The sequence below is a fragment of the Bacillus sp. PS217 genome (assembly GCF_037963535.1).
In the GTDB taxonomy this organism is placed as follows: domain Bacteria; phylum Bacillota; class Bacilli; order Bacillales; family Bacillaceae; genus Bacillus; species Bacillus subtilis.
The window spans coordinates 4,052,001-4,109,288 of the sequence record NZ_CP150157.1 but is presented as its reverse complement, the minus strand read 5'-3'; the positions used below and the strand labels follow the sequence as shown (position 1 = coordinate 4,109,288).

Below are 57,288 nucleotides of genomic sequence, written 5' to 3'. Positions count from 1 at the left end.
ATCATGATCCCTGGCTTTTCAGGGTATTTATGTTTGATTAAGCTTGGCAAAAGTACGTTACCAATCGCAATTCCGACTCCGATAAGTGCCGTTCCGAAAAACAAAGCGGCAGTATAGCCGGTAGAACGAGTCAAAACACCGATAAGCAGTATCACGAGACCTAGCCATAAAGTTCGCTCATTTCCGAGGCGCTGTCCAAGCTTAGGTGCAAGTGGAGAAAGAACTGCAAACGAAAGCAGCGGCAGTGCGGTCAAAAAACCGGCTGCCCCATTGGACATGTGCAGCTCTGCCCGGATAGAGCTGATGACCGGACCGACTGAAGTGATCGCGGGCCGTAAGTTAAAGGCGATAAAGATAATGCCGGTGATCAGCCAAAATGATTGGATTTTTTTATTATGTGGATGTGGCAAAGCAGTTACTCCTCTTTTCTAACATATACATGATATTATCCCGAAACAGGTAAGCAAGTATGTGAATGAACGCTATGATTTGTCCTCTTTTTGCAGTTCAGCCATTTTGGCAAGCAGAATATGCTGAGGCATATGCATGATCTGTTCAAGCGGCAGATTCAAGGACTCTGCAAGCTTTTGTGCAGTTTCAGCAGAAATTTGCAAAGGTCTCACAAAAGATCCCTCCTCTCTTCTGTCCATTGTACAAGAATCAGATGTGAAATGTAAGAAGATGTCACAAAGGAATAGAGCAATCGGAAAATGACCGTTATAAAAGAGGTAAGGAGGGTTCTTATGCACGCACCGTTATCCTTATTAAAACAAATGCTGAAGGAACACCAAATAGACACTGAAAAAGCTGTCACTTTCGAAGAATATATAGCAGTGAGGCTAAAGCTTCAGGAGCTGATGGGGAAATTTGCTTCGATCGGGGAGTGGGATCTGTATCAAAAAGCGGCAGATTTGATGATGCACATAGGCATCCAATGGATGAAATAAACCGATAACCGCTAAAAAACCCTCGCTGCAGCGAAGGCTTTCATTCATTAAAATGAGTGTTCTTCCTCCACATTTTTAAACTGGTCATAAATTACAAGCTTAGACGGACTGTTTTCCTTAGCCACCTGTTTGGCCTTTTCAATAGCGGCGTCTTTAGACGTATACAAAGCTGTCGGCGCTACATTCTCCACCTCAATAAACCAGCCGTCCGCATCAACATTAGGCGTAATCGCATATTTCTTTATCATCTTTCATTCCTCCCTCATGTTTTATTGCATTTTTCCCGCCTTGTTACTGTCCGAAACGATCCAATCTGCTAACTGAAAAAAACAGGAAACAGACAATTTTTCTATTTTTTTTCTGTAGAAATGGTAGAATGGAGGTTGGAGATTTTTTAATGAGAGGACGGTGCTTAGCATGACAGACCTTCTGAATGACCGGCTTCCTCCGCAAAATATAGAAGCCGAACAAGCCGTGTTAGGCGCTATTTTTTTACAGCCGTCTGCTTTAACACTGGCTTCAGAAGTATTGATTCCAGATGATTTCTATAGAATGTCCCACCAAAAAATCTATAATGCGATGCTGGTGCTCGGTGACCGAGGTGAACCGGTTGATCTGGTGACAGTAACATCAGAGCTTGCGAACACAGACCTGCTGGAAGAAGTAGGCGGCATTTCATATTTGACAGATATCGCAAATTCGGTGCCGACAGCGGCTAACATAGAATATTACGCGAAAATCGTTGAGGAAAAATCGATTCTTCGCCGATTAATCAGAACTGCGACAACGATTGCTCAAGACGGGTATACCCGTGAGGATGAGGTCGAGGATTTACTCAGTGAAGCGGAAAAAACGATTATGGAAGTGGCACAGCGCAAAAACACGAGTGCCTTCCAAAATATTAAGGACGTCCTTGTCCAGACCTATGATAATATCGAACAGCTTCACAATCGAAAAGGTGATATCACGGGAATTCCAACAGGGTTTACGGAGCTTGACCGGATGACTGCGGGTTTCCAGCGCAACGACTTGATCATTGTGGCTGCCCGTCCGTCAGTAGGGAAAACAGCCTTTGCCCTGAACATCGCACAAAACGTGGCGACAAAGACCGATGAGAGCGTAGCGATTTTCAGTCTTGAGATGGGTGCCGAGCAGCTCGTTATGCGTATGCTCTGTGCCGAGGGAAATATCAATGCCCAGAATCTCCGTACAGGTAACCTGACCGAAGAGGATTGGGGCAAGCTGACGATGGCAATGGGAAGCCTGTCGAACAGCGGGATTTACATCGATGATACACCGGGTATTCGAGTGAGTGAAATCCGTGCCAAGTGCCGCCGCTTGAAGCAGGAAAGCGGGCTGGGCATGATTTTGATCGATTACCTGCAATTGATTCAGGGAAGCGGTCGTTCAAAGGACAACCGTCAGCAGGAAGTATCTGAAATTTCCCGTGAACTGAAGTCGATTGCCAGGGAGCTGCAAGTCCCTGTTATCGCGCTTTCTCAGCTTTCTCGGGGCGTTGAGCAGCGTCAGGATAAACGTCCGATGATGTCTGATATCCGGGAATCAGGAAGTATCGAGCAGGACGCGGATATTGTCGCGTTCCTTTATCGTGATGACTACTATGACAAAGAAACCGAGAATAAAAATATTATCGAAATTATTATCGCCAAACAGCGTAACGGCCCGGTAGGAACCGTGTCTCTTGCGTTCGTAAAAGAATACAACAAATTCGTCAACCTGGAACGGCGTTTTGATGACGCAGGCGTTCCGCCCGGCGCATAAGCCCCAAGAGCTGCTCTTGGGGTTTTTTCATTCGAAAGATGGAAGAAATACCGTTCGCTCAGCGGATGAAAAATTGAAAGCGTTTTAATAAAATGGTGCAAAAAGGAGATGGTAACAATATGGGAAAACGTTTTTCGTCTTTTCACGCAGCACAAATCCGAATTGCGCGTCCTACGGGCCAGCTTGATGAGATTATTCGTTTTTACGAAGAGGGATTGTGTTTGAAACGAATAGGAGAATTTTCAAAGCATAACGGGTATGACGGTGTCATGTTCGGCCTTCCTCATGCCGATTATCATTTAGAATTCACCCAGTATGAAGGGGGAAGCACTGCCCCCGTTCCCCATCCCGACAGCCTTCTTGTTTTTTATGTGCCGAATGCAGATGAACTGGCAGCGATCACTTCAAAGCTAAAGCACATGGGCTATCAAGAGGTCGAATCAGAGAACCCGTACTGGAGCAATGGGGGCGTAACGATAGAGGACCCGGATGGCTGGCGGGTCGTTTTTATGAATTCAAAAGGGATATCAGGCAAGTGATTCTTTCTTATGCTAAAGGATGAAAGTTTCGCAAGCTTTTTATGACAAAGCAGTGAGAAAACGCTTATAAAACGAATGGAAGCGAACGAATATAGATTTACAATAATTTAATGTTCGGATTTACAATTGACTTTCTGTTTCTTCACTGATAAACTTGATTTGTTTGAATAGAATCGTTTTGAAAGGTTAACGGAGGTGCACGGACATGTCTTCAGTAGTTGTAGTAGGTACGCAATGGGGCGATGAAGGAAAAGGTAAAATTACAGATTTCCTATCAGAAAATGCAGAAGTGATCGCCCGTTATCAAGGCGGAAATAACGCAGGGCATACAATCAAGTTTGACGGAATCACATATAAGCTTCACTTAATCCCGTCTGGAATTTTCTATAAGGATAAAACGTGTGTAATCGGAAACGGAATGGTTGTAGATCCGAAAGCATTAGTCACAGAGCTTGCGTATCTTCATGAGCGCAACGTGAGTACAGATAACCTGAGAATCAGCAACAGAGCTCACGTCATTCTGCCGTATCATTTGAAATTGGATGAAGTGGAAGAAGAGCGTAAAGGGGCTAACAAGATCGGCACAACGAAAAAAGGAATCGGCCCTGCTTACATGGATAAAGCAGCCCGCATCGGAATTCGCATCGCGGATCTGTTAGACCGTGACGCGTTTGCGGAAAAGCTTGAGCGCAATCTTGAAGAAAAAAACCGTCTTCTCGAGAAAATGTACGAGACAGAAGGGTTTAAACTTGAGGATATCTTAGACGAATATTATGAGTACGGACAGCAGATTAAAAAGTATGTTTGCGATACATCTGTTGTCTTAAACGATGCTCTTGATGAAGGGCGCCGTGTATTATTTGAAGGCGCACAAGGGGTTATGCTCGATATCGACCAAGGAACATACCCGTTTGTTACGTCATCTAACCCGGTTGCCGGCGGTGTCACGATCGGTTCTGGTGTCGGCCCGACCAAAATCAAGCACGTTGTCGGTGTATCAAAAGCATATACGACTCGTGTCGGCGACGGTCCTTTCCCGACTGAGCTGAAAGATGAAATCGGCGATCAAATCCGTGAAGTCGGACGCGAATATGGAACAACAACAGGCCGCCCGCGCCGTGTCGGCTGGTTTGACAGCGTTGTTGTCCGCCACGCCCGCCGTGTGAGCGGAATTACAGATCTTTCTCTGAACTCAATTGACGTCCTAACAGGAATTGAAACGTTGAAAATCTGTGTGGCGTACCGCTACAAAGGCGAAATCATTGAAGAATTCCCAGCAAGTCTTAAGGCACTTGCTGAATGTGAGCCGGTATATGAAGAAATGCCGGGCTGGACTGAGGATATTACAGGTGCGAAGAGCTTGAGCGAGCTTCCGGAAAATGCGCGCCATTATCTTGAGCGTGTGTCTCAGCTTACAGGCATTCCGCTTTCTATTTTCTCTGTCGGTCCAGACCGCTCACAAACAAATGTCCTTCGCAGTGTGTACCGTGCGAACTAAATAGAATATGTCTGCAAGCCCCTATTTAAGGGGCTTGTTTTTTGTTTGAAAGCCGCATATAAGTTGGTCTGAGAAAAAAATATGAAAAAAAACCAAAAAAGTTATTGCCACTTCTATTTGTTCGTGATATTATAAATCTCGTTGTTACGGAAACTGCTTCAATAGAGTACAAGATGAGAACTAGATTTAAGTCGTTTGCTCTATAGAAATTCCGACATCTTTAAGAGCCATTAGCTCAGTTGGTAGAGCATCTGACTTTTAATCAGAGGGTCGAAGGTTCGAGTCCTTCATGGCTCACCATTTCGTGAAGGCCCGTTGGTCAAGCGGTTAAGACACCGCCCTTTCACGGCGGTAACACGGGTTCGAATCCCGTACGGGTCATTGATTTACTTTAGCGTTATTGCTAAATTCCTTATTTGTCTGTGAGAGCTGACACGACAGCTCTCCGGGCAATTACTGTAAGGTCCGGTAGTTCAGTTGGTTAGAATGCCTGCCTGTCACGCAGGAGGTCGCGGGTTCGAGTCCCGTCCGGACCGCCATTTTACTTTACTTAGTAGAGAAAAATAAAACATTTGGCTCGGTAGCTCAGTTGGTAGAGCAACGGACTGAAAATCCGTGTGTCGGCGGTTCGATTCCGTCCCGAGCCACTTACCAAACGCATCTGCAATCGTAGGTGCGTTTTTTCTTTTAGGAAAAAGGCAAACATGAGGAGTGTTATAATAGAAGAAAAAGGGAGAACCGGCCCTGCGGCCGGTTCAAAGAAGAAGACGTCATTGATAAAGACGCACTCCGGTGAGGGGAGGTTTCAATAAAGTTATCTTTTTTAAAAAAAGTTGACCAGCATGACAATAGATAAACAACTGGCGATAAAGGTGAAACATGTGTTTTTTTTCTAAACCTTTATTTTTTTTATCTTTTGACCTTAAACCGTTATAATAGACAAGGACCCATTCTTTACATGGGCCATAAGTGATGAAACGAATGTTATATAGATGAAATGAAGTCATTCGGCAGGAGGAAAATCAAAATGATGGATAAAAAGATCCTTGTAGTAGATGATGAAAAACCGATTGCAGATATATTGGAATTTAACTTAAGAAAAGAAGGCTATGAAGTGCACTGTGCCCACGATGGAAACGAAGCCGTTGAAATGGTAGAAGAGCTTCAGCCTGATTTAATTCTTTTAGATATTATGCTCCCGAATAAAGACGGCGTTGAAGTATGCCGCGAAGTCAGAAAGAAATACGATATGCCAATCATTATGCTGACGGCTAAAGATTCAGAAATTGACAAGGTTATCGGGCTTGAAATCGGTGCTGATGACTATGTCACAAAACCATTCAGCACACGCGAGCTCTTGGCACGTGTAAAAGCGAACCTGCGTCGCCAGCTGACAACAGCGCCTGCGGAGGAAGAGCCTTCCTCTAACGAGATTCATATCGGCTCTCTCGTCATCTTCCCTGACGCGTACGTTGTATCAAAACGAGACGAAACAATCGAATTGACTCATCGTGAGTTCGAATTGCTTCATTATTTAGCAAAACATATCGGACAAGTGATGACCCGTGAACATTTGCTTCAAACCGTTTGGGGCTATGATTACTTCGGCGATGTCAGAACGGTTGACGTAACAGTCCGCCGGCTTCGTGAAAAAATCGAGGACAACCCGAGCCATCCAAATTGGATCGTCACACGCCGCGGTGTAGGTTATTACTTGAGAAACCCAGAACAGGACTAATGCCCATATGAATAAGGTTGGTTTTTTTCGGTCGATCCAATTTAAGATTACCTTGATTTATGTGCTTTTGATTATCATTGCCATGCAAATCATTGGTGTGTATTTTGTCAATCAGGTAGAGAAGTCGCTGATCAGCTCTTATGAACAATCGCTGAATCAGCGAATCGACAACCTTTCTTATTATATCGAACAAGAATATAAGAGCGATAACGACAGTACCGTCATAAAGGATGACGTCAGCCGTATTTTGAATGACTTCACGAAAAGTGATGAGGTTCGGGAAATTAGCTTTGTAGATAAAAGCTATGAAGTGGTCGGTTCTTCAAAGCCGTACGGTGAGGAAGTGGCTGGGAAACAAACGACCGATCTGATTTTCAAAAGAATTTTTTCTACCAAACAGTCGTATTTAAGAAAATATTATGACCCGAAAAGCAAAATCAGAGTTCTTATTTCCGCGAAGCCCGTCATGACTGAAAACCAAGAGGTTGTCGGCGCGATCTATGTTGTCGCGAGTATGGAAGATGTCTTTAATCAAATGAAGACGATCAACACGATACTGGCGTCCGGCACAGGTTTGGCACTTGTTTTGACTGCTCTTCTCGGTATTTTTCTGGCAAGAACCATTACCCATCCGCTTTCAGATATGCGAAAGCAGGCGATGGAGCTTGCGAAAGGGAATTTCTCGAGGAAGGTTAAAAAGTACGGGCATGATGAAATTGGGCAGCTGGCCACAACGTTTAACCACTTAACGAGAGAGCTTGAAGATGCCCAGGCGATGACTGAAGGAGAACGCAGAAAGCTAGCCTCTGTCATTGCCTATATGACAGACGGCGTAATCGCTACAAACCGAAATGGAGCGATTATTCTCTTAAACAGCCCGGCGCTGGAGCTGTTGAACGTTTCACGTGAAACAGCCTTAGAAATGCCGATTACGAGTTTGCTGGGGCTTCAAGAGAATTATACTTTTGAAGATTTAGTGGAGCAGCAGGATTCTATGCTGCTTGAAATTGAGCGCGATGATGAATTAACGGTGCTTCGCGTGAATTTCTCTGTGATTCAAAGGGAACACGGCAAAATTGATGGTTTAATCGCTGTCATTTACGATGTAACCGAACAAGAGAAAATGGATCAGGAACGCAGAGAATTCGTTGCGAATGTATCACATGAGCTGCGGACGCCGCTTACGACAATGCGCAGCTATTTAGAAGCGTTAGCTGAAGGCGCGTGGGAAAATAAAGACATTGCTCCGCGCTTCTTAATGGTGACGCAAAATGAAACAGAGCGTATGATCCGACTTGTCAATGATCTGCTTCAGCTGTCGAAATTTGACAGTAAGGATTATCAATTTAACCGGGAATGGATTCAGATTGTCCGGTTTATGTCGCTTATTATTGACCGTTTTGAAATGACAAAAGAGCAGCATGTGGAGTTTATCCGTAATCTGCCGGACAGAGATCTGTACGTCGAGATCGACCAGGATAAAATTACGCAGGTGCTCGATAATATTATTTCTAACGCTTTAAAATATTCACCGGAAGGCGGACATGTCACGTTCTCGATTGATGTCATTGAAGAGGAAGAACTTCTCTATATCAGCGTGAAGGATGAAGGGATCGGCATTCCGAAAAAAGATGTCGAAAAAGTCTTTGACCGCTTCTACAGGGTGGATAAAGCGAGAACGAGAAAACTTGGCGGCACCGGTCTGGGATTGGCGATTGCCAAGGAAATGGTACAGGCGCACGGCGGAGATATTTGGGCGGACAGCATAGAAGGAAAAGGCACGACGATTACATTTACTCTTCCATATAAAGAGGAACAAGAGGATGATTGGGATGAAGCGTGAAAATATAAAAACGATATTACTTACGGTACTCGTCGTCATCAGTCTTGTTTTTACATGGGGGATATGGACGTTCCAGCCAAACTTTTCTGAAGGCTCATCCTCAACAGAGTCTACTGTTCGTGTGAAACATAAAATCGAAAAAACCACTCAAAAGCTGTCTGAAACGGTAAGGCCAAGGGACATGTTTATCCATGATGACGGCGCTCATTACAAAGTGGATGACAATGCCCTCTATGAAGAAATTTGGTCTGACTTGCCACATTGGGATGTGAAAGGAATTAAAGATATTTCGGATCAGTATGACAAGGCTGGATTCAAAAGCTGGTTTTATGGAATAGGCGGTTCTGAAGCCAAGCTTGACTTGCAATTCAGCGATACGATTCCGATTGATATTTTCCAAACGCTATTTAAATGGTCTAATCAGTCGTTTGAATACAGTTCGTTTGACCATATTCTGATCCCGTTCAATGAAACAAAAGCGAACAAGAAAATCTATTTGGTGTCATACAGCAAGCAGCTCATCCTTGAAGTGACGGTTGAATCAGCAAACTACCGGAACATTATGAACGACTTGAAAAACAGGCAATCAAATATGCCGGCGTTCAGTTTGTTCTCCATTGGCTCAAAGAAAGAGTTCTTGCTGCCGAACAAACCGCTTACGATGGACAAAAAAGAATTTGTCACAGAATCGATTAAAACAAATACCTTTAAGCAGGCTTTGTTTAGTGATCCGAGCATTGTAAGAGAAGATTCGAATTACAACAACAGAAATGTGCTGACAGATGGGATCAGCCGTTTAGATGTGAATCTAAGCCAGCGACAGGTGCAATTTCAACAGCGCAATTTGGTGCAGAGCACATCCTATCAAACAGGTGAATTAATCAAAAAGAGCCAAAAATACCTTGAGGATACCGGAAGCTGGACGGATCACTATCAATTTTTCAGTATCAATGACAGCCAGCAGCTGAGTTTCTATATCTTTATGGATCAGATCCCGGTCATTAACAGCACCGCCAAACCTTTCGGGGCGACATCGGCGATTACGGTGCAATGGGCGAATGATGATATTCTCAGCTATAAGCGGCCGAATTACAGTCTCGGAACGAATCCAATTAAAACAAGTGAAACAGAGCTCATGAGCGGCAGCGAAGTGAAGATGCTGCTTTCGAAACAAACCGCTTATGATACGGACAAAATTGATCAGATCTTCCTTGCTTATCAATTGGTATCAACATCAACCAACGATGATCCTCTCGTTGAACTGGAACCGGTTTGGGCGATGAAAGTAAATGGAAAAATTGTGCCGATTACAAAGGACTTATTGAGGAAGGAGGGGGCTAACAGTGGAGTGGAATAAGACAAAATCAATCTTCATCGTTGCCTTCCTCATTTTAGATATTTTCTTAGGCTATCAGTTTTTTCAAAAATGGCAGGCTACCGGCAAAGAATATGAAGTCATTAAAAATGATGTCGAGCATGACATGAAAGCCGATCATATCACGTATGAAGGCTTGAATAAGGAAGCAACAGAAGGCTATCGGATCACAGCAAATCAAAAAGCCTTCACCAAGGAGGAAATTGAGGCGCTGAAGGATCAAAAGCCTTTGATGGACATGCCTAGTGATGATCATAAAGTAACGAGCCTGAAAATGAAGTTTGCAAATCCAATCGCCCTATCAAAGAAGGATATCGAGGACGATGCTCAGGCACTTGTTTCTTCGAAAATTCAAGATGGCGAAAAATATAAGCTTTGGAAGGTTGATAAATCGAAGAAAGAAATTATTTTCTTCCAAACGTACGAAGGTCATTATATTTACCAAAAGACCGACAATCCCGCTAATATGATTGGGCAAGTGGTGCTGCATCTAAACGGTAAAAACGAGGTTGTGTCATACGACCAGACTACGCTTGAGACCTTCAAGCAAATCCAGAAAGAAAGCTTAATTACTGAAATGGATGCGGTTGAGCTATTGTACTATCAAAATCAATTAAAAGAATACAGCACTGTGAAGAGCTGTAAATTCGGCTATGTAGCACAATATCCGCTGACGAGTACGCAGGTGCTGGCGCCGGTATGGAGAATTACGGTCGAGTACGAGAAAAAAGTGAACGGTGAGAAAAAGACAGTACAAGAGTATTTTACTGTGAATGCTTTGGAGAGTACGATTTTAGATACAGATCAATGAAAATAATGGAGTGAGACAAACATGAGCTTGCAATTTAGCGTACTTGCGAGCGGGAGTACGGGAAATGCGTTTTACCTCGAAACAGAGGATCACGCATTTTTAGTGGACGCCGGTTTGAGCGGAAAAGCCATGGATGGGCTGATGGCGCAGATCGGGCGTAAGCTGGATGATGTAGACGGCATTTTTGTGACGCATGAGCATAGTGACCATATTAAGGGCCTTGGTGTCGTCGCCAGAAAGTACAAGCTTCCGATCTATGCGAACGAGAAGACTTGGAAAGCGATGGAGAATCAAATCGGCAAAATTGACACCGATCAAAAGTTTGTATTTCCAATGGAGACGGTAAAGTCGTTCGGCGGACTTGATGTTGAATCGTTTGGCGTCTCCCACGATGCGGCGGAACCGATGTTTTATGTGTTCCATTATAACGGCCGAAAGCTCGCGTTAATGACAGATACGGGATATGTCAGCGACCGAATGAAAGGCATTATCCGTTCAGCGAATGTGTTTGTGTTTGAAAGCAATCACGATGTCGGTATGCTGCAAATGGGAAGATACCCATGGAGCATTAAGCGGCGGATTTTAAGTGACGTCGGGCACGTGTCAAATGAAGATGCTGCCTTGGCGATGACGGATGTCATTGGCGATGAGACGTCTCGTATTTACCTGGCGCATTTGAGCCAGGACAACAACATGAAGGAGCTGGCAAGAATGTCCGTGCAGCAGACATTGGCTTCTAAAGGATTTGTGACGGGTGAGACATTTGACTTATACGACACTGATCCGAAGAAGGCCACGCCGCTTTGCGCTGTATAATTTTTCTATGTAAATCATGACTATTCTAGGAGCTTCTAACCCACAATATAACCATATTAACGTTCTTGGAAAGGATGGAATATGGTGGATTACGAACGTGAGGAAGAACATACTACTCCTGAACAGCCAAAGAGAAGTAAAAAAGGATATTTTCTTTCTAGCCTGATTGGTGTGATTGTCGGTGCCGTATTAATGGCGTTTATCATGCCGTATCTTTCAAATGAAGGGCTAGATACGGGCGCTTTAGATCAGCAGCAGAACAATAACGGCCGGGAATCAATCAGGACGGTGAATGTCAGTGTCAACAATACGGTCACCAAGATTGTCAGCAATGTGTCGCCCGCCGTTGTGGGTGTTGTGAACATCCAAAAATCAGATATACGGGGAGAGAGCGGCGAGGCTGGGAGCGGCTCTGGCGTCATCTATAAGAAAAATGACCATTCCGCTTATGTCGTGACCAACCATCATGTCATCGAAGGCGCTTCCCAAATTGAAATCAGCTTGAAAGACGGCTCACGTGTATCAGCTGATCTTGTCGGCAGCGACCAGCTGATGGACCTTGCCGTTTTACGGGTGAAAAGCGATAAGATTAAAGCAGTCGCCGATTTCGGAAATTCAGATAAAGTGAAGTCTGGGGAGCCGGTTATCGCGATCGGGAACCCGTTAGGCCTTGAGTTTGCTGGCTCTGTCACACAAGGCGTCATCTCGGGTACGGAGAGGGCGATCCCAGTCGATTCAAACGGTGACGGACAGCCTGACTGGAACGCAGAAGTCCTGCAAACAGATGCGGCCATTAACCCTGGGAACAGCGGCGGTGCTTTGTTAAATATGGATGGGAAGGTCATTGGCATCAATTCAATGAAAATTGCCGAGTCGGCGGTTGAAGGGATTGGCCTGTCGATTCCATCTAAGCTCGTGATCCCTGTGATAGAGGATTTAGAGAAATACGGAAAGGTCAAACGCCCGTTCCTTGGCATTGAGATGAAATCCCTAAGCGACATCGCAAGCTATCATTGGGATGAAACATTAAAGCTTCCTAAGAACGTCACCAATGGAGCGGTTGTGATGGGTGTAGACGCCTTTTCACCTGCCGGAAAAGCGGGACTGAAGGAACTCGATGTCATCACGGAATTTGACGGATTCAAAGTAAATGATATTGTTGACCTGCGAAAACGGCTTTATCAGAAAAAAGTCGGTGACCGGGTGAAGGTGAAGTTTTACCGCGGCGGAAAAGAAAAATCTGTTGACATCATGCTGTCGTCCGCAGACCAATTAGGAAGTTAATCAAAACAGTCTGGCATCGTTTGCCAGGCTGTTTTGATATGCAAAAAAACTGAACGGGGGTCACGCCCGTTCAGTTGAAAAGGATATATCGAATATGAAGAAAAATACAAGATGGATGTTACACGTGAAACAGCAGCAAATGGCTGTTAGCTGCAAATACCTTCATTTTCAGCATTCTCCCGAAAATATGGAGGTTCGGGATTAGGCCTTGCCATAACGAAATCGATTATCGACAATCACAATGGGACGATTGAAGTGAAAAGTGAAATCGGCAGAGGCACTGTTTTTCTGATCAGGCTTCCTGCTCCGGATTATTCGTTAGACGAGTGAGAAAATTTCTTCAGCCGATATTGGAGGCTTTGTCTGCTGATGCCAAGCTCCTGAGCAGCTTTCGAGATGTTATGGCCGTGTTTTCTTAACACGTTCTCTATCACATATTTTTCGAAGCTTTCCATTTTTTCTTTTAAGTCCGCGGCCGGCTGGTGTCTTGGTGTTTCAGGCTCTGGGATGTCAGCCGGCTTGATTTTCATTCGGTATTGATAGGGCAGATGGGAAGCCGTAATCGTTTGCTCGTCCGTCATGAAATTCATTGCGCCTTCGATCATATGCTCGAGCTCGCGAATATTTCCCGGCCAGTCATAAGAAAGGAAAAATTGCTTCACGTCATCGCTGATGTGTTCAACATTCATTTGGAACAGATGGTTGTTTTTCTGGATGAACTCCGACGCGAGAAGCAAAATGTCTTCTTTTCGTTCCCGAAGCGGCGGGATGATCAGCGTCACGACACTCAGTCTGTAATACAAGTCCTTCCGCATTCGTTCGCCTGCAATTGCATCAATTGGATCTTCATTCATCGTGGCAATAATACGTACGTCAATCGGTGTATCCTTTGTTGAACCGATGCGCCTGATTTTCCGCTCTTGAAGGGCGCGCAGCAGCTTCGCCTGAAGGCTGAGATTCAGCGAGTTGATTTCATCTAACAGCAGCGTGCCGCCGTGGGCTTGTTCAAACAGGCCGGGCTGGTCGACAGCGCCGGTAAACGCGCCTTTTTTCGTTCCGAACAAGATGCTTTCCACAAGGCTGTTTGGCAGTGCCGCACAGTTTTGCGAAATAAACGGGCCGCCAGAACGATCGCTTCCATTATGGATACTTTGCGCGAACAGTTCTTTTCCCGTGCCGGTTTCGCCTGCGAGAAGGACAGATGATGACGTACGGGTTGCCCGCTTGGCGTTTTCGATGACGTCTCGAATGGCCGGACTGGTGCCGAGAATACTGTCAAACGTATAGGTTGTGCTGCCTTTTTTGTTCATATTCTCCCTGATCAGCCGTTCAAGCTTTGTCACATCCTTGGCAATTTCAACGGCGCCCTTGATTTTGCCGTCTTGGACGATGGGATATGTATGATTGATCGTCGTGATTTCCTGGCCCTTATTATTGAAGTAGCTCTGCTTCACATTTTTAATCGTCTTGCCTTCCTGAAGAGCCTGTACCAGTGTGCTGTCCTGCTGCTTTGAAAACATAAACACATCCATCAGGTTTTTATTCAAGACGTCATGCTTCTCCATATCTTCAATCTGCATCATTTTATTGTTATAAACGATTGTGTTTCCATGCTCGTCTACCACGTGCAGGCCAACATCGATTTCATCTAAAATACTCTGAAAAACCAATGTGAGGAATTCGCTGTCTTTGACCACTGTATGAACCTCCCTCAATTATTTTCTTAATATTGCTTCTATTTTATAAAAAAACGGAGAGGATATGCAAAAGAATTTTGCACTTTCGGGAATTTTTGCTCGAAATATCAGAATGTTTTTGCACCTTGTCCTCGAAAATTGTAGAAAACACACGAATTCTTGATTTGGCACAGAACTTGCATTTATATAAAGGGAAAGCAGGATAACATGTTGAAACAGAAAACAAGGGGGAATTCAAATATGCCAGCTTTATCTAAATCCAAAGAAATTATTGATCAGACGTCTCATTACGGAGCCAACAATTATCATCCGCTCCCGATTGTTATTTCTGAAGCGCTGGGTTCTTGGGTAAAGGACCCGGAAGGCAATGAATATATGGATATGCTGAGTGCTTATTCTGCGGTAAACCAGGGGCACAGACACCCGAAAATCATTCAGGCATTAAAGGATCAGGCTGATAAAATCACCCTCACGTCACGCGCGTTTCATAACGATCAGCTTGGGCCGTTTTACGAAAAAACAGCTAAACTGACAGGCAAAGAGATGATTCTGCCGATGAATACAGGAGCCGAAGCGGTTGAATCCGCGGTGAAAGCGGCGAGACGCTGGGCGTATGAAGTGAAGGGAGTAGCTGACAATCAAGCGGAAATTATCGCATGTGTCGGGAACTTCCACGGCCGCACGATGCTGGCGGTATCTCTTTCTTCTGAAGAGGAATATAAACGAGGATTCGGCCCGATGCTTCCGGGAATCAAACTCATTCCTTACGGCGATGTGGAAGCGCTTCGACAGGCCATTACGCCGAATACAGCGGCATTCTTGTTTGAACCGATTCAAGGCGAAGCGGGCATTGTGATTCCGCCTGAAGGATTTTTACAGGAAGCGGCGGCGATTTGTAAGGAAGAGAATGTCTTGTTTATTGCGGATGAAATTCAAACGGGTCTCGGACGTACAGGCAAGACGTTTGCCTGTGACTGGGACGGCATTGTCCCTGATATGTATATTTTGGGCAAAGCGCTTGGCGGCGGTGTGTTCCCGATCTCATGCATTGCGGCGGACCGCGAGATCCTAGGCGTGTTTAACCCTGGCTCACACGGCTCAACATTTGGCGGAAACCCGCTTGCATGTGCAGTGTCTATCGCTTCATTAGAAGTGCTGGAGGATGAAAAGCTGGCGGATCGTTCTCTTGAGCTTGGAGAATACTTTAAAAGCGAGCTTGAGAGCATTGACAGCCCTGTCATTAAAGAAGTCCGCGGCAGAGGGCTGTTTATCGGTGTGGAATTGACTGAAGCGGCACGTCCGTATTGTGAGCGTTTGAAGGAAGAGGGACTTTTATGCAAGGAAACGCATGATACAGTCATTCGTTTTGCACCGCCATTAATCATTTCCAAAGAGGACTTGGATTGGGCGATAGAGAAAATTAAGCACGTGCTGCGAAACGCATAAATCCGCACCATGGCGGGATATTCACTTCGTTTGTATAAATTTACAACAGAAAAATCAGCACTCCCTATTTGCTCAGCTACAGTATTTTAGTATAATGTATCTTTATGAGAAGAAGTGAATTTTATATTAAATAGATAGAGACTCTTTGGACAGCAAACTGGGATAGCACCATGCAGATGTTCCAGCTTAGATCCAATACAAGTTGCTGAAGGGGTGCAGAAAGTGAATACAAACCAAGATAACGGAAATCAGCTCCAGCGGACAATGAAATCACGCCATTTGTTCATGATTTCATTGGGCGGAGTGATCGGAACCGGTTTCTTCCTTGGAACCGGGTTTACCATTAACCAAGCGGGACCGCTCGGCGCGGTTCTGTCCTATTTAGTGGGCGGCTTTATCATGTTTTTGACCATGCTCTGCTTAGGAGAGCTGGCAGTCGCCTTTCCTGTGTCGGGGTCCTTCCAGACCTATGCGACAAAATTTATCAGCCCGGCTTTCGGGTTTGCGTTCGGCTGGCTGTACTGGCTCGGCTGGGCGGTTACATGCGCCATTGAATTTTTATCAGCGGGGCAGCTGATGCAACGCTGGTTTCCGCATATAGACGTGTGGATCTGGTGTCTGGTCTTTGCGGCACTGATGTTTATTTTAAATGCGATCACCACAAAAGCCTTTGCGGAATCTGAATTCTGGTTCTCAGGCATTAAAATTTTGATTATCCTTTTATTTATTATTCTCGGCGGAGCTGCCATGTTTGGCCTGATTGATCTGAAGGGCGGAGAGCAGGCGCCGTTTTTGACACATTTTTATGAAGACGGGTTATTTCCGAACGGCATAAAGGCAATGCTGATTACGATGATTACCGTGAACTTTGCGTTTCAGGGGACTGAGCTGATCGGGGTTGCAGCCGGAGAAAGTGAAGACCCTGAAAAAACGATTCCGCGGTCCATCAAACAGACAGTATGGAGAACGCTTGTGTTCTTTGTGCTTTCAATCATTGTCATTGCCGGCATGATTCCTTGGAAACAGGCTGGAGTCGTGGAAAGTCCGTTTGTTGCCGTATTTGAGCAAATCGGAATCCCATATGCAGCTGATATCATGAACTTTGTTATTTTAATCGCACTGTTATCTGTTGCGAACTCAGGTTTATACGCATCAACACGTATTCTGTACGCGATGGCGAATGAAGGACAGGCCTTTAAAGCGCTCGGCAAAACAAATCAGCGCGGTGTACCGATGTACTCGTTAATCGTAACGATGGCTGTGGCCTGCCTATCCCTTCTGACAAAGTTTGCGCAGGCTGAAACTGTATATATGGTACTGTTATCTTTGGCGGGCATGAGCGCGCAGGTCGGCTGGATTACAATTTCGCTTTCCCAAATCATGTTCAGACGCAAATATATCCGTGAGGGCGGGAAGATAGAAGATTTGAAATTTAAAACACCGCTGTACCCGGTGCTTCCGCTGATCGGCCTAACGTTAAATACGGTCGTGCTCATCAGTCTTGCATTTGATCCGGAGCAGCGTATCGCGCTGTATTGCGGCGTACCGTTTATGATCATTTGCTACATCATTTATCATGTCGTCATTAAAAAACGCCAGCAGGCGAATCGTCAGCTAGAGCTTTAAAACGTTGTCCGTAAGTCATCTTTGTTAGAACCCGCATAGGACATTATCTTAAATGTTGAGGTGGAATCACAGATGGATAAAACGATTTCGGTTATTGGAATGCCAATGGATTTAGGACAAGCACGACGCGGAGTAGATATGGGCCCGAGTGCCATCCGGTACGCTCATCTGATCGAGCGGCTGTCAGACATGGGGTATACGGTTGAGGATCTTGGTGACATTCCGATCAACCGCGAAAAGATCAAAAATGACGAGGAACTGAAAAACCTGAATTCCGTTTTGGCGGGAAATGAAAAACTCGCGCAAAAGGTCAACAAAGTCATTGAAGAGAAAAAATTCCCGCTTGTCCTGGGCGGTGACCACAGTATTGCGATCGGCACGCTTGCAGGCACAGCGAAGCATTACGATAATCTCGGCGTCATCTGGTATGACGCGCACGGCGATTTGAATACACTTGAAACTTCACCATCGGGCAATATTCACGGCATGCCGCTCGCGGTCAGCCTCGGCATTGGCCACGAGTCACTGGTTAATCTTGAAGGCTACGCGCCTAAAATCAAACCGGAAAACGTCGTCATCATTGGCGCCCGGTCACTTGATGAAGGGGAGCGCAAGTACATTAAGGAAAGCGGCATGAAGGTGTACACAATGCACGAAATCGACCGTCTTGGCATGACAAAGGTCATTGAAGAAACCCTTGATTATTTATCAGCATGTGATGGCGTCCATCTGAGCCTTGATCTGGACGGACTTGATCCGAACGACGCACCGGGTGTCGGAACCCCTGTCGTCGGCGGCATCAGCTACCGGGAGAGCCATTTGGCTATGGAAATGCTGTATGACGCAGGCATCATTACCTCAGCCGAATTCGTTGAGGTTAACCCGATCCTTGATCACAAAAACAAAACAGGTAAAACAGCAGTAGAGCTCGTAGAATCCCTGCTAGGGAAGAAGCTGCTATAATAAGAAAACCCCCGCACCCGCGGGGGTTTCAGCGTGTCGACAAACCCTCGCATTCGTTGTCAGGCCTGCGCTTCGGTGCTCGCGAATTTCAAACATTCGCTGCGCTCCAATGCTCGTTCTTCCTAGACTTCAAGGGTTTTCAATCACGCTGAAAAGATGAAAGAATCCTAAAACTACAAACCGTTTTAGGATTCTTTCGTTAAATTGAACCCCCGCACCCGCGGGGGTTTTTCATTTATCCAATCATTTTCTCAGCGACTTTCATTTCCTGTGAGTGGGTTTGATGGTCCGCAATAAACCAACCTGATAAAATCACCGCTGCGACGCCTGCGCCAATCAGAAATCTTTTCATTTATATAACCTCCGTTCGTTTAATCAGTTCTTCAATTTGTAATGCTTCATAAAAAAAGTGGGCAGCTTCTTTGTAAAGCTCAAGTTCCCTATACCTGTCGCCAGCCAAAATGGAAAGTTCTCTTACACTGTCATACTCTTTCTCGGACAACAAGTCATCCATATATTGTTTGCATAAGTAAAACGTTTCCGCATGACCCCCTTCTGCATAAATGGCATATAAAATGTCTATTTTTGCCTCACATATTCTATTCGGCTCAGCAGCCAATTTTTCCTTCACTTCTTGGTAATAAGATAAGGCCTGTTCTTTCTTTTTGATCTTAAACAGCTCTCGTATCAGCAAGTAGGCAGAATGATAATAATAGGCGGAGCGGGCATACTCTTCGTTCTGTAAGGCTTCCTCTAATTTCGAAACCGCTTCTTCTGATTTGCCGCTTTGCGCATGAAGAAGGCCGAAGTTATGCAAAAGCTGGGCTTCAAAAAAATGATCCTCTAATTCACTCGTGATCCGAATTGCTTCGTCCAAATAAGCCTCAGCTTCTTCAAACTGGCTCATCTCTGTAAAATTGCCTGACATGGTAATCAGGGCTGAAGCCAGCTTCTTTTTATAATCGGTCTCTTCCCTGAACGTTTTGACCGCTTGCCGTGTATGATTGAGGGATACAATATTTTGTCCCAGCTTATAATAGAGCTTTCCGACCTTCAGGTGAAATTCGGCTTTCTCAATCGGATCGGGAATGTTGTCGAGATACTGCTCTGCATCTTTATACAGCCCAATGGCAATATCATAATTATTTTTATAGGCCTCATACATGCCTTCAAACAGAAAAAAGTAATATTTCAGCATGTCAGACGTAGCATTCATATGAGAAGGCTCCTCATGCTGAAAGCCCTGTCCTCTCGCCTCGTGAAGCAAAACCTTGTGGCGCAGTTCCAATAAGGAGAAGTAGGCAAGCACCTCCTGATCCTCTTCCATGTCATCCAATAAAGGCTTCACTTCTTCAAATAAACGGGAGGACTCTTCCACTTCATGTTTCTTGATAGCAAGGTACCAATCGTTGAGCATGCTAGCGATTTCTGCGGGTGCGATCTTATTCATGTGAAACTCCTTTCTCTAGTGACTTATCAATCTCAGTTGCTTATTCTGATAGTAACACCTCTTTCTATTTTATGTAAAATCCTCTAGTCAATATATGAAGGAGAGATGATATGACAATTATGCTGAGCCCTATGCAGACAGAAGAATTTCGGTCTTATCTCACATACACAACAAAGCATTACGCGAAAGAAAAGGTAAAAGCGGGAACATGGCTGCCTGAAGATGCACAGCTTTTGTCTAAGCAGGCGTTTAATGATCTGCTCCCGAAAGGGCTGGAAACACCCCATCACCATTTGTGGAGCCTCAAGCTGAATGAAAAGGATATCGTTGGCTGGCTCTGGATACATGCTGAACCGGAACATCCGCAACAGGAAGCGTTTATTTATGATTTTGGGTTATATGAACCGTATCGGGGAAAGGGCTACGCAAAGCAAGCATTGACGGCATTAGATCAAACGGCACGCAGCATGGGAATCCGCAAGCTGTCCCTTCATGTCTTTGCCCATAATCAGACGGCGCGAAAGCTATATGAGCAAACCGGATTTCAAGAAACAGACGTAGTGATGAGCAAGAAGCTTTAACGAAAAGGGCCTGATAAAGGCCTTTTTCTGTAAACGATTTCTAAAAATTCTGTAAATAACCTAGTTACTTTCCTTATTTCCCTAATATAATGTGGGTGAGGAAATTACCTTTCCTACACTCACAAGAAAAGAGGAGATGTAATGAAGTTGAAGAAACGAGTGTCGATGTTTTTGGTAGCGCTTACAATGTGTGGCGGCCTGTTTGTTTCTCCCGCCAAAGCCGTAAAGACCACAAATTATGCTGAAGAAATCGCCGCACTGCAGCCAGGCACGACACCGGAAGAAATCATGAAATCTGCCAGCCAGATTGCCAAACAGCAGCACGTAAAGCAGGACGTTATCCTAAAACAGTTCTATAAGGAAATCACGGCTGATAAAGCAGAGGGAGACCGGATCGCCAAGGAAAGCGGCATGTCTATCATGGGCGGGTCGTCCGGCACGAAAAAACTCCCGACAAGCGCGAAAGGCAATATCTATTACACGAACTCCTACACAGCCTACTACAATCACGGCCACGTCGGCATGTACTCCGCCGCTGACAAAATTGTTGAATCTGTCCCGAGCGACGGCGTCAGGCAGATCGCGTATAATGCCAGAGACGTGGAAGACAACTCCATTGTGCAAACCGTCAGCGTATCCTCATCTCAAAAAACAGCTGCTGCCGACTGGGCGGTATCAAAAGTCGGCGACCCATACTCATTTAACTTCGTCAATAACAGAAATACCGGCCATGACGGCGCCAAAAACTGTTCAAAGCTCCTATGGTCTGCCTTTTTGCTGAAAGCAGGCATTGATATAGACAGCAACGGAGGCTTAGGCGTGTATCCGCGCGACATCACTAGTTCTTCGTATACGACAACCATCATGACCATTTACTAAGGAGAAGGATATGAAAAAGTGGATGATCACCATCGCTATCCTGATTTTCGCAGGAATTGCACTATTTGTCTTCCTTTCTCCTCTCAAAAACCATAAAACCGTTGGTCAGCAGGATCTCAGAAACCCCGATTTCCTGGATGACAAAGAAGTCCTGCTGTATTTCTCAACCTCTGCAGATCAAGATGCATTTGGCGGCGGGAAAAGCTATGCCCTGTTTATCAGCCAGGATGGGTCGCTGTCTTCATTTCAGATGAAGGGCCTTGAGCTGGGATCAGCCAAGGTTCACGGCGATAGTGTGATGCTGGAGGACAAAAACACGATCTATACGATTAAAGACGGCCTGAGATCTCATAAAAGAGCCTATCAGCACACAGGAGACAGCGCAGGCTTTCTGCAAAACACGGACGGTTTTTACACCCTCTACAACTCTGGTTACGACAAAAAGGGAGACGGGTACCGCTCAGAGCTGTACCGCCAGATGAACGGAGAGTGGAAAAAAGACGTCATCCCCTACTACATCCGGGCCTCCGGTTTTCATGAGGGTGCGATTTTCGCACTTGTCCCGACAGCTGACGAAAAAGGCTATCAGCTCCTTCAGATTCAAGCGGATCAGAAGAAGCTCACCTACCACAACATAACGGAATGGCAGTACAGGGAAGGAGCCTCAGTCGAATCCCAACTTGCCGTGGACGACCAAGCGGTTTATGTTATGGTTCGCGGTCAAAAAGCCCGCAATCTCTATCAAATGGTCAAGATCAACAAAAAAAGCGGCGAAGTCGAGCTGCATGACATCGCCGAATACAAAAACGACGAACAAACGATATACAGCTCCATGCCCTTCAGCTTTAAAAACAGCTTTTTCCCTTATGACGGGAACCTGTACTTCATTGACGGCTTCGGAAAGGTGTACAAAATCGATGCTAAGACAGGAAAAACAAGCATCGCCTTCACCCTTTCCCGAGACAAAATGAAAGCCGACTTCAAAGAAATCACCCAAAAAGGCAGCAGCCTCTATTTCTTCACATACACGTACAACAAGCCTGCATACATTAAACAGTACAGCCTGAAAACCGGAAAGAAAGTGAAAGAAAAAGAGATTGGGAAGGTAAAGGATGTCGTGACGCCGAAGAGTCATTTGAAGCTGTATGATGTTGAGGTGATGAAGAGGTTTTAAGGCAAGGAGGTTAGTATGGGAGCCATTGCCGTTTTATTTATCGTTTTTGGTTTTCCGATCATCGCAGGTGTATTTGGTATAGCGGGTCATTTTTTATTTAAGAGGTTTTGGGTGGCACCGCTCATCGTTCTTATCGCGAGCTTGATATTGTTATTTACGTTAGCTTCGGGCAATAGCTCATTCATGTTTTGGGTTGTTATGTATACGGCGATTGCGTTGGTAACCAGTGTTGTCACATTATTTCTCAGGAAATTTTTTGAGTGATCTCTAATTATGAAGAGACTGGTGTGAAGTCTCTTTTTTTGTTGAACCGAAGTTTGCAGAGATTTTGGGTATGTTTTAGAAACGAATCTAAAGGAGGGATTACATGCGCACCAAACGGGTTATTCTTCTGGCAGTTATGATCAGCCTGGTTTCGGCCATTACTGTGTTCCTGTTAAATGGGTGTAAAGTCGACTTTTTAGACATCGCCGGAACTATTATTGGCTGCTTTCTTGGCATATTTGTTGTTATAAGAATACAGAAAAAACAGTCGTGAGAAAGGGAAAGAGTCATGCCGAACCGAAGTCATGTGCAAGGACGAAGAGTCCAAACACATGAATGGGAGGAATGGCGTTGACAGGAAACAAAGCGGTTGTGTACAAAGGCAAAGGGACTGTAGCGGTAGAGGATATCGGTTATCCGGAGTTAATCTTAAGGGACGGGCCCGGCGTTCCAAAGGCGAATGTGAATCGAAAATGTGAGCATGGGGTTATTCTCAAAGTCATTACAACCAACATTTGCGGAAGCGACCAGCATATGGTCAGAGGCCGCACAACGGCGCCTGAAGGCTTGGTGCTCGGGCATGAAATTACGGGAGAAGTCATTGAAACGGGGCGTGATGTTGAATTTATCAAAAAAGGCGACATCGTATCCGTTCCTTTCAATATTGCCTGCGGACGCTGTGTGATGTGCAAAACGCAGAAAACGCATGTGTGCCTGAATGTCAATCCGGACCGGCCGGGATCGGCTTACGGCTACGTCGATATGGGCGGCTGGGTCGGCGGCCAGTCTGAATACGTCATGGTGCCGTACGCTGACTTTCAGCTTTTGGTGTTCCCTGATAAAGAACAGGCGTTAGAAAAGATTCTCGATTTGACCATGCTGTCCGACATATTCCCGACCGGCTTCCACGGAGCTTACACAGCGGGCGTGCAAACAGGTTCAACCGTTTATATCGCGGGAGCGGGGCCTGTTGGCTTGGCAGCTGCACACTCCGCTCAGCTCCTAGGCGCCTCCACCGTGATTGTCGGCGATCTGAACGAAGACAGACTGGCACAGGCGAGAAGCTTCGGCTGTGAAACGGTCAACGTACAAAAACACGACCGTCTCGGCGAGCAAATTGAACAAATACTAGGTGAACCGACAGTTGATGCCGCAGTGGACTGTGTCGGCTTTGAAGCATCCGGACACGGCAATCAAGGAGAAGCGCCTGCCGCCGTGCTGAACTCAATCATGGACGTCACCCAGGTCGGAGGCAGCCTTGGCATTCCAGGCTTATACGTGACCGAAGATCCCGGCGCAAAGGATGCGGACGCCAAAACAGGCTCATTAAAGATCCGCTTCGGACTCGGCTGGGCCAAAGCCCACACCTTCGTCACCGGACAAACGCCCGCCATGACATACAACCGCAATTTGATGAAAGCGATCCTGAGCGGCAGAGCGCAAATCGCAAAAGCCGTCAATGCCACCGTCATTTCTCTGGACGACGCGCCAAAAGGCTACAGCGACTTCGACAAAGGCGCAGCCAAAAAATTCGTCATCGACCCGCATGGAACACTGAAGTAAAAGAAAAAGCCGGACGTTCTCAGAACGCCGGCTTTATTGCTGGTAATCCGTTTCTTCAAAGCGGTTTCCCGTTTCATCCTGTACGATGAATTCCCCTTCGATTTTGTCCAGTCCAATCAGAATATAAGGGTTTTTCTCATTTGCCGTAGGAGCTGGTTTTCGTTTCACAGTTACAATCGTTTCTTTAGGTGAGAATTTGACGTCTGACACCTCAAGCTGTTTTTCGTTCTCGCTGCTTCCGAGAGACACAATAACCATTTTTCTCCCTTCTAAAATGGTGAAGACTTGATATCCTTTTACATCATCATGTATTTGAAGGTAATTAGCGTATATTTCTAAGTCTGGACTGCCTTCACCGATTCGATCCTTCTCCAACACCCAATAAGACGGCTGACACCCAACAAGCAGCAGCATGATCACAAAAAGCCAAACCCATCTAAAGCGCAAATGCAAACCTCCTCACACCTCGGTTACATCCAAACTAACACACGAGCGAAATAGAGTCATCAACAGCTTGTTTGTCGAATTGTGGATAAAACTCAGCCCGAAGCACTACTAACATGTGAATAAATAGGTTATATTGAGAAGAGAACATTTGTAAAAATGGAAGAAAACATCGGAGGATTTGAACATGAAACAAGCGTATTATTCCTGTGAAGAACACATCGAAACGGTGCTGGATATGTACATAGACGACCACGAGCTGCCGCCCGAAATCAGAAAAATCGAACATACTAACAGTTTATCCACAGCCTGTGAATTATGTGGAGACCCCGCAGTATATATAGTGGGGAACGAATGATCTTACACAAAATACAGAAAAGATATCCACAATTGTGGACAATATATATGAATAACTTGTTTCTAAAGTGGGGATGACCTGTGAATATCAATATTGTGACAATCGGAAAACTAAAAGAAAAATACCTCAAGCAAGGCATTGAAGAATACACCAAACGACTTTCGGCCTACGCAAAAATCGACATCATCGAACTCCCGGACGAAAAAGCACCGGAAAACCTAAGCGACCAGGACATGAAAATCATAAAAGACAAAGAAGGTGACCGCATCCTATCAAAAATCAGTTCCGACGCCCACGTTATCGGCCTCGCCATCGAAGGAAAAATGAAAACATCCGAAGAACTAGCCGATACAATAGATAAGCTGGCTACATATGGAAAAAGCAAAATCACCTTCGTCATCGGTGGATCACTCGGATTGAGTGACGCAGTGATGAAGCGAGCGAACGAGAAGCTATCGTTCTCGAAAATGACGTTCCCTCATCAGTTGATGCGGCTTATTCTGGTGGAGCAGATTTATCGGGCTTTTCGGATTAATCGTGGGGAGCCTTATCATAAGTAACTTTATACTTAATAGGGTTGCAAATAAGTTACAATAAATTATTCTTTACTAAATACATTATTTGTACTAATTTGTTTAAAGTGAAATACTTAAAATGCCTAGCCGTTTAGAAAGTGTGATTAGTATGAATTATATGTATCTGAACAAATTTTTCAGCAAAAAAAACTTAAAAGACTTTATTTTTAACAATAACTTCAATCCTGAGTTATTTAAAAATGAGCTATCAAAAAATTACAACATATTAGAAAAAGAATATAGAAATGAATTTTTTTTTAAAAGCACATTGTTCAATAAGTATGTTTTGGGTAAATACAGTCTGAGTACTACTGCTGCATTAAGTGAAATTGTCATAGAAAGTTCAAAAGCTGATTTAGCAATAATAAATCATCAAAAAGGTACAGTGTATGAGATTAAAACTGATCTTGATAACCTTGATAGGCTTAAATACCAATTAGAAAATTATTACAATGTGTTTAGTGAAGTATATGTAGTTACTTCAGAAAAAAACTACTATCCTGTATATAGATATATAAAGGAATTCAAATCTTCAGTTGGCATTATAGTTCTTACAAAAAAAGTTAATCTTAGTTTAAAAAAACATGCCACCAAAGATTGTAGTAATTTAAACCACGAAAGTTTATTTAAGTTATTGAGGAAAAAAGAATATGAAGAATTATTAATTTCTAAATTTGGACATTTACCCCAAGTAAAGCCTGTACATTACTTCAAAAATTGTTTAGAATTATTTAAAAATATAGATGTTGAAGAAGCGCAAAAATTAGTTTTTATTAAATTGAGGAAAAGGATGGATATAAGTGATAAAGAAAAATTTATGAAATTGCCTATACCTATTAGGTGGATTGTATATAGAAGTAATTTCACGGATAGGGAATTAAATGAAATATATGCAAGATTAAAATAGTTTAGGGGGATAATTTATGTACTTTCCATTTATTAGAGGGAGACAATATGACTTATTAGCTCTTAGGGAATTAAAGGGTGAGGATCGTTTAAGTAAAAAAATAATACCTATAATCGAACCAATCAAATTAAACTCCACTCTTTTATCAACAATAGGTATATTTGAAGAAAATGAAAGTGACTTAATTTTGATTTCTAATCCTAAAGTGGGGTCACTAGATGGAGAATTATCTTTACCTAGTACTTATCAGCAGTATTCTGAAATAATGCAAAAAAAATGTGTAAGGATCGGACATCATTTAAGTAAAAACTCCCCTTCTGAATTAAAGACTCTCATACAAGAATTCAATGTTACTTTAAAAGATTTAACAATAATTCATTCTGAAAAGAAAAATCTGAGATTTTATAAAGAGATTTTTGATGATTCAAAACCTTGGATAAATGTCATTCCTTCAGATACTTCTTTCAGAAGACAACTAAATGGTCAACGTCTAGTAGGTTTAACCGATCCATTTAATAAATTACCGAGAAATTCAGACTATCTAAAACTAGAAGGTGACTATGAAGTTTTTTCGGAAGAACATCTTTATTTTAATGATGAAGGTTATATTGGATTTTCTGATTATTCTATAGTTGGTCAAGAGTACAATGAAAGTGGTTTTGCTCCGTATGCAGTTGCTATTCATGTGGTTTATCCAAATTCTGAGAATCACTTAGAAATAAAACATTTTGTTTCAAATTCTAATAAAGATATTAGTGACCCGGCAGGAAAGTTCTCTGAAGCACTAGAAAAATTAATAAAATGGTACCAATCTTACTCAAGTGATCAGAGAATGAACACTTTAGCTATGAAATGTTTCACAGATCATTATAATAATGGTACATACCCTGGTCTTCCTACTTTAAAAAAGTTATCAATTATGCATCACTTGGAGTTAATAGGAAATTTACTAGACTAGGAGGAAGGGAATGGTGAATTGTTGTGAGAAGTGTTTTATTTCTAAAGAGATCAAAAGTATTGTAATAAGTTATGCTAATATAGGGAACTGTGATTTTTGTAACAGTAATCATGTTCATGTTTATAACTTAAAAAAAGATGACGGATTAGGGGAGCTCTTCAATAATATTCTTAATATTTTCAAGTTAGGTTCTGATTTGATTTCCGATGGGTACCCCCCATATAGGTTAATCAGTATAAAGGATGAATTTGAGAAAAAGTGGAAAATTTTTAATGGGCTTAATGGAAATCAAATATACCTTTTTTTAGAAACGCTTCTTAAAGAAAAATATGTCGATAAAATCCCGTTTATAAATAACCAAGTAGGAATTGTAGAATGGATGAACGAGAATTACCTTAATGAGAACTCTGTGTTGAAAGGATACTCATGGAAGGAATTTGTTAACTATATAAAACATGAAAATAGGTTCCATGCAAACCATATAAATAAAGAAATATTAAAAGATTATTTGAAAAAAATTACATCAACTATAGAGGATGATTTGTTTTTTAGGGCAAGAGTTTCCAATGAGCAAGAGTTAAGGAAAGAAGACATGGGAGCCCCTCCCCCAAAATATGCAACATCAGGACGCGCTAACTCTGAAGGGATAAGTCATTTATATCTTGGGAGTGATACAAATACAGTTGTAAGTGAGATTAGGCCTCGTCTAAGTGACACAATCTATATTGGGAGATTTCCTATTAGAGAAAAACTAAAAGTAATAGATTTTAGACTGCTAAAAGGTTTAGATGTATTTGAATTTAATGACCCCACAAGGTTCGCTATTAATCTGGAAATATTCAATGAAATGAGTAAAGATATATCTAAACCTGTAAGAAGTGGAGATAGTAAGTTAGACTATTTACCGACTCAATATATTGTTGATTATATTAAGAGTTTAAGTGAAACTGAATCAGATGAGTACAATTACGATGGTATTGTTTTTGATAGTACATTAAGTAATACTGGTTATAATTTAATGATATTTGATTCAAATACATTAAATTGCACTAATGTTGAACAACGCACAATACAATCTTTAAATTATAACCATGTACCGTTTACTTAGCCCAAAGGAAATTTTAAGTTTCATTAAAGATCAACTACATTTGGAAAAATCAATATATAAATAAACCCACCTAAAAAGTCGCCAAACGACAATCAGTCAGAGTAACGACTTTTGTCTTATTTTAGTTCAGTTAATAATCTAACCTTGTCTTTTCTTTTGTTTTTTGAAATTATTTCTACAATTACAAATGTGACAAAACATCTGTCCATGTAAAGCTCTTTTTCAGCATATTTTACATTTAATTAAACCGCTACCCATTAGCCATATGAAAGATACTCTCTATATATACAGCATCAGCAGTCTAGCTTTTATACACCGCTTCCTCTTCATTAAAGCTAGATCCACAAGCGGAAACAATCAACAATCCCAACCCTCCCCAGATGTAATGAAGATTGAGTTTTAAATCATCACCTTCTGAAAGGTGTTTAGATTTGCTTCTTTTATATGCCATTTTCCCGCGATAAAAAAATCCCCAAAGGCAACAGTTTTTTCATTTCATCTGTCTACCTTTAGGAGAGCATATTCTAATCTCTGAGTTGCACATCCCTCACTTCATATACCGATACTCCCGCAAACTCTCCAAAATCGCAACTTCCTGCAACAATTCCTCACCCACATTCGTTTCCTTCACTTTCTTCCGCTCAAGCTCTTTGTCCACTAATCGTTTCACCGTCAAGACGTCGGTTCCGGTGCTTAGGACTTCTGCCTTGGAGTTGAAGTGTTTATGGGCGACGAGCTGCATGCCGTAGGAGTTGTATAGCAGCGTGTAGCCGGCGATGCCTGTTGTGGATTGGTAGGCTTTGGAGAAGCCGCCGTCGATGACGATCATTTTTCCGTTTGCTTTGATTGGGTCTTCTCCTTCGATTTCTTTTACGGGTGTATGGCCGTTAATGATATGGCCATGATCTGGATTGAGGCCGAATTCTGCCAGGATGTTTCGGCAGGTTGCCTCGTCTTCGCGTAAATAATAATACGGGTTTTTCTTTTCTTTATGCGTTTCCTTCTCTTTAATGAAATAGCGCTCAAATGTCGTCATGGCGCGTTTTCCGAAGAGAGAGGAATATTCGCCTGTCCATAAATACCAGGCCATATCTGTCGCCAGGTCATCGGTTTCTTCCGGGTGGGCAAAGGCTTCCCGTAAGAATCGTTCAAATACATCGAGCAGCTCACGGCTCGCATACGGTTTATCCTCAATCATCATTGTTTCCATATTGCCGTTTTCATCGACAGGAATACAGCCATGAATTAACAGGTTGCCGTTATATTTTAAATAAAGGCTGCCTTTTTTCATCATAAAATTCATATGGCGGCCCAGCTTTTCGGAATGCTGGACAGAGAACAGCAGCTTGTCTATGACTTCTGCTTCTTCTTCTAATAGCTGGTCTGGCTGATCCGGATTAATCGTCGCAAAGCAGGTGTTTTCCAGCTGATATGTTTTTCCGTTTAGTGTGATTTCGTTTTTGTCATAATCTATTTTCTCTAATAACAGCCGCTCTTCCATATTAAAGTTCGGCCGTCTCTTGATAATCGGGCTCTCAAGCTTGAATTGGATCATCGCAATCGCCTGATGGATTTTTGTGATTTGCTTAATCTCATCCTCTGGCCTGTTGTCGTCTGCTTTTGGACGGAATGCTGGATTATCATCGTAATATTTTTCGGCCAGGTTCAGCAGCGGTCTCAGGTTGATGCCGTACACGTCTTCAATAATATCCAAGTTATCGTAGCGGGCACAGATGCGGATAATATTGGCCAAGCACACTTTGGACCCGGCATAGGCTCCGATCCAAAGGACATCGTGATTTCCCCACTGAATATCGACAGAATGATAGTTGATCAGTTCTTCCATAATCCTATCCGGCTGCGGGCCGCGGTCGTAAATATCGCCGACCACATGCAGATGGTCGACCACCAGCCGCTGAACGCTGTAAGCAAGGCCGGTGATCAGCTTATCGGCTTGGCCAAGCTCAATGATCTGATCAATGATTTCGGAGTAATATTGCTCCTTGTTGCCAGCTTGTTCTGTTTTGTATAACAGCTCCTCCGTAATATAAGCAAACTGGGCAGGCAGTGCTTTGCGCAGTTTGGAGCGGGTATACTTGGAGGAGCAATAAGAAACGAGCTTAATCATTCGGTTAATGGTTTCTTTATACCACTCGTTTAATGCTGCTTTCGCATCAAAGTCATGTTTGATCAACTTCAGTTTGTCTTCTGGATAATAGACCAATGCTGCTAATTCATCAATTTCTCTATCGTAAATGACACCGCTGAAGATGTCGCGTATCTTCTCTTTGACTCGTCCTGAACCATTGCGCAGTACGTGCTGAAATGCCTGATACTCCCCGTGCAGATCACTGACAAAATGCTCAGTGCCTTTTGGCAGGTTCAGTATCGCTTTCAAATTGATGATTTCTGTTACCACTTTTTCTTCACAATCGTATTTTTGTGCGAGTAGATCTAGGTACTTGCTTTCCAAAACCGTCCATCCCCTTTTTAGAATAAACCCCTCTTTATGAGCATGTGCATGATAAGGTGAATTTAAAAGTATGACATTATTTTTAAACATTGGACCTTTATATGATAGTACCGCATAACTGCTTTTAGAGACAATTAAAACGAGAGAAAGAGGTGCCAAATGGGTAAGCAAGAGCTTAAAACAGCTTTTCAGTACAGGTTGGTTTAGGGTAAGATTGTTTGCCTCATTTCTTCCACTTAAAATCTTTATATCCCTTAACTAGTGTAGTCAATATTGATGTTTTACTTTTCATTACGAAGCTTTAAATCAAACTATGGCCTTTCATTCGGTATAGCTTAGAGGGGCTAGAGGACTATAGGCTTTATATACCAAGAATAGTGACATTTTTCAGATTTTTTAGGTACAATATATTGACATGTATTGAATGATATAGAATAATTGGTTTATATTAGAAAAGGAGGAGGGATAATATGAAAAAGGAAATCACTAACAATGAGACTGTGAAAAACTTAGAATTTAAGGGTCTATTAGATGAATCACAAAAGCTAGCAAAAGTGAATGATCTTTGGTATTTTGTAAAATCAAAAGAAAATCGCTGGATTCTTGGAAGTGGTCATTAATTAGAGGGGTACAAAGGAGAGTCTAACTCTCCTTTACCATTTGTTGGGGGATATTTCATGTATAATAAAACAGTATCAATCAATTTAGATTCAAGGTGTAATGCATCCTGTGACCATTGTTGTTTTTCTAGTTCACCAACTTCAACAACCAGGATGGAAAAAGAATACATAAGAGAGTTAGTAACTGAATTTGCAAAAAACAAAACCATTCAAGTGATTTCTTTTACAGGTGGGGAAGTTTTTTTAGATTATAAATTTTTAAAAGAACTAATGGAAATCATTAAACCATATGAAAAACAAATAACGTTGATCTCTAATGGATTTTGGGGTTTGAGCAAGAAAAAGGTCCAGGAGTACTTTCATGATATGAATTCTTTAAATGTGATAGCACTGACTATAAGTTATGATGAGTACCATGCTCCATTTGTCAAGTCTTCCAGTATTAAAAACATATTAGAACATAGCAGGAAATACCCTGATATCGATATTTCTCTTAATATGGCAGTTACCAAAGACAAAATGTCCAACCATATTTTAGAGGAATTGGGGGATTCAATCTTAGGTGTAAAGATAACAAAATTTCCAATGATATCAGTTGGCGCTGCTAAAACTAGAATTAAGCAAGAAAACATACATAAATTTTACAGTCTTGAAGATGAAGATTCCTTACATTGTCCCGGATATGACATTGTATATCATCATGATGGAGAAATTTATCCATGTTGTTCCCCTGCTATTTTTGAAACGAAAATAACCCTAAGGGAAGAATATAACCAAAGTTTCGAAAGAACCGTGGAAAAGTTAAATTCCAATTTGCTATTATTTATTCTTAGAAAAGAAGGATTCAAATGGTTTTTGAATATTTTAAAAGAGAATAACAAGATAGAGGAATTTGACATTCCTTATGAATTTTCCTCTATTTGTGGAGTTTGTGGTTCCTTATTCAACTCTGCAGAAAAAATAAACTACTTCTATCCTTATATGGAAAAATACTATAATGAAAATTTTAAAGTATGAAGATGAAAAATATGAAGTGCTTGTGCAAAACAACGTATTTATAAAAGACAAAAAAAGCGGAGAATACTATAAAAATAGTTTAAATTCTCTGTCAGATGAACAATTATTACGTTTTAAAATGTATAAAGAGAAAGTATCACCAAAGTTTTTTTATCTGTTCTTATCCTTTACGGCTCTCATGTTCATATTAAATTATATTCATTTAATAAAATTGCAAAATGGATTGTCCTCAGTATTTTACGGCTGGAAAATGTGGATAATTATAGTTATTTACTTTATAATGAATATAGTGCTTCATGAACTGGGACATATTTATTCCTTAAAATTTTTCGGGAAAAACTTTGATAAAGTGGGATTCAAACTGAATTTTTATGTATTTCCTGCTTTTTATGTCCAATTGAATGAAACCTATATGCTATCAAGAAATGAAAAGATAATCGTTCATTTATTTGGCTTGTTTATCAATTATCTTTTAATAAACACATTAGAATTAATAAATCAATTTATATTTTCCAGTGAAGCATTAACTATGGCATTTATGCTTTTCTCGTCTACTTTATTGTGGAACTTAATTCCAATACTGAATTCTGATGGTTACAAAATTCTTTTAGCTTTTCTGAGCTTAGATGAATATAGCCGTTTTAAGACAAATCATTGGTTAGTTCTTACGATTCAAATTATAGGGATTGGCCTTGCAGTGAATTCAGTTGTACATTGGATATTATATATTGTAAACTAGAGTAAAAGATCTCCAAATTAGCCATCTAAAAACATTTCTTGCGCTTCCAGATCGGAAACGAAAGAGGTACCTCAAAAGCTTAGACATTAGTAACAAATCACAAGGCAGAACATTTTATTATTATGCAAATATTTCCTAGGAGTATGTATATGAATATAGCGAATTACACTTTAAAAGTGAAAGGCAAAACGTTACTTCAGAACACCGACTTGCATTTTTCGAGCGGGAAAATTAATCACGTTGTCGGAAAAAATGGAGTCGGTAAATCACAGCTTGCTAAAGACTTTTTGTTGAATAATAGCAAAAGAATCGGCAGAGATATTCGTCAAAATGTTTCTTTAATATCCAGCTCGTCGAATATACCTAATGATGTTTCTAAGGACTTTTTATTACACTTTTTGAGTAAAAAATTTGATGCAAAAATGATAGATAAAATCACACATTTACTTAATCTGGATAATATTGATGGAAAAGTTCTGATCAAAAATTTGAGTGATGGACAAAAGCAAAAATTAAAATTGCTCAGTTTCTTATTAGAGGATAAAAATATTATTGTTTTAGATGAAATAACGAATTCATTAGACAAAAAAACGGTTATAGAGATTCATGGCTTCTTAAACAAGTATATTCAGGAGAACCCCGAGAAGATTATCATCAACATTACACATGATTTGTCTGATTTAAAGGCGATAGAAGGGGATTATTATATATTTAATCACCAAGAAATTCAACAATATCATTCAGTGGATAAATTAATTGAAGTGTATATAAATGAGTAATAAAACAGTGGGGGCTTGAGATGAAATTAGAGTTTAAAAAGAGTATTAGCAACAAAGTTATCATTATTTTAGGAGCAATGTTTGTATTTTTATTTTTGCTGGGTTATTTTTTACTTGTTGGAATCGATAAAGTCAGTAATGTTACACCTGAAATGTTTTTCTTTAGCTCCTATACTGTTGCGACCCAGTTTGGTTTGATGTTATTTTCATTTGTTATAGCTTTCTTTATTAATAGAGAGTATTCAAACAAAAATATTCTCTTTTACAAGTTAATTGGAGAGAACATCTATACTTTTTTTTATAAAAAGATAGCTGTTTTATTTTTAGAATGTTTTGCATTTATAGCGCTAGGCCTGCTAATCATATCGTTGATGTACCATGATTTTTCGCATTTTGCATTATTACTTTTTTTATTTTCTGCAGTTATACTGCAGTATATTCTAATTATCGGAACTATAAGCATGTTATGTCCTAATATATTAATTAGTATAGGTGTCAGTATCGTTTATTGGATGACTTCTGTTATCTTAGTAGCTATAAGCAATAAAACGTTTGGTTTCATTGCTCCTTTTGAGGCAGGTAACACTATGTATCCCCGAATAGAAAGAGTGCTGCAATCTGATAACATGACACTTGGGAGTAATGATGTTTTATTTATTATTTTGTATTTAGTTTCAATTATTATCATAAATGCGATTATCCTTCGCTTTTCTAAAACTAGATGGATCAAAATGGGCATTTAATAAAGGGAGCTACTTCACAATGAAGTAGCTTTTTATGTGCACCTATATATCATTAACATCAAGATTAATGCATGTGACTGGCTGAGTTTGTTAAGGGAAGGATGTTTTTCTGTTTGCATCGCCCAAACTATTATTGTTTTTCTTTCACCAGCTTTACAAAGAGGAAAAAGATAATGAATCCATAAAGTAGTTCATTGGATTCTTAACGATGCTCATCTCTAGTGAAATTTGTAAGAGTATCCAGAGCACGAAGATGGCTAGAAATGCAGGGATGATGATTTTGTACATGTCGACCACCTTCCGTAGTGAAGAGCCCTATAATAAAAAACTATTAGCCTGTACCACAAACTGCGACTGCTCATAATTATACGAAATCTTCGAGTAATCAAACGGCTGCCCATTTGTCAGGTGAAAAATACTTTCTATATACAGCTTCGGCAGTCCCGCCTCTAATCCCAAATATTCCGCTTCTTCCTCATTAAGCTGGCCCACGTGCAGAAACAAATCAGAAAAACCAATCTTCAACCCCAGTCCTTCCCGGATGTAATGGAAGATGGAGTGGGAGACGATTTCGTTGTTTAAATACGTCACGATGGATTTGGTGTAATAGGATTCTTCGTAGCAAAGGGTCTGGCCGTTGATGTAGCGGACCCTTTTGACATAGTAGATGTCCTCGTTTATTTCGATATTCAGGTTTTCCGCCGCTTCCGGTGTTGGCTTTCTCACGTCCAGTTCGATGACTTTTGAGGTGACGTTGAAATCCTCGAGATCTTTTTTAAATCCCTGATTCGACAGAAGGCTGATATAGCCTTTTCGTTTATGTTTTCTGACGAAAATGCCGCTTCCTCTGACCTGAAAGATCGCGCCTTTTTGCTCTAATAGCTCGAGGGACTTTGTGATGGTGCTTTTGCTGACTTCAAACTGGGCCATGAGGGTTTCTAGGACTGGCAGTTTGTCTCCCTGCTGAAGCTGGTGTTCTTCTATATATGTTTCAATTTCCGCTGCGATTTGCTGGTATTTTAACATACGCATTCCTCATTTATTCGTTTAGTTTCACTTGTCAAAATTATAGCATAAACCGCTTACAATGATAGTTAGTGCGTAAATATTTTGTTTCGGCATTGATAAATTATACCGGTACAATTATAATGAAAGCGTAACCAAAATGAAGGGGTGGGTAAAATGTCGGGGAAAGTGAGAGGTTATACGAGACTAGCAAAAGACATTTTAGAGGCCGTAGGCGGGGAAGAGAATGTGATTGGGGCTTCTCGCTGCGCTACCAGACTTCGATTGGTGCTGAAGCGGTCTACCCCTAAAGCGAAGGATATCGTGAAATCGATGCTACCATCCCGGCGTCATTACGGTTGTCATGGTGGCGCCTACAAAGCCTGCGTTCAGCGTCCGGCGTCGAATTGCTTGCGCACATCGGGCTGGATACGGTGACATTAGGCGGCACGTCTTTTTCCTTGAAGGTAAAAGAAGGCGATACCGTCAAAAAAGGCGAAGTGCTTGTTGAGTTTGATAAGCTTTCATTGAAGAGATTGAGGAAAGTGCATTACATCAAAAAATATTTACAGTCGTAAGCTGAGGAGGAATTAAACATGGGAAACATGCCAAAGGATTTTTTATGGGGCGGTGCTTTAGCTGCCCACCAATTTGAAGGCGGATGGAATCAAGGCGGTAAAGGGCCGAGTGTCGTCGATGTGATGACAGCGGGTGCGCACGGCGTGCCGAGAAAAATCACGGACACGATTGAAGAAAACGAATTTTATCCAAACCATGAAGCCATTGATTTTTATCACAGATACAAGGAAGATATCGCTTTGTTTGCAGAAATGGGATTAAAATGTATGCGGACGTCCATCGGCTGGAGCCGGATTTTTCCGAAAGGCGATGAGGCTGAACCGAACGAAGCCGGTTTGCAGTTTTATGATGGTGTGTTTGATGAATTGCTGAAGCATGGGATCGAGCCGGTCATTACCCTGTCTCACTTTGAAATGCCGCTGCACCTGGCAAGAGAATATGGCGGCTTCAGAAACCGGAAAGTCGTGGACTTCTTCGTCAACTTCGCAGAGGCTTGCTTTACCCGTTACAAAGATAAAGTGAAGTACTGGATGACATTTAACGAGATTAACAACCAAATGGATGTGAACAATCCGTTGTTCCTATGGACGAATTCAGGTGTTGTGGTTGGCGAAAACGAAAACGCCAAGGAAGTCATGTATCAAACGGCGCACCACGAATTAGTGGCGAGCGCATTAGCAGTGGCAAAAGGAAAAGACATCAATCCAGAGTTCCAGATCGGGGCCATGGTATCACACGTGCCGATTTATCCTTTCTCCTCCAATCCTGAAGATGTGATGCTGGCTGAAGAAGAAATGAGGCAGCGCTATTTCTTCCCTGATGTGCAGGTTCGCGGTTATTATCCAAGCTACGCGTTGAAGGAATTTGAGCGAGAAGGCTACAATATCACATTCGAAGACGGCGATGATGAGATTTTAAGAAACGGAACCGTCGATTACTTAGGCTTCAGCTATTACATGTCAACAACTGTGAAAAGCGATGTGAAAAATGATAACACTGGCGATATTGTAAATGGCGGCTTGCCGAATGGTGTCGAAAATCCGTACATCACTTCGAGTGACTGGGGATGGGCGATTGATCCAACCGGGCTGAGATATACGTTAAATCGTTTTTATGACCGATACCAAATCCCGTTATTCATCGTTGAAAATGGATTTGGCGCAGTGGATACGCTGGAGGAGGACGGCAAAGTTCATGATCCGGAACGCATTCAATATTTAAAATCGCATATTGAAGCATTGGAAAAAGCGGTCACGTACGACGGTGTTGATTTAATTGGCTACACGCCGTGGGGCATTATTGATATTGTCTCCTTCACAACTGGCGAAATGAAAAAACGCTACGGCATGATCTATGTTGATCGTGACAATGAAGGAAACGGATCCATGAAGCGGTATAAGAAAGATTCCTTTGAGTGGTACAAAAATGTCATTCAAACGAACGGCGAGGAACTATAAGAAGCTGGCCCGAATCGAGCACTTTTACCGTAGTGCCTGGTTCGGGTTTTTGATATGATCCGACCTGATATCCAATAATGGGAATAGATTACTAGCGCTGATTGTATGTTATGATTTCACCTGTAAGATCCTTTTTTGTATAATTTAATATTAGAATGGAAGAAAGGGAGAGAGTTTGTGAGTAAAAAGGGATGAAAGCGGGTGTCCGGCTGAAGTTTTAAGATCATGATAGAGTTCCCTAAGCAAATCTCCTGACAAAAATTTGGCGAGGAAGGGGCAACATCACATTGAAAAACATTTTAATAAGAGCTGGCATATCACCATTTGATACATTTAATGCAGCTGAAATGATTGTTCGCAACTCCATTGGCGGCAACGTAGGAAACCTAGTATATGCCTACAGTGTGTTTCGCACGCTGATGACAGAAGGAACGACGATTACTCCTGATTATTATCGGATTAATCCAGCGGATGCTGAACAAATTAATACAAATTATGATATGTATATTATTCCGCTGGCAGATGCATTCCGCGAGGATTTCGTGCCTTCTTTACGGAAATATACCCAATTAATTAAGAAACTAACCATTCCGGTTGTTGTGATTGGTGTTGGTTTGCGGGCTCCGTTTGAACCAAAATTAAATGAAGGTTTTCCTTTTGATGAGGATGTAAAAGCGTTTGTAAGTGCTGTGCTGGAGAGATCAAATATGATCGGTGTCCGGGGTGAAATTACAGCGAAATACCTTTCCAGATTAGGCTTCCGTGAAGGCATTGACCATACGGTGATTGGGTGTCCTTCTATGTATGCGTTTGGCAGAGAACTGAAGATAAGAGAAACTAATATCACAACAGAATCTATGGTGACGGTTAACTCATCAAGGCTGTCTCCAAAGCATGTGCTGGACTTTATTACGAGAAGCATGAAAGAGTTCCCGAATCATTACTTTATCCCGCAATGGCGAAAAGAAATGATTCTGACGTATGCGGGTGCGCCTGCGCTAGCGAAGCCTGCTGATAATTATCCGGTCAGCATGGAAGACCCGGCTTATCAGAATGATAGAGTCCGATTCTTTTTAAATGTGCCGACTTGGCTGGATTTCCTGAGAAAAGCCGATTTGAGCTTTGGCGCAAGGCTGCATGGAAATATCGCAGCGACGATTGCCGGTACACCGAGCCTGTTGCTTCCGAAAGATGCCAGAATGCGTGAATTAGCTGAGTACCATCAATTAACGCATGTCATGGCAAATGAGATAACCGATCAGACAAAACTGTCAGAATTAATTGAAACACTTGATTTTCATCAGCCTGAGAAACGGCAAGCGCAAAACTTTGACCACTTCATCAGCTTCTTGAATCAAAATGAATTAGACCATATTTATAAAGAGAAAGCGATTCCTGATACCGTTCCTTTTGACGAAAAACTATCTAAGACGAAGCTTCTTCCGGCTGTGACTACAGTTAGCGGCTGCAGTTCCACAGAAACAGCGAAACGCTGGGAAACGCTAGTGGCATTAGAAAATGCCAAAAAGGAAAAAACCATTAAAGATCTGAAAAAAAAGGTCAAAAAGTATCAGGGCACGTTAAATAGAAAATCAGTGCGTATCGCTTTAAAAACAGCAAATATGCTGAGTGTGAAGTGACCAATCACTAACATTACAACTATATTACAGTTGTATAAAACTTGCAATATTTTTGGAATAAAAAAGAAAGCCGCAATGCTGCCAATCTGGCAATTGCGGCTTTCTTATATCAGTTACGGATTAGGTAATCAAACGCGCCGAGAGCGGCAGTTGCACCTGATCCCATAGAAATAATAATTTGATTGTACGCACTGTCTGTGCAGTCGCCGGCAGCAAATAAGCCTGGTACGCTTGTTGCGCCGTGTTTGTCGACAATGATTTCGCCCATGCGGTTGCGTTCAACCGTTCCTTCTAACCATTCTGTGTTTGGCACGAGACCGATTTGGACGAATACACCTTGAAGTTCAACGTGTTTTTCTTCGCCTGTTTCGCGGTCTACGTATGTGATGCCGTTAACACTCTGATCACCTGTGATTTCTTTTGTTTGTGCATTTTTCACGACAGTCACGTTAGGCAGGCTGTAGAGACGTTTTTGCAGGACTTCGTCTGCTTTCAGTTCCGGCGCGAATTCTAGCACAGTAACGTGATTGACAATACCTGCAAGATCAATCGCTGCTTCGATACCAGAGTTTCCGCCGCCAATTACCGCAACGTCTTTGCCTTCAAACAATGGCCCATCACAGTGCGGGCAGTATGCGACACCTTTGTTTTTGAACTCTTGTTCACCGGGTACGTTGACATTGCGCCAGCGTGCACCTGTTGAAAGGATCACTGTTTTACTTTTCAGGACAGCGCCGTTTTCGAGTTCAAGTTCGAACAGATCTTTCTTTTCAAGGCGTTTCGCACGCTGAAGGTTCATGACATCAATATCATATTCCTTCACATGCTCTTCAAGACTTGCCGCTAACTTCGGTCCTTCCGTCGCTTTGACGCTGATGAAGTTTTCGATGCTCATGGTGTCGAGAACCTGTCCGCCGAAGCGCTCAGCGACAACACCAGTGCGGATGCCTTTACGTGCAGTGTAGATCGCTGCACTTGCACCAGCAGGTCCGCCTCCGACAACAAGAACGTCAAACGGCTCTTTGTCAGCAAACTCAGATGCATCTGTGCCGCTGCCCATTTTCGCAAGAATTTCTTCAAGCGTCATACGGCCGCTTCCGAAGGATTCGCCATTCAGGTAAACGGTCGGCACTGCCATGATGTTTTTGCTTTCAACTTCTGCTTTGTATGCTGCACCGTCAATCATCGTGTGCGTAATGTTCGGATTCAGCACGCTCATCATGTTTAAAGCTTGTACAACATCAGGACAGTTGTGGCATGTCAGGCTGATATAAGATTCGAAGTGGTATTCACCGCTGATCTTCTTCACCTGATCAATGACTTTTTGGTCCACCTTAGGCGGTCTGCCGCTCACTTGGAGCAACGCCAACACTAATGATGTGAATTCGTGGCCCAGAGGGATACCAGCGAAAGTTACGCCAGTGTCTTCTCCGACACGATTGACACTGAAGCTTGGCGTTCTGTTTAATTCAGCTTTTTCAACTGAAATTTTCGATGACATGGAAGCCAGCTCATCAACGAGAGCCAGCATGTCCTTTGAAATGTCATCTTCGCCTGCGCTAACTTTGAGAACAATGTCATTCTCAATTAGCTGCATATATTGATTTAATTGTGCTTTGATATTTGCATCAAGTACCAATTGAATGCACTCCTTAGATTTTACCTACTAGATCAAGGCTAGGTGTAAGAGTTTCGCCGCCTTCTTCCCATTTAGCTGGGCAAACTTCACCTGGGTTTTGACGAACGTATTGAGCTGCTTTTACTTTGTTTACAAGGTTGCTTGCGTCACGGCCGATACCGCCTGCATTGATTTCAACAGTTTGGATGACGCCGTCTGGATCGATGATGAATGTTCCGCGGTCAGCAAGACCAGTTTCTTCGTCAAGAACATCGAAGTTGCGAGAGATTGTTTGAGATGGGTCACCGATCATTGCGTAAGTGATTTTGCCGATTTTTTCAGAGCTGTCATGCCAGCCTTTGTGTACGAAGTGAGTATCTGTAGAAACAGAGTATACTTCAACACCTAATTCTTTAAGAGCAGCATATTGTTCTTGAAGATCTTCAAGCTCAGTTGGGCATACGAAAGAGAAATCTGCTGGGTAGAAGCAGAATACGCTCCATTGGCCTTTCAAATCTTCGTTTGTTACATCGATGAATTCACCGTTTTTGAATGCTTTTGCTTCGAATGGAAGTACTTCTTTACCGATTAAAGACATAATGTATATTCCTCCTAAAAATGTATTAGAAAGCATAATCGCTTTCAATAATAATTCTAATTATATATGAATTATTAATTAATATATATTTTTTGTCAAGCCATAACCTACTTTTTTTCATCTTACTAAAGGTGTGACAGGTAGGATTTATGCATTTCTTTTATAACAAATGAGAGGCTGATTCTCAATTAGACAAGGTTTTCAGGGACTTTTGTAAATCAGAATGACAGGCCGTTTTGGCATTTGAACATTTTATGACACCATGGGCAAGGGCAAAGGACAATGGCCAAAAGCAGAATAGAACGGAACAGCAAGCTGCTGTCACATGATGATCTTGGGGATTGTTTCTAGCTATTATTGTATCACTGTTTATGATATTTAAAACATAACTTATGTCTTCTGTTGTTTGAGATAGAAGAAATCATAGATGAAAAAAACACGGTTCAGTTGAAACTGACCGTGTTTTTGATGACAGGTTATTCAGACCAATTCGTATGGAAAACGCCGTCCATATCAGTCCGTTCGTACGTGTGAGCGCCAAAGTAATCGCGCTGTGCCTGCAAGAGGTTCGCATTGGAACGCCCTGTGCGGTAGCCGTCGTAATAAGAGAGCGCGGTAGTTAAGCATGGGAAAGAGATTCCGGTGCTGATACCCTCGCAAACGACTTTTCGCAGGCCTGTTTGATAGGCATGGAGCTTATCTGTGAAATAAGGCGCGATCAGCAGGTTAGCCAGATTTGGCTGCTCACTGAATGCTTCGCTGATCACGTTTAGGAAATCAGCGCGGATGATGCAGCCGCCTCGGAAAATCAAGGCAATGTCTTTGAGCGGCAGATTCCAGCCGTAAAGCTCAGATGACATCTTATATTGGGCAAAGCCTTGTGCATAGGCGCATACTTTCCCCATGTAAAGAGCCTGTCTGACGTATTCAATCCAGGTGTCTTTATCCAAGTGTTTTTCTTCGGATTCCGGGCCTGCTAATACGTCTTGAGCTGCCATCCGTTCTTCTTTTAAGGATGACAAGTAGCGGGCGAACAAGGACTCTGTGATGATCGTGGACGGGATGCCGTTATCAATCGCCTGCATGCTCGTCCATTTTCCGGTGCCTTTTTGTCCGGTTTTATCAAGGATGACATCGATCAGAGGCTGTCCTGTTTTTTCGTCTTTTTTGCGTAAAATCTCAGCTGTAATCTCTATTAAATAGCTTTTCAGCTCACCTTGATTCCATGTTTCAAAAATAGATGCAATTTCATCTAGCGGCAGACGAAGCGTTTCTCTTAGAAACGTATAAGCTTCTGCAATCAGCTGCATGTCGGCATATTCAATGCCGTTGTGCACCATTTTTGTAAAGTGCCCTGCCCCTTTTGGTCCGATATAGACACAGCAAGGGTCATCTCCGACTTGGGCTGCGATTTTCGTCAGGATAGGAGCGGCTTTCTCATAGACGTCGCGATCTCCGCCCGGCATGATGGAAGGCCCTGTTAACGCACCGACTTCACCGCCGGAAATGCCGACTCCCAGGTAGCCGATCCCTTTTTCCTTCAGCTCGTCATATCTTCTTTCTGTGTCTTCATAGTGGGAGTTTCCTCCGTCCATGATGACGTCGCCTTCTTCAAGCAAAGGCTTTAATGATTGGATGACGGAATCTACGGGTTTTCCCGCTGTGACCATCAAAAAGATTTTTCTTGGTTTTTCTAACGATTGAACAAAGTCCTCAAGCTCGTAATACGGGCTGAGAGATTGTCCATCCAGCTTTTGGATAAGCTGGTCCGTTAAATCTCTGGTGTAATTATAGACAGCGACGTTTTCGCCTTTATTTGCCATGTTTAAGGCGATGTTGCTTCCCATTACGCCTAAGCCTATGACACCAATCGAATTGAACATGTGTTACAGCTCCTTCTTAATTTCATACAACTAAACTTAACAATAAAATGAATCCCAGTCCAGCAACGGAAATAATGGTTTCCAGCAATGTCCATGTGGCGAATGTTTCTTTCATGCTTAATCCGAAGTATTCCTTGAACATCCAGAAGCCGGCGTCATTGACGTGTGAAGCGATGACACTTCCGGCTCCTGTTGCGAGTACGACTAACGCCAGGTTAACATCAGAATGGCCCAATAACGGAATGACCAGACCTGTTGTGCTTAGTGCGGCAACAGTCGCCGATCCTAGAGAAATGCGCAGGATCGCTGCGATGAGCCATGCCAGAATGATTGGCGATAATGCCGTTCCTTTGAATAAGTCTGCTACGTAATCGCCGACACCGCCGTTGATCAGCACTTGTTTGAAGGCGCCGCCTCCTCCGATGATCAAAAGCATCATGCCGATTTGTGAAATGGCAGTTGAACAAGAATCCATCACGGTTTTGACTGGAATGTTGCGCTTGATGCCCATTGTATAGACTGCGACCAATAACGAAATAATCATAGCAGTCGATGCGTTTCCAATCAATCTGATAAAAGCTAAAACTCCGTTATCTGCAAACCCGATTGTTTCTTGAAGCAGGTCGATAATGGTCGCGACCGACATAATGATAATCGGGAGCATTGCAGTAAAGACACTGATTCCAAAGCCGGGTGTTTCTTCAAGGTTAAACGTTTTTTGTGTGCCGAGTGATGCAATATTGCCGTTTTTCGCAAATGATGCAGGAACGATTTTTTTCGCGAACTTTGTAAATAACGGCCCTGCAATGAGCACTGTCGGAACAGCAACAATAAAGCCGTACAGCAGCACTTCTCCAATGTTTGCGCCATACTCACCGGCGATCGCCGTAGGTCCCGGGTGCGGCGGCAGGAAACCGTGTGTGACGGATAGTGCCGCGACCATCGGGATTCCGAGAAATAAAATAGAAATCTTCAATTCTCTTGAAATCGCAAAGACAATCGGAATTAATAGAACCAGTCCTACTTCAAAAAATAACGCAATCCCAATAATGAATGAGGCAATGACAACGGCCCATTGAATATTTTTCTCGCCGAATTTGTTGACGAGCGTCATCGCAATGCGCTGTGCGCCTCCTGAATCCGCGATCAGCTTGCCCAGCATCGCACCGAGTCCGAAGATGAGCGCGATGTGGCCAAGAGTCCCCCCTATTCCTGCTTCGATGGAGCTGACAACCTTATCGAACGGCATCCCGAGTGCCAGTGCCACGCCGAACGATACGACCAGCAGGGAAATAAATGTGTTTAATTTTAAGCCCATAATCAGAAATAGTAATGCTAAGATCCCAAGTGCAACGATGATTAACGGCATGGTAATGCCCTCCCCTTCATGTCATGTACTATTTGTGTGTGATTAAGCCCCTCTGATAATCTGCAATTTGTGTATATTGATTTTCTAATAATCTTGATAGATTGATGAAAATCGGCATTAATGTTCTGTATTCCTTGGCTGAGTCTTCGATCGGCGTATGTCTGTATGTGCTGCCGATCATGTCGGACACGGCGTCGAAAGAATCGATTTTTCCTGTTGCATACAGGCCTAAAATGCAGGCGCCGAGACATGAGCTTTCATAACTTTCCGGAACGACAACCTCTGATTCGAAGATATCCGACATCATTTGGCGCCAAACCTCTGACCTTGCAAATCCCCCTGTCGCTTGGATGCGGGTTACCGGGCCATCCATGCATTCAGTTAACGCCAAGAACACCGTGTACAGGTTGTAAATGACGCCTTCCAATGCCGCGCGTATCATATGCTCTTTCTTATGCGACATGGTCAGGCCGAAAAATGAGCCCCGTACATCCGGATTCCACAACGGAGCGCGTTCTCCGGCGAGATATGGGTGGAACAGCAGACCGTCAGAACCGGGTCTGACGCGTTGGGCAATTTTCGTCAGCACGTCATATGGATCAATGCCCAGCCGTGTCGCTGTTTCGATTTCGGAGGAGGCAAACTCGTCTCTGATCCAGCGAAGGACGATGCCCCCATTGTTCACAGGTCCCCCAATAACCCAATGCTTGTCCGTCAAGGCATAGCAAAAAATTCTCCCTTTTTCATCGGTTTGCGGCTTGTCAATAATCGTCCGGATGGCACCGCTTGTACCGATGGTGACGGCGATTTCTCCCTTTTTAATGGCGTTGACGCCGAGGTTGGACAGCACGCCGTCGCTGGCGCCGATGACAAAAGGCGTTTCCGGATCGATTCCCATTTGGATCGCTATATCCGGGCTGCAGTGCTGAAAGATCTCGGTTGTCGGCACGAGTTTGGATAAGTGATCCGGCGTGATGCCTGCGATGCGCAGTGCCTCTTCGTCCCAAGCCAAGCCTTTCAGGTTCATCATGCCTGTCGCTGATGCCAATGAGTAATCGATGACATACTCATTGAACAGCTGTTTAAAAATGTATTCTTTGATGCCGATATATTTTTTTGCCTTGGAAGCGATTTCTTTCCTTTCATTCGTGATCCAGGCAATTTTACTTAACGGTGCCATCGGATGAATCGGTGTTCCCGTCCGTTTGTACACCTCATGTCCGTTCAATTCCTCTTTGATCTTATGCGCCCAGCCTTCACTTCTGTTGTCGGCCCATGTGATGCATGGCGTCAGCGGCTTGTCATTTTCGTCGATTGCAATGACGCTGTGCATGGCGCTGCTGAACGAAATGAAAGAGATCCGTTTTTCGGGATGCTGTTTTGTAATTCTCGCTGTTGTATGGATGACTGCCTGAAAAATCTCTTCCGGATTTTGTTCAGCTGTTGAGATGTCCGGTGTATAGAGCGGGTAGCCGATGCTTTCTTTCTGTACCACATCTCCGTTTTCACTGAACAGCACAGCTTTTGTGCTTGTCGTGCCGATATCGATTCCTAACATATAACTAGTCATTGTTGTATTCAGCTCCTTTTGCCAGCATTTGTTGTGAGAGCCATAGGTCTTCTACCTTATCCTGCACATCATCAAAGTTTTGGTGAAGAGACTGAATCATCAGCGCCCTATCCTTTGTTTTGATGGCTTGAATATAAAGCTCGTGGTTATCTAAAATCCTTGTGAAGTCTTCATACTTTTCCTTTAACCGTACCCGCATCGATAAAAGAATAAAGCTTTCCATGACGGGTTTTAGATTGTTCCAGATCATCTGAATGTATGAATGATCAATCGCTCGGATAATGGTTTCATGGAACAGCACATCTTGAAATGAAAATTCGTCAGCGTCCTCATATTTGATTGAGACTTTCATCATTTCAAGAATTTTGCTGAGATCCTTAACTAAAGGCTCAATGTCTATTTTGACAAGCCGTTCAAAGACAAATGTTTCTAATAGTAACCGCACATCATAAATTTCCGCGATTTTCTTCTCAGTTAAACCAATTACGACCGCTCCCATTCGTTCTAAGCGGATGATTTTTTCGGATGCGAGTATTTTTAGCGCTTCGCGAACCGGCGAACGGCTTACTGAAAACTCGGCGGCGATTGTATTTTCTGATAAAATGGTACCGCTTTCAATCAGGCCTGAAACGATCCGCATTCTCAGCTCGTATGCGACACGAACTCCGGTTGACGCTTTTGAGAGCCATTTTGCGGGATACAACAGGTCTTTGGAGTCTAGCATACACTCACCTTCCTCACTCAAGAAGTATACTTGTATACAAGTATGATAACGTGAATATTTCTTTTATGCAAACACTTTCATTTCTAATTTTTAATAAAATTTTTCCCAATCATTATGGTATTTATTTCTAAATGGAATATGGTACATTGGAGATAACTAGCGTAAGTGAATCATGTTTTGAAAGAGGCGATTTGGATGAAAATCATCATTGCACCTGATTCTTTTAAGGAAAGCTTATCAGCTTTGGAGGCAGCCGAAGCGATAGAAAGAGGTTTCAAATCGGTCTTTCCGGGTGCTGATTACAGAAAATTGCCGGTGGCGGATGGCGGCGAGGGAACCGTTCAATCTCTGGTCGATGCGACCAATGGAAGGATCATAGAGCAAGTTGTCACAGGGCCGCTGGGGGAACCGGTGAGAGCTTTCTTTGGCATGATGGGAGATGGGAGAACAGCTGTGATTGAAATGGCTGCTGCTTCAGGGCTGCATCTGGTGCCTGTAGATAAGCGAAATCCGCTCATCACTACAACAAGGGGAACGGGAGAATTAATCGGAGCAGCTCTTGATGCGGGAGCGGAGCGATTGATCATCGGAATCGGCGGAAGCGCCACGAACGACGGGGGAGCCGGGATGATTCAAGCATTGGGCGGAAGGCTTCTTGATAACTCAGGCCGCGAGATTGGCCCGGGGGGCGGCGCGTTATCTCAGCTTGCATCAATAGATGTTGGCGGGCTTGATTCCAGATTGCGGAATGTCAAACTGGAAGTTGCCTGTGACGTGGACAATCCGTTAACAGGACCAAAGGGCGCTACGGCTGTTTTCGGGCCGCAAAAAGGCGCGACGGCCGACATGCTGGATGTACTAGACCAGAACGTAAGCCATTTCGCTGATATGACAGAAAAAGAGCTCGGATCAACCTTCCGAGATACAGAGGGCGCCGGTGCAGCGGGCGGTCTTGGATGGAGCCTGCTGACTTATCTTCAGGCTGACCTGAAAAGAGGCATTGATATTGTCCTTGAAGCGGTTGATTTTGAAAATATCGTTCAGGATGCAGATCTTGTGATTACCGGCGAGGGAAGGATCGACAGCCAAACGGTTCATGGAAAAACGCCGATCGGCGTAGCCAAGGCGGCTAAATCATATGATGTGCCCGTCATCGGTATTGCGGGATCAGTATCACGAGACAGTGATGCCGTCTATCAACACGGAATCGATGCGCTTTTCAGCATCGTTCCCGGAGCCGTGCCGCTAGAAGATGCGTTTGAACATGCCGCGGAATATATGGAAAGAACGGCGCGGGACATTGCAGCGACTATCAAATTGGCGAAAACGATGTTTCTGATATAGCCGATGCACACGCCAATGCATAGCCATCCTTCTTTTTGGGTAGAGACAGTTAACACACAATGAGGAATTCATCCCAGAAGGAGGACGCAGATATGACTGTACAAGAAATCAAAGGCAAAAAACTAGTAAAAGGCATTGCGCCAAATGTGGAGCCGGAAGCTCTGTTAAATGATAAACGAAAAGTATTTTTGTTTGGTTCCCCTAGTTACACAAACATTGGAGACCAAGCGATTGCGTATGCGGAAGAGAAATTTATCAAAAATCATTTTCCGTATTATGAATACATTGAGATTATGGATTATGCGACGGATGAGGGCATTGAACTGGTGAAGGAGATCATTCGTGAAGACGATATTGTCTGCTTTACAGGCGGAGGGAACTTAGGAAACCTTTATCTCGATATTGAGGAAGACAGAAGAAAGGTCTTTTCGGCGTTTAAAGACTACAAATCAATTTCTCTGCCACAATCCGTTTATTTTGAGGATACAGAGGAAGGACAGAAGGAAAAGAAAAAAACACAGGATGCGTACCATCAAAATACAAACTTAACGATTGCTGCGCGTGAGACGCAAACACTGGATGTTGTGAAAGAGACCTTCAACTCCAATGTGATCTTTACACCGGACATGGTGCTTTCCTTGGATATTGTGCCGCGAGAGCTCGAGCGGGACGGCATTCTCTTTATTTTAAGAGCGGATAAGGAGAAAGTGACTGACGAAGATTTTATTTCACAGATGAAGCAATGGGCAGAAAAAACAACTTACACAGAGCGTACCGATACGGTGCTGGATACGGTAGACACCATCGATTACGCTGATCGTGAAAAGCATTTTATGGAGATGCTGGACCGCATCGGCTCCAGTAAATTGGTGATTACCGACCGCCTTCACGCGATGATTTTCTCGATTATCACCAAAACACCTTGCCTTGTCTTTGGAAACAGCTATGGCAAAGCCAAACATTCATATCGGGATTGGCTTGAAAGCTTAAACTTCATTGAATATACAGATCAACATCATATTGAGGAACTGGAGCACATGATTGACCGCCTGCTTCAAGCAGAACCGAATGACGTTGATTTATCTAAGGACTTTCAGCCGCTGATTGATTTTTTTGCTTCTTAAACGAAAAAGACTGCCCTCCCCCGGGGCAGTCTTTCTTTGTTAAATATGAAACAGCCAGACGACGAGCGGGCCGAAGAATGAGCCGAGCACCGCACAAAGCGTCATGGATACGGAACTCATGGAGACGGCCAGTTCCCCATATTCCAATGCTTTGGAGGTGCCTAGTGCATGGGAGGCGCTGCCTAATGCAATGCCTTGTCCTAGGGAGCTGCGTATGCGAAGCCATTTTAGGAAAAGCGGCCCGAGGATGACGCCTGAAAAGCCCGCAATCATGACAAATACGACTGTCATGGAAGGGACGCCGCCAAGACCGGCGGCGATCTGAATAGCGACAGGGGTTGTGATCGACTTTGGCAGAATGGATAATAAGAGATCATGATCAATCCCGAATGCTTCTGCGAAGATCAGCCCGCTGATCATTCCCATGCATAATCCGACCAGGACGCCGCCTAGAATGGGAACACAATGTTTGACAATGATATGCCATTGTTTATAAAGCGGATAGGCCAGTGCCACGACAGCCGGCCCAAGCAAAGAATTGATCCATTCCCCCCCGATCATATAGCCTTCATAGGAAACATGAAACATCATCAAAGCCGCTACAATCAAAATGGTCGTTGTCAGAACAGGGATAAGAAATGGAAGCGGGAATCGCTTATAGAGTTTGACCATCGCTAAATAAGCGGCAACTGTTAAAAGAATTATAATGATCGCGATACATGCTTGCTGCATTTCTCTTTCTCCTCCCGTTTTTTTGCTTTTTTCTCTAATAGCTGGCTGGCAAATCCAGCCGCAATGATCGTGACGATGGTGCTCAGAACGACTGTAATCAGCAGCATCAGACCATTGAATGAAATGAGAGACGGGTAGTTTATCACTCCTGTCATTGCCGGGATGAACAACAATGGAAGGAAGGATAATAAAAACCCTGCTCCGTCTTCAATGAGGGAGACGGGAACAATACGGAGGCCCAAGCAGATCAGAAGCAATACCAATCCAACGATGCTTCCTGATACGGGTAAATGAAACAGATGCTGAATGGCTTCCCCGATCATAAAAAATACATATAATATCAACACTTGCAAGATAATTCGTATGACTTTCACATCAAGTGCTGCTCTCCAATCAGAACAGCTTCCTCCTTTCTGGTGCTTGCTTCTAGGATGGTTCTGAGGAATCGCTTTACTTTCTTTTTATATGATTGTACTATACAAGTATAATAATTGATTTAGTCATATAACGACTTGTATTTATTCAGTTAATGTACATTTGTATTATACAAGTATATATGATGTTGTCAATGCCGGAGATTGGAATAGGGAGCGAGAGCGATTGCAAAATCAAAATCCAGTTGAATTAATTGAATATGAGCTGACGACTTTTATCAGGAGAGCTGTTTATCTGGATCAATCAGAGAAAAGAACAGGGAATTTGGAGAGATCTTCGTACTTATTACTGAGACAATTGGATGAGTTTGGGCCTGCTCGTGTTAAGGAATTGGCAGAATCGTTTAAGCTTGATATTTCTACTCTTTCAAGACAAGCAGCTGCATTAGAGGCAAAGGAGCTCATCTATCGTTTCTCAGACCCATCTGATGGGAGAGTCAGCCTGTTTACCATTACAAAACTCGGCAAACAACTATTAAAAGCCGATCAGCAAAAGCGCCTTGAACGTTATGAACAGATGCTGAAAGAATGGTCAACACAGGAAAAAGAGATGTTTGGCGAGCTGCTGCAGCGTATGAACAAGGCTTTTATCGATTAACAGCTGAAAAACCCATGGTTCGCTGGAACAGCATGGGTTTTTCTATCATGGTCAGAGATTATCTGCATCGTTTGGCGGCAGCCCAAGCCACTAGTCCGGCAACAACAGCCGCCGATACAATGGGGCGCTTCGTCGCTTTTGTGTAGTAGCTTCTTGACCTCATCCATCCTTTATTTGTGCCTCTGTCATGCATACCGCAGCCCGCATCATAAAGAGCGCTTTCTTCTCGCGGTTTGGACGGTCTTTCGGCATGCTGGCTGTGATACATGATTTTTTCCATCAGTCTGTCGGTCAGACGAGGGAAAAGCGCGCCCAGCATGGCGATGGCTTTGGCCTGTGAGCCGATGTACATGTCGCGCTTAGGGTTTTCGGCGGCAAACAGGATCGCTTCGGCGACTGCTTCCGGCGGATAGATCATGGAGCGGTAATGAGCCGGCTGTTTGTCGAGGTAGCTGTGCGCATGCTCGTTATATGGTGTGTCAATTCTGCCCGGGTGGATGAGTGTTACCGAGACGGGCGCCTGTTCCTTTTCAAGCTCCATTCGGATGCTTTCCGTCCAGCCGTGAAGCGCAAATTTGGCAGACGCATATGTGGATTGAATGACTGTTCCCCTGTCTCCGAACAGGCTTCCTACATTAATGAGTGCGCCCGGCACACCTCTGCCGGTGTAGTGTTTGACAGCCGCTCTTGTTCCGTAAACAGGTCCCCAGAAATTTGTGTCGAACATGCGCTTCATGTCTTCGACGGTGACGTCCATGGCATGTCCGAAAGTCGAGACGGCCGCATTGTTGACCCATGTGTCAAAGCGGCCGAATGTGCTGATCGCGGTTTCTGCGATGCGGTTGACGTCCTCTTCTTTTCCGACATCCGCCTTTACCCATATGGCGTCGTGCCCTTTTTCCTTAAGTTCATCAGTGAGCTCCTTCAGCGCGTCTTCATTTCGCGCTGCTGCCACGACCTTGGCGCCTTTTTCAGCTGCCATACGTGCCGTGACAAGTCCGATACCGCTTGAAGCGCCGGTAATGACGATTACCTGATCCTTGAGTTTTTTCAGTTTGAGCTTTGTTTTTATGGCGGGGTTCTGTTGTTCAAGCTGCTCTGTATTTGTGACTGAATGATCGATTGTCATTGAGAGATCCCTCCTAGACGCTGTTTTTGTACATTACCCCATCCGGAAGGGTCTTACCCCTTTTGACAATCACAGGGTTCTTTTTTATATTATATAAGTCGCTCTACCATACCTAGGAGGGAATGTTTTAATGACTAGCAGAGGAGATTCACGGGAAAAAATCCTTCACACGGCGTCACGTCTGTTCCAGCTGCAAGGATATCACGCGACAGGTTTGAACCAGATTGTAAAAGAAAGCGGTGCTCCTAAGGGATCGCTTTATCACTTTTTTCCGAATGGCAAAGAAGAATTAGCAATTGAAGCGGTTACATATACAGGTAAGATCGTTGAACATCTGATACAGCAAAGCATGGATGAATCCTCTGATCCTGTTGAAGCGATTCAGCTTTTTATCAAAAAAACAGCCAGCCAATTTGATAACACAGAAAGCATTAAAGGTATTCCAGTCGGTTTGCTGGCGAGTGAGACAGCGTTAATCAGTGAACCGCTGCGGACGGTTTGCATGAAGGTGTTTAAAAGCTGGGAAGCGGTTTTTGCCAGAAAATTAATGGAAAACGGATTTGCAGAAGAAGAAGCAAATCAGCTTGGAACGCTGATTAATTCGATGATTGAGGGCGGCATCATGCTTTCGTTAACGAATAAAGACAAAACGCCTCTTCTTCTCATTGCCGAACAAATACCAGTGCTGGTGAGAAAAAAAGGGTAGCATTTTGTTATCCTTTCTCCTACAATTATATAGAACGGTCTAGTAAGAAAGTTATAGTATATAGACTGGTCTAAATTGGAGGAAATGATTTATGAAAACATTATGGAAACATTCATTGCCTAAAGAAAAAATGCCTTATTTGCTCCGGAGCGGAGAAGGCGAGCGCTATCTGTTCGGCAGACAGGTTGCCACGGTGATGGCGAATGGGAGGAGCACAGGTGATTTGTTTGAGATCGTGCTTCTTTCCGGGGGAAAAGGAGATGCCTTTCCGCTTCACGTCCACAAGGACACACATGAAGGAATTCTCGTTTTGGACGGGAAACTGGAACTGACACTTGATGGTGAACGCTATTTATTAATATCAGGTGATTATGCGAACATTCCGGCGGGAACACCGCACAGCTACCGGATGCAGAGCCACAGAACAAGACTGGTGTCTTACACGATGAAAGGAAACGTAGCGCACTTGTATTCCGTTATTGGGAATCCGTATGATCACGCTGAACATCCGCCGTACGCAAGCGAAGAAGTCTCAAACGAGCGATTTGCAGAAGCAGCCGCTGTAGCGGACATTGTATTTCTAGATGAAGAAAAGCCTGCATGTTCGGCCAAATTAGCGGAACTTACAGAGCTGCCAGATGGAGCGGTTCCATACGTTCTTGAATCTGGAGAAGGAGATCGCCTGTTGACTGGAGATCAGCTTCACCGCATTGTGGCTGCACAAAAAAATACAGATGGCCAGTTTGTCGTCGTATCATCTGAAGGCCCTAAAGGTGACCGAATCGTTGATCACTACCATGAACATCATACAGAAACATTTTATTGCCTTGAAGGCCAGATGACGATGTGGGCAGATGGCCAGGAAATTCAGCTGAATCCGGGAGATTTCCTGCATGTCCCTGCAAATACCGTTCACTCCTATCGCCTTGATTCTCACTATACTAAGATGGTGGGCGTATTGGTTCCTGGTTTATTTGAACCGTTTTTCCGGACGTTGGGCGACCCGTATGAAGGCCACATCTTCCCATCTGAGCCTCAGGCTTTGCGTTTTGATCGCGTTTTGCAGAATATCGAAGCATTAGATTTAAAGGTGATGAAACCATAAAGATGACAAGATTGTAAGGTTTTCATGCCGGCCTGACACCTAAATCGATGTTTCCGCGCTTCCTTTTTTCATACCCTTAAGGTACAGAAAAAAGGAGCGTGATGGCTATGTCTTCATTACAGCCGACTTTGGCAAATGAGCGGATCGGTGTGCTTGATGTGCTGAGAGGAATGGCGATTTTCGGCATCTTATTTGTCAATCTGGCACATTTCAGTTATCCGGATATGTATTTGTCTATGCTTGGAAAAGAGAATTTTTTCATGGATAAGTGGTCTGAAGCTGATTTTGCCGCCGCAGACATACTGAAATTCTTCATTCAAACAAAATGTATTTTATTGTTTTCCTTTTTATTTGGATTTGGCATGGTTGTCATGATGGAGAGAGCAGAAAACAAAGGGAAACGGTTTGTTCCGTTATATGTGAGAAGGTTAATGGCGCTTCTCTTGTTTGGAACGATTCATGCCTTTTTGATATGGGACGGGGATATTTTAACAGAATATGCCCTGCTCGGATTTGTCCTGCTCTTGTTTCGAAAAGCAAAGCCGAAAACACTGCTGATATGGGCGGTCTCTTTGTATCTTCTGTTTTCCATTCCGTTCATGTTGACAAGTTTTGATCAATCAAACGGACAGGAATGGGTACAAGCGGTAACACAGCAGGCAAAACAAGCGATTCATGTTTATGGAAGCGGCAGCCTGAAGGATATTGCAGAACAGCGGATCCACGACCGTCTTGTTTACATGTCTTCGAATGGCATGCTTACGTATAATCCGCTCAACTTCTTCTTTGCATCCATTCCATATTTCAGCATGTTTTTGCTGGGAGCTGCGGCAGCGAAATCTCGGTATTTGCATGAACCAGAAAAGCATCGCAAAGGATTAAAACGATTATGGATGGCTGGGCTTGTCATCGGCATCGGCGCCCAGGTGCTGTACAATGTAACGGATAAAGAAATATGTTTGCTGATTGGCGCGCCTTTCCTCATGTTTTTCTATGTTACAACGGTTGTCTATCTTTATCATAAAACAAGAGTGAGAACAGTGCTGCAATCATTCTCCGCTGTTGGGAGGATGGCATTTACCAATTATCTGATGCAGTCTATTGTATGTACTTGGATTTTTTATCATTACGGCTTGGGCCTGTATGGAAAAGTGTACCCTGCTGCCGGTGTGCTCATTACAATTGCTGTTTGTGCCGTTCAAATGGTCTTCAGCCACCTTTGGCTTCGTGTCTTTCGGATGGGGCCGTTTGAGTGGCTGTGGAGAAGCGCTACGTATCTGTCGTGGCAGCCTATTGTAAAGAAAACAAAAGTCTAGATGCCTATTGGCGTCTAGACTTTTTTCTATTATTTATACACGACACGTGTTTTGCAAATGATGTCATGCAGGCCTTTTTTCTCTCCAAAGGCGATCATGATAAACCCGATATAAAAGATGATTCCAGATAAGATATAGGCAAAGTAACGGCCAATTCCCTGTCCGACAGAAACCCGTTCACCTTGTTCATTGACCACTTTCAGGCCAAGAATTTTTTTGCCAAGTGTGCCTTGCATTTTAGAAGCTGTGAGCAGCCCGTAATATAACACACTGATGACGATCATGATCAGCATAGTAGGCAAAAATGCAAGCGTCATGTATTTCACTAAATACTCTTCTTCCGTCATGTAAGGGTTTGTTGCCACAGCCCCAGCTACAAAAACAGAATTGATCACAAATAGAATAATATAACTAGGAACAGATACAATAATGCCATCAATAAAATAAGCTAAAAAACGAATCCAAAATCCTGCTGGTTTTTCCATGTATTTTTCTCTCTCCTCTGAATTAATCTGGAATAGTATACTTTGAAAAACAAGTACATGCAATATGGTATGGTGATAAAATCCTGACATTACAGAAAAATGAGTCTTTTATCCTTTGTTTTTTACTATATAAATATACTAGAAAGAAGCATAGCATTTGTGTATGTGTTCTGGAATTTTTTAAAAATATAATGAATATAACATTCAACTTACTTATAATAAAAAAGGTTAATATTTCTATTAAAGGAGGAGTTTGATGTCAAAAAAAATAGCGTGGCGATCATGACAACCATTTCTGCGTTTCTTTTTTGCGCCGTGATTGTGGCGGCTTCACTTTCGCCGCTGGCCGGAACGGGAGCGGCGGCCAATCAGTTTAATTCAGCTGGCATGTGGTCAGCTGTCGGTATGATCCTTGTCTTGTATTTCATTCCATTTCTCGTTTATATGCTCGGAGTCGATGCAATGAGGTATGTCATGGCGGTGCTTTGCGGCTTCGGGCTTTTGATTCATTTGTCTTCGGCCGGTTTTATCTTGATGTTTAGTTTCTTTAGTGACCATCTGCTTTCTGAGGTGATCTTTGTTTTCGGAATTAGTCTCGCTGCGGCTGCTGTCAACGTCATTTGGTTTGTGGCTGCATTTCGATCGGGTGCTGAAAAAACGTCCGTGAATACTCTTACATAGTTTTCTAGTTTGTGATGTTTTTGTGAAATAGATTTATAAAATGGATGAATATGTTATGATGGTCGCAAATTAGAAGTTACATATAATGGGGGTCTCAATGATGGTCAAGTCATTTCGTATGAAAGCTTTGATTGCGGGAGCTGCGGTGGCGGCGGCTGTTTCGGCCGGCGCTGTTTCTGATGTGCCCGCTGCCA

General features: G+C 43.1%; 58 protein-coding genes, 4 tRNA genes and 4 pseudogenes (2 of these 66 running past the window's edge). 46 read left to right on the top strand and 20 right to left on the bottom strand.

All coding sequences use genetic code 11. From position 1 onward, the window contains the following. Both NSQ83_RS21245 and NSQ83_RS21240 read right to left on the bottom strand, forming a co-directional pair. Positions 1-410, bottom strand: partial view of a CynX/NimT family MFS transporter gene (locus tag NSQ83_RS21245; RefSeq protein ID WP_163182288.1) — the beginning only. Its footprint begins 799 nt before the window's first position; the window shows 410 of its 1,209 coding nt (coding positions 1-410); its start codon is at positions 408-410; its stop codon lies beyond the left edge, outside the window. Between the two features lie 72 nt (positions 411-482). Further along, positions 483-623, bottom strand: a complete 141-nt coding sequence (locus tag NSQ83_RS21240) for a YycC family protein (protein WP_003242786.1) — start codon at positions 621-623, stop codon at positions 483-485. Positions 624-743: 120 nt separating this feature from the next. Here NSQ83_RS21240 and NSQ83_RS21235 point away from each other — a divergent pair, with 120 nt between their 5' ends. Beyond that, positions 744-947: a hypothetical protein gene (locus NSQ83_RS21235; RefSeq protein WP_015250806.1), complete on the top strand. Its 204-nt coding sequence runs from the start codon at positions 744-746 to the stop codon at positions 945-947. Positions 948-994: 47 nt separating this feature from the next. On the opposite strand, the gene NSQ83_RS21230 is transcribed toward NSQ83_RS21235, so the two are convergent. Then, complete coding sequence (locus NSQ83_RS21230) at positions 995-1,195, bottom strand: DUF2188 domain-containing protein (protein WP_003226922.1); 201 nt, start codon at positions 1,193-1,195, stop codon at positions 995-997. Positions 1,196-1,364: 169 nt separating this feature from the next. On the opposite strand from NSQ83_RS21230, the gene dnaB reads away from it, so the two are divergent. The 15 genes and pseudogenes from dnaB to NSQ83_RS21155 all read left to right on the top strand — a co-directional run. Further along, entirely contained in the window at positions 1,365-2,729 is a 1,365-nt protein-coding gene (dnaB, locus tag NSQ83_RS21225; RefSeq protein WP_003226923.1) for a replicative DNA helicase, read from the top strand. 119 nt (positions 2,730-2,848) lie between these two features. Further along, on the top strand, positions 2,849-3,268 hold the full coding sequence (locus NSQ83_RS21220) for a VOC family protein (protein WP_015250809.1): 420 nt from the start codon (positions 2,849-2,851) through the stop codon (positions 3,266-3,268). 205 nt (positions 3,269-3,473) lie between these two features. Then, positions 3,474-4,766: an adenylosuccinate synthase gene (gene purA, locus NSQ83_RS21215; RefSeq protein WP_003226929.1), complete on the top strand. Its 1,293-nt coding sequence runs from the start codon at positions 3,474-3,476 to the stop codon at positions 4,764-4,766. A 224-nt stretch (positions 4,767-4,990) separates the two neighbouring features. After that, a tRNA-Lys gene (locus tag NSQ83_RS21210) sits at positions 4,991-5,066 on the top strand. Between the two features lie 9 nt (positions 5,067-5,075). Beyond that, positions 5,076-5,147, top strand: a tRNA-Glu gene (locus NSQ83_RS21205). A gap of 81 nt (positions 5,148-5,228) precedes the next feature. Next, positions 5,229-5,305: transfer RNA gene (locus tag NSQ83_RS21200), tRNA-Asp, on the top strand. A gap of 35 nt (positions 5,306-5,340) precedes the next feature. Beyond that, positions 5,341-5,413: transfer RNA gene (locus NSQ83_RS21195), tRNA-Phe, on the top strand. A gap of 383 nt (positions 5,414-5,796) precedes the next feature. After that, positions 5,797-6,504 (top strand): cell wall metabolism DNA-binding response regulator WalR, encoded by a 708-nt coding sequence (walR, locus tag NSQ83_RS21190; RefSeq protein ID WP_003244363.1) that lies wholly within the window; start codon positions 5,797-5,799, stop codon positions 6,502-6,504. A 7-nt stretch (positions 6,505-6,511) separates the two neighbouring features. Continuing rightward, the gene (walK, locus tag NSQ83_RS21185; RefSeq protein WP_069703964.1) at positions 6,512-8,347 is read left to right on the top strand and encodes a cell wall metabolism sensor histidine kinase WalK; all 1,836 of its coding nucleotides are present in this window, start codon (positions 6,512-6,514) and stop codon (positions 8,345-8,347) included. Further along, entirely contained in the window at positions 8,337-9,704 is a 1,368-nt protein-coding gene (walH, locus tag NSQ83_RS21180) for a WalRK two-component regulatory system regulator WalH (RefSeq protein ID WP_046664054.1), read from the top strand. The genes walK and walH overlap by 11 nt, the downstream gene beginning before the upstream one ends. Continuing rightward, the gene (gene walI / locus NSQ83_RS21175; protein ID WP_046161072.1) at positions 9,691-10,533 is read left to right on the top strand and encodes a WalRK two-component regulatory system regulator WalI; all 843 of its coding nucleotides are present in this window, start codon (positions 9,691-9,693) and stop codon (positions 10,531-10,533) included. The genes walH and walI overlap by 14 nt, the downstream gene beginning before the upstream one ends. Positions 10,534-10,554: 21 nt before the next feature. Next, the gene (locus NSQ83_RS21170; RefSeq protein WP_003226939.1) at positions 10,555-11,349 is read left to right on the top strand and encodes an MBL fold metallo-hydrolase; all 795 of its coding nucleotides are present in this window, start codon (positions 10,555-10,557) and stop codon (positions 11,347-11,349) included. Positions 11,350-11,430: 81 nt separating this feature from the next. Beyond that, positions 11,431-12,633: a serine protease HtrC gene (gene htrC / locus NSQ83_RS21165; RefSeq protein WP_198878350.1), complete on the top strand. Its 1,203-nt coding sequence runs from the start codon at positions 11,431-11,433 to the stop codon at positions 12,631-12,633. A gap of 20 nt (positions 12,634-12,653) precedes the next feature. Next, a pseudogene (locus NSQ83_RS21160) lies at positions 12,654-12,783 on the top strand (hypothetical protein). A gap of 21 nt (positions 12,784-12,804) precedes the next feature. Further along, positions 12,805-12,963 (top strand): annotated as a pseudogene (locus NSQ83_RS21155) (ATP-binding protein); the annotation flags it as partial. Here NSQ83_RS21155 and rocR read toward each other — a convergent pair. Further along, a complete protein-coding gene (gene rocR, locus NSQ83_RS21150; RefSeq protein WP_198878351.1) occupies positions 12,945-14,330 on the bottom strand; it encodes an arginine utilization regulatory protein RocR in 1,386 nt (461 codons plus the stop codon). The pseudogene NSQ83_RS21155 and the gene rocR sit on opposite strands and share 19 nt — an antisense overlap. Positions 14,331-14,570: 240 nt before the next feature. On the opposite strand from rocR, the gene rocD reads away from it, so the two are divergent. From rocD to rocF, 3 genes are all read left to right on the top strand, one after another. Continuing rightward, on the top strand, positions 14,571-15,776 hold the full coding sequence (gene rocD, locus NSQ83_RS21145) for an ornithine aminotransferase (RefSeq protein ID WP_217024020.1): 1,206 nt from the start codon (positions 14,571-14,573) through the stop codon (positions 15,774-15,776). A gap of 222 nt (positions 15,777-15,998) precedes the next feature. Next, complete coding sequence (locus NSQ83_RS21140) at positions 15,999-17,402, top strand: amino acid permease (RefSeq protein ID WP_003242721.1); 1,404 nt, start codon at positions 15,999-16,001, stop codon at positions 17,400-17,402. A 72-nt stretch (positions 17,403-17,474) separates the two neighbouring features. Next, complete coding sequence (gene rocF / locus NSQ83_RS21135; protein ID WP_003226959.1) at positions 17,475-18,365, top strand: arginase; 891 nt, start codon at positions 17,475-17,477, stop codon at positions 18,363-18,365. A gap of 235 nt (positions 18,366-18,600) precedes the next feature. Here the strand turns inward: rocF and NSQ83_RS21130 are convergent, their stop codons facing one another. Both NSQ83_RS21130 and rapG read right to left on the bottom strand, forming a co-directional pair. Next, on the bottom strand, positions 18,601-18,717 hold the full coding sequence (locus NSQ83_RS21130; protein WP_003226961.1) for a Phr family secreted Rap phosphatase inhibitor: 117 nt from the start codon (positions 18,715-18,717) through the stop codon (positions 18,601-18,603). Beyond that, positions 18,718-19,815 carry a response regulator aspartate phosphatase RapG gene (rapG, locus tag NSQ83_RS21125; RefSeq protein WP_153912456.1) on the bottom strand — a complete coding sequence of 366 codons (1,098 nt, stop codon included), beginning with the start codon at positions 19,813-19,815 and terminating at the stop codon, positions 18,718-18,720. Positions 19,816-19,925: 110 nt separating this feature from the next. Here rapG and NSQ83_RS21120 point away from each other — a divergent pair, with 110 nt between their 5' ends. From NSQ83_RS21120 to fdhA, 6 genes are all read left to right on the top strand, one after another. Then, the gene (locus NSQ83_RS21120; RefSeq protein ID WP_046664037.1) at positions 19,926-20,396 is read left to right on the top strand and encodes a GNAT family N-acetyltransferase; all 471 of its coding nucleotides are present in this window, start codon (positions 19,926-19,928) and stop codon (positions 20,394-20,396) included. Between the two features lie 141 nt (positions 20,397-20,537). Further along, positions 20,538-21,275 carry a YiiX/YebB-like N1pC/P60 family cysteine hydrolase gene (locus NSQ83_RS21115; protein WP_153912454.1) on the top strand — a complete coding sequence of 246 codons (738 nt, stop codon included), beginning with the start codon at positions 20,538-20,540 and terminating at the stop codon, positions 21,273-21,275. A gap of 10 nt (positions 21,276-21,285) precedes the next feature. After that, positions 21,286-22,449, top strand: a complete 1,164-nt coding sequence (locus tag NSQ83_RS21110) for a hypothetical protein (protein WP_153912451.1) — start codon at positions 21,286-21,288, stop codon at positions 22,447-22,449. 15 nt (positions 22,450-22,464) lie between these two features. Then, on the top strand, positions 22,465-22,713 hold the full coding sequence (locus NSQ83_RS21105; protein WP_003226970.1) for a DUF2651 family protein: 249 nt from the start codon (positions 22,465-22,467) through the stop codon (positions 22,711-22,713). A 103-nt stretch (positions 22,714-22,816) separates the two neighbouring features. Continuing rightward, positions 22,817-22,987: a hypothetical protein gene (locus tag NSQ83_RS21100; RefSeq protein ID WP_153912449.1), complete on the top strand. Its 171-nt coding sequence runs from the start codon at positions 22,817-22,819 to the stop codon at positions 22,985-22,987. Between the two features lie 62 nt (positions 22,988-23,049). Then, a complete protein-coding gene (fdhA, locus tag NSQ83_RS21095; RefSeq protein ID WP_003226972.1) occupies positions 23,050-24,276 on the top strand; it encodes a formaldehyde dehydrogenase, glutathione-independent in 1,227 nt (408 codons plus the stop codon). A gap of 33 nt (positions 24,277-24,309) precedes the next feature. On the opposite strand, the gene NSQ83_RS21090 is transcribed toward fdhA, so the two are convergent. Further along, on the bottom strand, positions 24,310-24,723 hold the full coding sequence (locus tag NSQ83_RS21090; RefSeq protein WP_198878352.1) for a hypothetical protein: 414 nt from the start codon (positions 24,721-24,723) through the stop codon (positions 24,310-24,312). A 184-nt stretch (positions 24,724-24,907) separates the two neighbouring features. On the opposite strand from NSQ83_RS21090, the gene NSQ83_RS21085 reads away from it, so the two are divergent. From NSQ83_RS21085 to NSQ83_RS21065, 5 genes are all read left to right on the top strand, one after another. Continuing rightward, positions 24,908-25,078 carry a CxxH/CxxC protein gene (locus NSQ83_RS21085; RefSeq protein WP_003219122.1) on the top strand — a complete coding sequence of 57 codons (171 nt, stop codon included), beginning with the start codon at positions 24,908-24,910 and terminating at the stop codon, positions 25,076-25,078. Between the two features lie 80 nt (positions 25,079-25,158). Then, the gene (rlmH, locus tag NSQ83_RS21080; RefSeq protein ID WP_198878353.1) at positions 25,159-25,638 is read left to right on the top strand and encodes a 23S rRNA (pseudouridine(1915)-N(3))-methyltransferase RlmH; all 480 of its coding nucleotides are present in this window, start codon (positions 25,159-25,161) and stop codon (positions 25,636-25,638) included. Positions 25,639-25,762: 124 nt separating this feature from the next. After that, positions 25,763-26,560, top strand: coding sequence for a sce7726 family protein (locus NSQ83_RS21075; RefSeq protein WP_204551405.1), 798 nt, complete (start codon positions 25,763-25,765; stop codon positions 26,558-26,560). A 16-nt stretch (positions 26,561-26,576) separates the two neighbouring features. Continuing rightward, positions 26,577-27,518 carry a sce7725 family protein gene (locus NSQ83_RS21070; protein WP_198878355.1) on the top strand — a complete coding sequence of 314 codons (942 nt, stop codon included), beginning with the start codon at positions 26,577-26,579 and terminating at the stop codon, positions 27,516-27,518. A gap of 10 nt (positions 27,519-27,528) precedes the next feature. Further along, positions 27,529-28,626 (top strand): RES family NAD+ phosphorylase, encoded by a 1,098-nt coding sequence (locus NSQ83_RS21065; protein WP_198878356.1) that lies wholly within the window; start codon positions 27,529-27,531, stop codon positions 28,624-28,626. Between the two features lie 547 nt (positions 28,627-29,173). On the opposite strand, the gene fbp is transcribed toward NSQ83_RS21065, so the two are convergent. Next, complete coding sequence (fbp, locus tag NSQ83_RS21060) at positions 29,174-31,099, bottom strand: fructose-1,6-bisphosphatase (RefSeq protein ID WP_198878357.1); 1,926 nt, start codon at positions 31,097-31,099, stop codon at positions 29,174-29,176. Between the two features lie 470 nt (positions 31,100-31,569). On the opposite strand from fbp, the gene NSQ83_RS21055 reads away from it, so the two are divergent. The 5 genes from NSQ83_RS21055 (at position 31,570) to NSQ83_RS21035 (ending at position 34,997) form a co-directional block, all read left to right on the top strand. Beyond that, positions 31,570-31,719: an epipeptide YydF family RiPP gene (locus tag NSQ83_RS21055; RefSeq protein WP_003226979.1), complete on the top strand. Its 150-nt coding sequence runs from the start codon at positions 31,570-31,572 to the stop codon at positions 31,717-31,719. Positions 31,720-31,776: 57 nt separating this feature from the next. Then, complete coding sequence (locus tag NSQ83_RS21050) at positions 31,777-32,736, top strand: YydG family radical SAM peptide epimerase (protein WP_003242609.1); 960 nt, start codon at positions 31,777-31,779, stop codon at positions 32,734-32,736. Then, positions 32,717-33,475: a zinc metalloprotease LiaK gene (gene liaK, locus NSQ83_RS21045; protein WP_198878358.1), complete on the top strand. Its 759-nt coding sequence runs from the start codon at positions 32,717-32,719 to the stop codon at positions 33,473-33,475. The genes NSQ83_RS21050 and liaK overlap by 20 nt, the downstream gene beginning before the upstream one ends. Positions 33,476-33,624: 149 nt before the next feature. Continuing rightward, positions 33,625-34,254: an ATP-binding cassette domain-containing protein gene (locus tag NSQ83_RS21040; RefSeq protein WP_198878359.1), complete on the top strand. Its 630-nt coding sequence runs from the start codon at positions 33,625-33,627 to the stop codon at positions 34,252-34,254. A gap of 20 nt (positions 34,255-34,274) precedes the next feature. Continuing rightward, positions 34,275-34,997 carry a peptide ABC transporter permease gene (locus tag NSQ83_RS21035; RefSeq protein WP_003226987.1) on the top strand — a complete coding sequence of 241 codons (723 nt, stop codon included), beginning with the start codon at positions 34,275-34,277 and terminating at the stop codon, positions 34,995-34,997. A gap of 130 nt (positions 34,998-35,127) precedes the next feature. On the opposite strand, the pseudogene NSQ83_RS21030 reads toward NSQ83_RS21035, so the two are convergent. Further along, positions 35,128-35,285, bottom strand: a pseudogene (locus tag NSQ83_RS21030) (hypothetical protein). 27 nt (positions 35,286-35,312) lie between these two features. Next, positions 35,313-36,023, bottom strand: coding sequence for a GntR family transcriptional regulator (locus tag NSQ83_RS21025; RefSeq protein WP_044052411.1), 711 nt, complete (start codon positions 36,021-36,023; stop codon positions 35,313-35,315). Between the two features lie 156 nt (positions 36,024-36,179). Between NSQ83_RS21025 and NSQ83_RS21020 the strand changes: the two are divergent. The 3 genes and pseudogenes from NSQ83_RS21020 to NSQ83_RS21010 all read left to right on the top strand — a co-directional run bounded on the left by NSQ83_RS21020 (position 36,180) and on the right by NSQ83_RS21010 (position 39,678). Then, positions 36,180-36,585 (top strand): annotated as a pseudogene (locus NSQ83_RS21020) (PTS glucose transporter subunit IIA). 13 nt (positions 36,586-36,598) lie between these two features. Beyond that, positions 36,599-38,038, top strand: coding sequence for a 6-phospho-beta-glucosidase BglA (gene bglA / locus NSQ83_RS21015; protein ID WP_198878360.1), 1,440 nt, complete (start codon positions 36,599-36,601; stop codon positions 38,036-38,038). 287 nt (positions 38,039-38,325) lie between these two features. Beyond that, positions 38,326-39,678: a polysaccharide pyruvyl transferase family protein gene (locus NSQ83_RS21010; RefSeq protein ID WP_123374087.1), complete on the top strand. Its 1,353-nt coding sequence runs from the start codon at positions 38,326-38,328 to the stop codon at positions 39,676-39,678. Positions 39,679-39,787: 109 nt separating this feature from the next. On the opposite strand, the gene ahpF is transcribed toward NSQ83_RS21010, so the two are convergent. From ahpF to gntR, 6 genes are all read right to left on the bottom strand, one after another. After that, complete coding sequence (gene ahpF, locus NSQ83_RS21005) at positions 39,788-41,317, bottom strand: alkyl hydroperoxide reductase subunit F (RefSeq protein ID WP_024571485.1); 1,530 nt, start codon at positions 41,315-41,317, stop codon at positions 39,788-39,790. 13 nt (positions 41,318-41,330) lie between these two features. After that, on the bottom strand, positions 41,331-41,894 hold the full coding sequence (gene ahpC, locus NSQ83_RS21000; protein ID WP_015483942.1) for an alkyl hydroperoxide reductase subunit C: 564 nt from the start codon (positions 41,892-41,894) through the stop codon (positions 41,331-41,333). A gap of 476 nt (positions 41,895-42,370) precedes the next feature. Next, entirely contained in the window at positions 42,371-43,777 is a 1,407-nt protein-coding gene (gene gnd, locus NSQ83_RS20995; protein WP_144500432.1) for a decarboxylating NADP(+)-dependent phosphogluconate dehydrogenase, read from the bottom strand. A gap of 22 nt (positions 43,778-43,799) precedes the next feature. Further along, complete coding sequence (gene gntP / locus NSQ83_RS20990) at positions 43,800-45,146, bottom strand: gluconate permease GntP (protein WP_003243139.1); 1,347 nt, start codon at positions 45,144-45,146, stop codon at positions 43,800-43,802. Between the two features lie 28 nt (positions 45,147-45,174). After that, positions 45,175-46,716 (bottom strand): gluconokinase, encoded by a 1,542-nt coding sequence (gntK, locus tag NSQ83_RS20985; RefSeq protein ID WP_089172723.1) that lies wholly within the window; start codon positions 46,714-46,716, stop codon positions 45,175-45,177. Continuing rightward, a complete protein-coding gene (gene gntR / locus NSQ83_RS20980; RefSeq protein ID WP_003243132.1) occupies positions 46,709-47,440 on the bottom strand; it encodes a gluconate operon transcriptional repressor GntR in 732 nt (243 codons plus the stop codon). Before gntR ends, gntK begins: the two co-directional genes overlap by 8 nt. A 195-nt stretch (positions 47,441-47,635) precedes the next feature. On the opposite strand from gntR, the gene NSQ83_RS20975 reads away from it, so the two are divergent. Together NSQ83_RS20975 and NSQ83_RS20970 are read left to right on the top strand one after the other, a co-directional pair. Further along, positions 47,636-48,784: a glycerate kinase gene (locus tag NSQ83_RS20975; RefSeq protein ID WP_038429928.1), complete on the top strand. Its 1,149-nt coding sequence runs from the start codon at positions 47,636-47,638 to the stop codon at positions 48,782-48,784. Between the two features lie 92 nt (positions 48,785-48,876). Beyond that, positions 48,877-49,908, top strand: coding sequence for a polysaccharide pyruvyl transferase family protein (locus NSQ83_RS20970; protein WP_204551404.1), 1,032 nt, complete (start codon positions 48,877-48,879; stop codon positions 49,906-49,908). Positions 49,909-49,947: 39 nt separating this feature from the next. Here NSQ83_RS20970 and NSQ83_RS20965 read toward each other — a convergent pair whose 3' ends face one another. Together NSQ83_RS20965 and NSQ83_RS20960 are read right to left on the bottom strand one after the other, a co-directional pair. After that, positions 49,948-50,640, bottom strand: coding sequence for an LrgB family protein (locus tag NSQ83_RS20965; RefSeq protein ID WP_195727678.1), 693 nt, complete (start codon positions 50,638-50,640; stop codon positions 49,948-49,950). Beyond that, positions 50,610-51,014: a CidA/LrgA family holin-like protein gene (locus NSQ83_RS20960; RefSeq protein WP_029726136.1), complete on the bottom strand. Its 405-nt coding sequence runs from the start codon at positions 51,012-51,014 to the stop codon at positions 50,610-50,612. The genes NSQ83_RS20965 and NSQ83_RS20960 overlap by 31 nt, the downstream gene beginning before the upstream one ends. Positions 51,015-51,240: 226 nt before the next feature. On the opposite strand from NSQ83_RS20960, the gene NSQ83_RS20955 reads away from it, so the two are divergent. Further along, positions 51,241-51,672 (top strand): MarR family transcriptional regulator, encoded by a 432-nt coding sequence (locus NSQ83_RS20955; RefSeq protein WP_003243994.1) that lies wholly within the window; start codon positions 51,241-51,243, stop codon positions 51,670-51,672. Between the two features lie 58 nt (positions 51,673-51,730). Here NSQ83_RS20955 and NSQ83_RS20950 read toward each other — a convergent pair whose 3' ends face one another. Next, positions 51,731-52,801, bottom strand: coding sequence for an SDR family oxidoreductase (locus NSQ83_RS20950; RefSeq protein ID WP_195727679.1), 1,071 nt, complete (start codon positions 52,799-52,801; stop codon positions 51,731-51,733). Between the two features lie 130 nt (positions 52,802-52,931). Between NSQ83_RS20950 and yxaF the strand changes: the two genes are divergently transcribed. The 3 genes from yxaF (at position 52,932) to NSQ83_RS20935 (ending at position 55,928) form a co-directional block, all read left to right on the top strand. Then, a complete protein-coding gene (yxaF, locus tag NSQ83_RS20945; RefSeq protein WP_003227022.1) occupies positions 52,932-53,507 on the top strand; it encodes a transcriptional regulator YxaF in 576 nt (191 codons plus the stop codon). A gap of 91 nt (positions 53,508-53,598) precedes the next feature. After that, the gene (gene qdoI / locus NSQ83_RS20940; protein WP_204551403.1) at positions 53,599-54,612 is read left to right on the top strand and encodes a quercetin 2,3-dioxygenase; all 1,014 of its coding nucleotides are present in this window, start codon (positions 53,599-53,601) and stop codon (positions 54,610-54,612) included. Between the two features lie 107 nt (positions 54,613-54,719). After that, entirely contained in the window at positions 54,720-55,928 is a 1,209-nt protein-coding gene (locus NSQ83_RS20935) for a DUF418 domain-containing protein (RefSeq protein WP_185184126.1), read from the top strand. Between the two features lie 29 nt (positions 55,929-55,957). Here the strand turns inward: NSQ83_RS20935 and NSQ83_RS20930 are convergent, their stop codons facing one another. Beyond that, the gene (locus tag NSQ83_RS20930; RefSeq protein ID WP_015250840.1) at positions 55,958-56,413 is read right to left on the bottom strand and encodes an RDD family protein; all 456 of its coding nucleotides are present in this window, start codon (positions 56,411-56,413) and stop codon (positions 55,958-55,960) included. Between the two features lie 231 nt (positions 56,414-56,644). Between NSQ83_RS20930 and NSQ83_RS20925 the strand changes: the two genes are divergently transcribed. Beyond that, positions 56,645-57,094, top strand: a complete 450-nt coding sequence (locus tag NSQ83_RS20925) for a DUF5391 domain-containing protein (protein ID WP_257182412.1) — start codon at positions 56,645-56,647, stop codon at positions 57,092-57,094. A 100-nt stretch (positions 57,095-57,194) separates the two neighbouring features. Continuing rightward, positions 57,195-57,288 carry the 5' portion of a PQQ-binding-like beta-propeller repeat protein gene (locus tag NSQ83_RS20920; protein WP_017696075.1) on the top strand. 1,139 nt of this gene lie beyond the right edge of the window, so only the first 94 of its 1,233 coding nucleotides appear in the window; its start codon is at positions 57,195-57,197; the stop codon falls past the right edge of the window.

What these genes read in the sequence shown, in the direction of transcription:
- NSQ83_RS21235 (WP_015250806.1), top strand. Translation starts at nt 744, where the DNA reads ATGCACGCACCGTTATCCTTATTAAAACAAATGCTGAAGGAACACCAA.
- NSQ83_RS21230 (WP_003226922.1), bottom strand. Translation starts at nt 1,195, where the DNA reads ATGATAAAGAAATATGCGATTACGCCTAATGTTGATGCGGACGGCTGG.
- dnaB (WP_003226923.1), top strand. Translation starts at nt 1,365, where the DNA reads ATGACAGACCTTCTGAATGACCGGCTTCCTCCGCAAAATATAGAAGCC.
- NSQ83_RS21220 (WP_015250809.1), top strand. Translation starts at nt 2,849, where the DNA reads ATGGGAAAACGTTTTTCGTCTTTTCACGCAGCACAAATCCGAATTGCG.
- purA (WP_003226929.1), top strand. Translation starts at nt 3,474, where the DNA reads ATGTCTTCAGTAGTTGTAGTAGGTACGCAATGGGGCGATGAAGGAAAA.
- walR (WP_003244363.1), top strand. Translation starts at nt 5,797, where the DNA reads ATGGATAAAAAGATCCTTGTAGTAGATGATGAAAAACCGATTGCAGAT.
- walK (WP_069703964.1), top strand. Translation starts at nt 6,512, where the DNA reads ATGAATAAGGTTGGTTTTTTTCGGTCGATCCAATTTAAGATTACCTTG.
- walH (WP_046664054.1), top strand. Translation starts at nt 8,337, where the DNA reads ATGAAGCGTGAAAATATAAAAACGATATTACTTACGGTACTCGTCGTC.
- NSQ83_RS21170 (WP_003226939.1), top strand. Translation starts at nt 10,555, where the DNA reads ATGAGCTTGCAATTTAGCGTACTTGCGAGCGGGAGTACGGGAAATGCG.
- htrC (WP_198878350.1), top strand. Translation starts at nt 11,431, where the DNA reads ATGGTGGATTACGAACGTGAGGAAGAACATACTACTCCTGAACAGCCA.
- rocD (WP_217024020.1), top strand. Translation starts at nt 14,571, where the DNA reads ATGCCAGCTTTATCTAAATCCAAAGAAATTATTGATCAGACGTCTCAT.
- rocF (WP_003226959.1), top strand. Translation starts at nt 17,475, where the DNA reads ATGGATAAAACGATTTCGGTTATTGGAATGCCAATGGATTTAGGACAA.
- NSQ83_RS21130 (WP_003226961.1), bottom strand. Translation starts at nt 18,717, where the DNA reads ATGAAAAGATTTCTGATTGGCGCAGGCGTCGCAGCGGTGATTTTATCA.
- rapG (WP_153912456.1), bottom strand. Translation starts at nt 19,815, where the DNA reads ATGAATAAGATCGCACCCGCAGAAATCGCTAGCATGCTCAACGATTGG.
- NSQ83_RS21120 (WP_046664037.1), top strand. Translation starts at nt 19,926, where the DNA reads ATGACAATTATGCTGAGCCCTATGCAGACAGAAGAATTTCGGTCTTAT.
- NSQ83_RS21115 (WP_153912454.1), top strand. Translation starts at nt 20,538, where the DNA reads ATGAAGTTGAAGAAACGAGTGTCGATGTTTTTGGTAGCGCTTACAATG.
- NSQ83_RS21110 (WP_153912451.1), top strand. Translation starts at nt 21,286, where the DNA reads ATGAAAAAGTGGATGATCACCATCGCTATCCTGATTTTCGCAGGAATT.
- NSQ83_RS21105 (WP_003226970.1), top strand. Translation starts at nt 22,465, where the DNA reads ATGGGAGCCATTGCCGTTTTATTTATCGTTTTTGGTTTTCCGATCATC.
- NSQ83_RS21100 (WP_153912449.1), top strand. Translation starts at nt 22,817, where the DNA reads ATGCGCACCAAACGGGTTATTCTTCTGGCAGTTATGATCAGCCTGGTT.
- fdhA (WP_003226972.1), top strand. Translation starts at nt 23,050, where the DNA reads ATGGGAGGAATGGCGTTGACAGGAAACAAAGCGGTTGTGTACAAAGGC.
- NSQ83_RS21085 (WP_003219122.1), top strand. Translation starts at nt 24,908, where the DNA reads ATGAAACAAGCGTATTATTCCTGTGAAGAACACATCGAAACGGTGCTG.
- NSQ83_RS21075 (WP_204551405.1), top strand. Translation starts at nt 25,763, where the DNA reads ATGAATTATATGTATCTGAACAAATTTTTCAGCAAAAAAAACTTAAAA.
- NSQ83_RS21070 (WP_198878355.1), top strand. Translation starts at nt 26,577, where the DNA reads ATGTACTTTCCATTTATTAGAGGGAGACAATATGACTTATTAGCTCTT.
- NSQ83_RS21065 (WP_198878356.1), top strand. Translation starts at nt 27,529, where the DNA reads ATGGTGAATTGTTGTGAGAAGTGTTTTATTTCTAAAGAGATCAAAAGT.
- NSQ83_RS21055 (WP_003226979.1), top strand. Translation starts at nt 31,570, where the DNA reads ATGAAAAAGGAAATCACTAACAATGAGACTGTGAAAAACTTAGAATTT.
- NSQ83_RS21050 (WP_003242609.1), top strand. Translation starts at nt 31,777, where the DNA reads ATGTATAATAAAACAGTATCAATCAATTTAGATTCAAGGTGTAATGCA.
- liaK (WP_198878358.1), top strand. Translation starts at nt 32,717, where the DNA reads ATGAAAATTTTAAAGTATGAAGATGAAAAATATGAAGTGCTTGTGCAA.
- NSQ83_RS21040 (WP_198878359.1), top strand. Translation starts at nt 33,625, where the DNA reads ATGAATATAGCGAATTACACTTTAAAAGTGAAAGGCAAAACGTTACTT.
- NSQ83_RS21035 (WP_003226987.1), top strand. Translation starts at nt 34,275, where the DNA reads ATGAAATTAGAGTTTAAAAAGAGTATTAGCAACAAAGTTATCATTATT.
- NSQ83_RS21025 (WP_044052411.1), bottom strand. Translation starts at nt 36,023, where the DNA reads ATGTTAAAATACCAGCAAATCGCAGCGGAAATTGAAACATATATAGAA.
- bglA (WP_198878360.1), top strand. Translation starts at nt 36,599, where the DNA reads ATGGGAAACATGCCAAAGGATTTTTTATGGGGCGGTGCTTTAGCTGCC.
- ahpC (WP_015483942.1), bottom strand. Translation starts at nt 41,894, where the DNA reads ATGTCTTTAATCGGTAAAGAAGTACTTCCATTCGAAGCAAAAGCATTC.
- gnd (WP_144500432.1), bottom strand. Translation starts at nt 43,777, where the DNA reads ATGTTCAATTCGATTGGTGTCATAGGCTTAGGCGTAATGGGAAGCAAC.
- gntP (WP_003243139.1), bottom strand. Translation starts at nt 45,146, where the DNA reads ATGCCGTTAATCATCGTTGCACTTGGGATCTTAGCATTACTATTTCTG.
- gntK (WP_089172723.1), bottom strand. Translation starts at nt 46,716, where the DNA reads ATGACTAGTTATATGTTAGGAATCGATATCGGCACGACAAGCACAAAA.
- gntR (WP_003243132.1), bottom strand. Translation starts at nt 47,440, where the DNA reads ATGCTAGACTCCAAAGACCTGTTGTATCCCGCAAAATGGCTCTCAAAA.
- NSQ83_RS20975 (WP_038429928.1), top strand. Translation starts at nt 47,636, where the DNA reads ATGAAAATCATCATTGCACCTGATTCTTTTAAGGAAAGCTTATCAGCT.
- NSQ83_RS20970 (WP_204551404.1), top strand. Translation starts at nt 48,877, where the DNA reads ATGACTGTACAAGAAATCAAAGGCAAAAAACTAGTAAAAGGCATTGCG.
- NSQ83_RS20965 (WP_195727678.1), bottom strand. Translation starts at nt 50,640, where the DNA reads ATGCAGCAAGCATGTATCGCGATCATTATAATTCTTTTAACAGTTGCC.
- NSQ83_RS20950 (WP_195727679.1), bottom strand. Translation starts at nt 52,801, where the DNA reads ATGACAATCGATCATTCAGTCACAAATACAGAGCAGCTTGAACAACAG.
- yxaF (WP_003227022.1), top strand. Translation starts at nt 52,932, where the DNA reads ATGACTAGCAGAGGAGATTCACGGGAAAAAATCCTTCACACGGCGTCA.
- qdoI (WP_204551403.1), top strand. Translation starts at nt 53,599, where the DNA reads ATGAAAACATTATGGAAACATTCATTGCCTAAAGAAAAAATGCCTTAT.
- NSQ83_RS20935 (WP_185184126.1), top strand. Translation starts at nt 54,720, where the DNA reads ATGTCTTCATTACAGCCGACTTTGGCAAATGAGCGGATCGGTGTGCTT.
- NSQ83_RS20930 (WP_015250840.1), bottom strand. Translation starts at nt 56,413, where the DNA reads ATGGAAAAACCAGCAGGATTTTGGATTCGTTTTTTAGCTTATTTTATT.